Here is a 57550-nt window from a genome sequence, read left to right as displayed (position 1 = left end):
CCAGCGCGATTTCGTGCCGAGCGCGGCGTCCGACGAGGCGGCCGGCCCGCAGCCGGAGAAGGCGCAGATCGGCGGACGCACGATCCGCTTCCTGAAGCTGGGCGACGGTTCGGGCACGCCGGCCGTGCTGATCCACGGCTTCGGCGGCGACCTGAACAACTGGCTGTTCAATCACGCGGAGCTCGCCGCGCACCGGCCGGTGTGGGCGCTCGATCTGCCCGGCCACGGCGAATCGGGCAAGGCGGTCGAGACCGGCAGCCTCGACGAACTGGCCGATGCGGTGCTCGCGCTGCTCGATGCGCAGCACATCGAGCGAGCGCACCTGATCGGCCATTCGATGGGCGGCGCGGTGGCGATGACGTTGGCCGACAGCGCGCCGGAGCGCGTGGCGTCGCTCACGCTGATCGCGAGCGCCGGGCTCGGTGCCGATATCAACCGCGCGTACATCGACGGCTTCGTCGCGGGCAACAGCCGCAACACGTTGAAGCCGCACCTCGGCGCGCTGTTCGCGGACGACGCGTTGGTCACGCGGCAATTGGTCGAGGATCTCGTCAAGTACAAGCGGCTCGAAGGCGTGCAGGCCGCGCTGGAGAAAATCGCGCATGCCGCGTTCGACGGCGCCGCGCAGCGGCGCGTATTCCGCGACCGGCTCGCGTCGCTGGCGCCGCGCACGCTCGTGATCTGGGGCGAGCGCGACCAGGTGATTCCCGCGCAGCACGCGCAGGGCCTGCCGGACGGCGTGCGTGCCGAGGTGCTCGCCGGCAGCGGCCACATGGTGCAGATGGAGGCGGCCGCCGACGTGAACCGCCTGATCGTCGCGTTCCTCGGAGACTGACGATGGCCGCCGCGCTCGAACGACCCAGCCTCACGGCGCTCGGCCAGCCCGGCGCGAGAAGTCGCGACAAGCTCGCGCGCATTCCGGTGCGCATCGAGCCCGCGGCCGGCGCGGCGTTGCCGAAGCCGCCGTGGCTGCGCGCGCGGCCGATGATGAGCGCGGCGGTGGCCGACATGGCCGCCGTGCTGCGCGAGCATCGGCTGCATTCCGTCTGCGAGGAGGCGATGTGTCCGAACATCGGCGAATGCTTCGCGCAGCGCACCGCGACCTTCATGATCATGGGCGGGCTGTGTACGCGGCGCTGTCCGTTCTGCGATGTCGCGCACGGCCGTCCGGAGCCGCTCGATCCAGCCGAGCCCGCGCGGCTGGCCGACGCGGCGGCAGCGCTCGGATTGCGCTACGTCGTGATCACGTCGGTCGACCGCGACGATCTGCGCGACGGCGGCGCCGCGCATTTCGCCGCATGCATCGCGGCGGTGCGCGCGAGCGTGCCGGGCATCGGCGTCGAGGTGCTGACGCCGGACTTCCGCGGCCGCGCGGTCCGTGCGCTCGACGCGCTGTCGTCGGCCTGGCCCGACGTGTTCAATCACAACATCGAGACGGTGCCGTCGCTGTATCGCGCGGCGCGGCCCGGCGCCGACTATCGCGGCTCGCTGGAACTGCTCGCGCACGCGAAGGCCGCGCGGCCGACGCTCGTGACGAAATCGGGATTGATGCTCGGGCTCGGCGAACGCGACGACGAGGTGCGCGACACGTTGCGCGACCTGCGTGCGCACGAGGTCGACGTGCTGACGCTCGGCCAGTATCTCGCACCGTCGGCGCACCATTTGCCGGTGCGGCGCTATGTGAGCCCGGATGCGTTCGCCGCGTGGCGCGACGAGGCGCTCGCGCTCGGTTTCAGGGAAGTCGTCGCCGGCCCGCTCGTGCGGTCGTCATATCACGCGGCCGACGTGCTGGAGGGCGCGTAGCGCGCCACGCGTCAGGCGGCGGCGGCCGCGGCGGCGTGCGCGCGACCGATGCGGCGCAGGTACAGCACGAGCCCCGCGCCCGCCAGCATCAGGCTGACCGTGTTCGCGAACCAGAAGCCGCGCGCGCCGGTCAGCCACGCGGGCGCGATGCCGCCGACGTCGAAGCCGAGCACGTAGCCGCCGCTGAGTCCGACGCCCCACAGCGCGACCGCATAGATCACGGTCGGCACGATCGCCACCTTGTACGCGCGCAGCACGAACGCCGACGTGACCTGCAGCGCATCGAACACGTGGTAGCACGCGACGATCGCGACGAGCGGCATCGCGGCCGCGGCGACGGCCGGGTTCGGCGTATAGCCGCCGATGATCAGCGGGCGCAGCGCGAACACGAGCACGCCGTAGGCGGCGGCAACACCGCACGCGAACATCACGCTGTGCCGGCCGAGCAGCCGGGCTTCGTCGGCGCGTCCGGCGCCGAGCGCGCGCGCGACCAGCGTCGACGCCGCCACGCCGATCGACAGCGGCGTCATGTACAGCACCGCGCCGATGTTGCCGGCGATCTGGTGGCCCGCCAGCGTCGTCGTGCCGAACTGCGCGATGAACAGGGCCATGCACGTGTACGACGTGACCTCGATCAGGTACGACAGGCCCATCGGCACGCCGAGCTTCAGGATCGCCTTCTGCCGCTCCCACACGGGCCAGCAGAAGCGCGAGAAGATCGCGAGCGGCGCGAACACGTCGAGCTTCGCGAGCAGCGTGTAGCCGATCAACGCGAGCGCCCAGTTGATCAGCGTGCTCGCGAGCCCGCAGCCGGGGCCGCCGAGCGCCGGTACGCCGAGGCCGCCGAAGATGAACCACACGTTCAGCGGAAACTTGAGCAGCAGCGCGCCGATCTGCAGGATCATCGCGAGCCGCGGCTTGCCGGCCGCGTTGGTCAGCGCGTTGTAGATGCGGAACACGAGGCTGGCGGGCAGCCCGTACGACAGGATGCGCAGGTAGTCGACGGTGCGCTCGTGCAGTGCGGCGGGCGCATGCGCGACGCGCAGCAGCGGTTCGGGAAAATGCAGCAGCAGGAAGCCGGGGATCGCGAGCAGCACCGCAAGCCACAGCGCCTGGCGCACTTCCTCGCCGATCTCGGCATAGCGCCGCGCGCCGTACAGTTGCCCGGTGATCGGCTGCAGCGCGGACAGGATGCCCGTCAGCCCGATATAGATCGATACGTAGATCGACGAGCCGAGCCCAAGCGCGGCGAGATCGACGGCCGAGTAGCGACCGACCATCGCGGTGTCGATCACGCCGAACGCGATGATCGCGAGCTGGCCGACCAGCACCGGCCATGCGAGACCGACGATCCGGCGGATGTCGCCGAACATCGTCAATCGGCCGCCTGGCGGCGCGGCGGACGCCGCTTGACGGGCGTCTTCGGCCTTTCGATGCGTTCGTACAGGCGGAAGCGCTCGTCACGATCGGCGACACGGCGGCCTTCCCAGACGAGACGCCACACGTATTGCGACATCGCGCTCGGCTCGCCGAAGTCGGAGCGGTCCTGGCGCAGGATCACGTCGCAGTCGCCGGAGAAATCGAAATGCATGTTGCCGAAGTACGCAAAGGTCGCGATCTGCGCGTCGCCGAGCCGCACCGGCGAGATGCACTCGTAGTCGGACGGCAGGTGCACGGCGATCTGTTGCGCGACATCGCGATAGGTCCGGCCGTAGTTGACGATCGGCAGCCACAGCGTCATCAGCAGCACCCACATCAGCGTGGTGCCCGCGCCCGACAGCACGACGCTGCGCCACAGCACCTTGGGCTGTCGCGACACACGCCAGCGCACGATGAAGCACCAGCACACGGTGACGATCACCGCGCAGATGAACGACAGGATCTTGAAATGCGGCTCGTAGCCGGGCACGAGGCGCGCGAGGTTGCGCGCGAGCGGATGCGGGAAGCCGGTGAGCGACGCGAGCCACACCAGCCACACGAAGGTGCCGAGGATCGTGAAGCTCAGCACCGCGAACCAGTCGATCGCGTTGATCGCGCCGCGCTTGAGGGTCGGCAGCGCGAAGGTCGCGAGCACTGCGAGCGGCGGCAGCAGCAGCATGTACATGCGGTTCGACTGCTGGCTTTGCAGGATCACGAGCGCGACGAGCGGCACGGCGACCGACAGTGGAATCGCGATGTGCGCACGGCGACGCATGCCGGCCCAGCTCCACCATGCCCAGATCGCGAGCGGCCACGCGGGCCACGTGAACAGCGGCAGGTTTTTCGCCGCATAGCCGAGCACGGCCGTCGGCGGGCCCGAAAAGCGCATCAGGCTGCCGTGGATCCACTGGTTGAAGAACCACGCGGCGTCGTCGGGCGCCGCGACGAACGCGGCGAGCGGCCACAGCGCGGCGATCGCGACCGCGAGCGGCAGGCCGACCAGCGGCAGGCGCAGGTTGCGCATCTCGGGCGTGACGAGCCACAGCGCGGCCGTGCCCGCGAGCAGCGCGACGACCAGCACCGGGTTGCCGGACAGCGCGACGAGGCCCATCGCGAGGCCCCACCACAGTGCACCCTGCAGCGGCTTGTCGATGCCGCGCACGATCCCGTACACGAGCATCGCGATCCACGCGAACTGCGCGAGCTGCGGCGTCGTTTCGTGCCCGCGTTCCGCGAGGCCGAAGCAGGCGACGAGCACCAGCAGCGCGCCGTCCGCCAGCGTGCGGCCGTAGTCGCGCGGCTCGGGTTCGCCGCCGAACGCGTATTTGAACGGTTGAACCTCGGCGCGCCGGCCGAGCAGGTAGGCCGCGTACCAGACGAACGCGCACGCGACGCAGAACAGCACGCCGGTATCGACGCGCGACGCGTTGCTCGCGTCGACCCACGGGCCGAGGCCGCGGATCGACAGCGCGCCGAGCCAGTAGCCGAGTGGCCCGTCGGTGGTGATGAACTTGCCGACCAGGTTCGGCAGCAGCCAGTCGTGCCAGCCGCCCTTGGCCATCGTCCACATCACGCCGAAGCCCGCCGCGTCCTCGTTTTTCCACGGGTCGCGGCCGAACAGGCCGAACGCCGCGTAGACGAGGCAGAGCGTGAGCAGCAGCCAGCGCGGCAGCGCGCGCGTGGCGGAGGCGGTGAGACGGACGACAGGCTTCATGCAGATGAGCGATTTGTTATGGGCGGGCGGCCGGCGCGATCGCGCGCGGCCGAGCCGGTTTCGAGCATCCGGCATTGTAGTCGCGCCCGCTGTTGTGCGTCAGGTCGTTTCCCGGGCGCCGGCCGGCGCCTGGCGGGCGAGCAGAGACAAAAAAGGGCAGCCTGGGCTGCCCTTTCGTGCGGTACCGGTGCGTTGCCGCCGCCGGATCGGTGCAAAAGCTTACTTTGCAGCAGCCTTGCCGTTCGCGCGTGCGCCGAACTTGTTCTTGAACTTCTCGACACGGCCTGCCGTGTCCATGATCTTTTGCTGACCCGTGTAGAACGAGTGCGATTCCGACGACACTTCGATCTTGGCGAGCGGGTAGGTCTTGCCTTCGTGTTCGATGGTTTCACGCGTCTGGATCGTCGAGCGCGTGATGAACTTGAAGCCGTTCGACATGTCTTGGAAGACGACTTCGCGGTAGTCCGGGTGAATGCCAGGTTTCATGATTTTCCTTGGTGAGAGCGGTAGCCAACCCGCCGCTTGCCGTGTCGAGCCGCCCCGAAAGGAGCGATTCGGCCGACGCCAAGCCCGGCGCGAGCCACTTGCCTAAGGTCGAAAAACGGCGATTATGCCAGAAAATCAGACGGTTGACGAATAATTTTCACGGTGCGTCGAGCGCGCCGGTGCCGGCCGGATCTTGCCGGTAGTAGCGCGCGAGCAGCCGGTACAGTTCCGGAAATTCGGACTCGAACGCTTTCGGCCGCACGAACAGCGCCTCGCTGCACACCGCGAAGAATTCCGACGGGTGGTCGGCCGCATAGGGATCGATCAGCGAATCCCGCTCGAAGCGCGCCCACGCGCGGTCCGGCACCGCGTCGACGCGCGCGCAGAATTGGTCGTATGCGTGTTCGAACACGTCGGCCCATGCCTGGGCGTCGAGGTGCGGCGCATGCCAGCGGCGAAAAAGGGGCGGATAGCCGTCGGCCGCGCCGTTGACCATGTCGATCTTGTGCGCGAATTCGTGGATCACGACGTTGTACGCGTCCCGGCCGTCCGTCATCTGCGCGTCTTCCCACGACAGGATCACGGGGCCGCCTTCCCACGCCTCGCCGCTCGCATCCTGCTCGACTTCGTGGACGACGCCGTCCTCGTCCTGCACGGTCTTGCGGATCACGAATTCGCCCGGATACACGACGACGCCGACCCAGCCGTCATACAGCGACAGGTCGAGATTCAGCACGGGCAGGCAGGCCTGCGCGGCGATCGCGACGATCATCGCGTCGGTCAGCTCGAGCCCGTGCGCGGTCGAAAACGATTTTTTCGCGACGAACAGGCTCGTGAGCTCGCGCAACCGGCCGAGCGCGTCGGGCGGCAGCGCGGCGAGGAACGGCAGGCGCTCGACGGTTTCGTGCCACAGCGCGTCGGGAATCGGATGGCTGCGCAGCGCGCGGTCGCGGCGGCGGTCGTCGAACCAGCGGGTCAGTTTCGAAAGCATGGAGGCTGCGGACGAAAATCCAAAGCCTGTCTTTTAACTCAATCGATCTGTTTTTGCCATGCCGCGAAGAGGCCGCCGACGAGCGCGACGCCCGCGAGGAAGTAAAAGCCGTCGAGCGATGCGAGGAACGACGCCTGTTGCGCGACCATCCGCGCAATCGACGCGATCGCGAGGCCGTGCGCGTCGTTCAGCGCGTGGCCCGCGGCCGCATAGCTGCGCGTCAGCGCGTCGGCGGTCTGCTGGAACAGCGGATCGAACACGTTCGCGCGCTCGACGAGCCGCGTCTGATGCATGGCCAGCCGGTGCTGCTCGACGATGATCACCGACGACGTCGCGAACGAGATCGTCAGTTGCCGCACGATGTTCTTCACCCGGTAGCCATGCGTGTATTCGTCGATCGCGAAGATCCGGAACGTGAGATTCGCGACCGGCAGCACGATGAACAGCAGCAGCAACCCGCGCAGCAGCAGCGGGACGACCAGCGCGGCTTCGCCGACCTGCGGCGTGATCCGCGTCATCGATAGCGCGGCCGTGACGGCGATCGCGAATCCCGGCACGACGAACCACTTCTTGTGCGTGACGAATTTCGCGTAGCGCAGGTAGGCGAACAGCGCGGTGGCCGAAATCAGCGACATCGTGCCGACCAGACGCCCGGCATTCTCGACCGGATAGCCGAGGCCGCCCTCGAGCAGCCGCGCCGTCAGGTAGCTGAAGCCCGTCGTCTCGTAGTAATAGAACATGTAGAGCAGCAGCCCGACCTGGAACGTCCGCTCTCGAAACGCATGCAGCCGCACGAGCGGCGTCGGGTGATGCCACTGGTGATACGCGAACCACGCGAGCGCGCCGAGCCCCGCGATCGTCAGCACGATCAGCATCGGCGAGCCGCTGTAGAGCTGGTAATGCACCTGCTGCAGCACGATCTGCAGCGCGCCTTGCGCGAGGGCGAACACCACATATGGCCAGAAGTGGCCGGAGCCGCGTTCGTCGTCCGGCGTGCGGCCCGAATCGGGCAGCGTGAGCAAGGCGAGGGCCGCGAACGCGATGCCGGCCGGCGCCGTGCACGCGAACAGTGCGCGCCACGTCGAATGCGCGACCAACAGCCCGCCGACGATCGGCGCGAGCGCGCTGCCGAGCAGGATCATGATCAGGAACGCGCGCGTCGCGGGCGGCCGTGCCTGCGGCTTGAAGCTGATCTGGATCAGGATCCGGCACGCGCCCATCATCGGGCCGATGAAATAGCCCTGGAAGCCGCGCGCGAACGCGAGCTCCAGCGACGTGTCGGCCAGCGCCGCCGCGATCGCGCCGAACGAGAACATCAGCATGCAGCCTGCGACGTAGCGGCGATGGCCGAGCCGGTCGACCCACCATTGCTGCTGCAGGATGCCGAGCACGGCCGTGACCGCGTAGGCGCTCGACGACCACACGAGTTCGTCGGGCGACGCGTTGATGCCGCCCGCGATGTAGCTTGCGAAGAACGAGAAGACGGCGTTGTCGAAGTAATCGATGCCGGTGACGAGCGCGAGCGCCCATGGAAACAGGTCCGCGCGCAGGTTCGCACGGCTCCACAGTGGCCGGCCCGGCACCGCGTTCATTCGCGATCCTTGCGTGCGCGGCGCGTGCCGGCCTCCGCCCGCCGCTGCGCGATCAGCGCATCGGCGTTCTCGCCGGCGAGGCGCCGCTCGACGTAATCGATGTCGTGCTGCAGTTCCTTGCGCAGCGCGACGGCTTCCTTCAGCTCGCGCTGGACGGCCGCGATCCGCCGGTCGAGCGTGTCGATCTGCTCGGCGAGGCCGGCGCGGATGTCGCGCAGCGATGCGTCCGAATACCGTCGCCGGCCGTCGCCCGTTTCTTCCAGCGGACGCTTCAGCATTTCGGTGATGCCATGCAGCGAGAAGCCGAGCGCACGCAGCCGCAGGATGCGCGCGAAGCGCTCGAGGTCGGCTTCGTCGTAGAGGCGGTAGCGGCCTTCGCTGCGCGACGGCGTGACGAGCCCGCGCTCCTCATAGTATTTCAGCGTGCGCGGCGTGACGCCGAGCCGCGACGCGGCGTCGCTGACGGTCAATAGCGGGGTGGAGGCGTCGTTCGGCATCGGATCGGGGGATTGGACGGGACAATGACGCGATTATAGATCAACCTGTACGTTCACGTTCAGGTTTGAATCGAAAAACGGCCGCCGGGCTGGATGCGCGGGCGGCCGTGTTGCGGAGCGGGAGGGCGATCAGCCGCCGCGGCGCATCAGGTCGAAGAACTCGGAATTGCTCTTCGTCTGGCGGATCTTGTCGAGCAGGAATTCCATCGCCTCGACTTCGTCCATGTCGTGGATGAACTTGCGCAGCACCCAGATCTTTTGCAGGATCTCGGGCTTGATCAGCATTTCCTCACGACGCGTGCCCGACTTGTTCAGGTTGATCGACGGGTACACGCGCTTTTCCGCGAGACGGCGCTCGAGGTGCACTTCCATGTTGCCGGTGCCCTTGAACTCTTCGTAGATCACGTCGTCCATGCGGCTGCCGGTTTCGATCAGCGCGGTGCCGATGATCGTCAGCGAGCCGCCTTCCTCGATGTTGCGTGCCGCGCCGAAGAAGCGCTTCGGACGCTGCAGCGCGTTCGCGTCGACACCGCCCGTCAGCACCTTGCCCGACGCCGGGATCACGGTGTTGTACGCACGCGCGAGACGCGTGATCGAGTCGAGCAGAATCACGACGTCGTGCTTCATTTCGACGAGGCGCTTCGCCTTCTCGATCACCATTTCGGCGACCTGGACGTGACGCGTGGCCGGTTCGTCGAACGTCGACGCGATCACTTCGCCGGCGACCGAGCGTTGCATTTCGGTCACTTCTTCAGGACGCTCGTCGATCAGCAGCACGAACAGGATCACGTCCGGGTGGTTCTGCTTGATCGCGTGTGCGATGTGCTGGAGCATCACGGTCTTGCCCGACTTCGGCGACGCGACGAGCAGGCCGCGCTGGCCCTTGCCGATCGGCGCGATCATGTCGATGATGCGGCCCGTGACGTTTTCCTCGCCGCGCATTTCGCGTTCGAGCGACAGCGGCTTGTTCGGGTGCAGCGGCGTGAGGTTCTCGAACATGATCTTGTGTTTCGAGGCCTCGGGCGGCTGCCCGTTGACTTTGTCGACCTTCACCAGCGCGAAGTAGCGCTCGCCGTCCTTCGGCGTACGGACTTCACCTTCGATGGTGTCGCCGGTGTGCAGGTTGAAGCGGCGGATCTGCGACGGGCTGATATAGATGTCGTCGGTGCTCGCGAGGTACGACATTTCCGGCGAGCGCAGGAAGCCGAAGCCGTCCGGCAGCACTTCGAGCGTACCGTCGCCGAAGATCGTCTCTCCCGTCTTGGCGCGCTTTTTGAGAATGGCGAACATCAGCTCCTGCTTGCGCAGGCGGTTCGCGTTTTCGATCTCCAGGCCGTTGGCCATTTCGATCAGTTCGGAGACGTGCAGAGACTTGAGCTCGGATAAATGCATACGGAGAACCCGCCAGGGAGGAGATGCGACGAAAGAAAATAAGGGAGGAGGGCGAGCGGAGGCGCTCAGAGACTTAAATGCGTCTTGTCGACGTTTTTTAATTCTAGCATAGCCCGATTCGCGCTTGAGCGAGCGATCGGCGGCTTGACAACGGACGTGTTGCCGACTGACAACACGTCCGCGGAACTGCCGGTATTACAGGTGGCTGTCCAGGAATGCGGTGAGCTGCGACTTCGACAGCGCGCCGACCTTCTGCGCGGCGGCCGCGCCGTTCTTGAACAGGATCAGCGTCGGGATGCCGCGCACGCCGAATTTCGCCGGCGTGGCCTGGTTGTCGTCGACGTTGATCTTCGCGATCTGCAGCTTGTCGCCGTAGTCCTTCGCGACTTCGTCGAGGATCGGGGCGATCATCTTGCACGGGCCGCACCATTCGGCCCAGAAATCGACGAGCACGGGCTTGTCGGACTTGACGACGTCCTGTTCGAACGATGCGTCGCTGATGTGTTTGATCTGTTCGCTCATTGGGTCAATACCTCTTACGGTTCGGGGACTGCCTGCTTGCGCGTTGCAGCGTACCGGCCTCCGTAGGCTGCCGGCCGCTGCGGCAGGGCACTCCGCCTTCCGGGACGGAGGGACGTAAGCGCTGCATGCCGCGGCTCGCGGGTCGTTCGGGCGTCATATTAGCCTAAATTGCTATCTGCTGCGGGCGGCGATAGTAGCCGCTATGCGAGTAGGGGTACGACGCGACGTTCGACCGTCGTGCCACGCAGGTGGAGGCCGGTCCGCCAATTACAAGGGGCGGGCCGCGTGCAACGTGTCTGAATGAGCGAAGCGCGGGTTTGCCCGGCGAGATTCGCATTGATGCGAACAAACGGTCGCATTCGTCCGGAAGCGGTGATAGAATATGCCGTGACGGGCCTCCTCGCATGGTGGGGCGGTGAACCTGGTCAGGTCGGGAACGAAGCAGCCACAATCGTTTTCCGCCAGTGCCGAGGGTTGGGCTCGTCACCTTCCTTCTCGCCCCGTTCGCAGGGCGTTTTTTATTTCTGCTTCACACTCCGTTCGACCTGCGCCTTGCCCGTGTTCCGCACCGTTTCGCGTGTCGGCGCGACGCAGCGTTACTGATACAATTTCCCGATGACCTATCAAGTTCTCGCACGCAAGTGGCGTCCGAAGGATTTCGCTTCGCTCGTCGGCCAGGAGCACGTCGTCAGGGCGCTCACGCACGCGCTCGACGGCGGGCGTCTCCATCATGCCTATCTGTTTACCGGAACCCGCGGTGTCGGCAAGACGACGCTGTCGCGGATCTTCGCGAAGGCGCTCAACTGTGAAACCGGCGTCACGTCGCAGCCGTGCGGCGTCTGTCGCGCCTGTCGCGAGATCGACGAGGGCCGTTTCGTCGATTACGTCGAGATGGACGCGGCGAGCAACCGCGGCGTCGACGAGATGGCCGCGCTGCTCGAGCGCGCGGTGTATGCACCGGTCGATGCGCGCTTCAAGGTCTACATGATCGACGAAGTGCACATGCTGACGAACCACGCGTTCAACGCGATGCTGAAGACGCTCGAAGAGCCGCCGCCGCACGTCAAGTTCATCCTTGCGACGACCGATCCGCAGAAAATTCCCGTCACCGTGCTGTCGCGCTGCCTGCAGTTCAACCTGAAGCAGATGCCGGCCGGGCACATCGTGCCGCATCTCGAGCGGATCCTCGGCGAAGAGCGGATCACGTTCGAGCCGCAGGCGCTGCGCCTGCTCGCGCGCGCCGCGCAGGGCAGCATGCGCGACGCGCTGTCGCTGACCGACCAGGCGATCGCCTATTCGGCGAACGAGGTGACCGAGTCGGCGGTGTCGGGCATGCTCGGCGCGCTCGACCAGACTTACATGGTGCGCCTGCTCGACGCGCTCGCGGCCGGCAACGGCCCGGAAATCCTCGCGATTGCCGACGAGATGTCGCTGCGCAGCCTGTCGTTCTCGACCGCGCTGCAGGATCTCGCGAGCCTGCTGCACCGGATCGCCTGGGCGCAGTTCGCGCCGGGCTCGGTGCTCGACGAATGGCCGGAAGCGGCCGACCTGCGCCGTTTCGCGGAAACGCTGAGCGCCGAGCAGGTGCAATTGTTCTATCAGATCGCGACGGTCGGGCGCGCCGAACTCGGCCTGGCGCCGGACGAATATGCCGGTTTCACGATGACGCTGCTGCGGATGCTCGCGTTCGAGCCGGCCGCTGGCGCCGGCGGCGCGCCGGGCGGTCAGCCGTCCGTGCCGCCGCGTGCGGTGCCGGCCCCGCGCGCAGCCGCGGCACCGGCCGCTGCTGCGGCCAAGCCGGTGTCGGCCGCGCCCGCTGTCGCGGCGCCTGTTGCGCCCGTCGCGCGTTCGGCGCCGGCGCAATCCGGTGACGAAGCCGCCCGGCCGGTCGCCAAGCCGGCGGTTGTTTCGGCGCCGGCAGAAGCAGCCGTTTCGGCGGCCGAAAAGGCTGCACCGGCACCGGTCGCGGCCGACGCTCGAGCGATCGAGCCGCCGCAGCCGGACGAGAAGGCAGCGCCCGCCGGCGACGCGCCGCCTCCCACCCGTGAACCCGAGCCGGCGGCCGTTGCCGCCGTGCAGCGAAACGACGAACCGGCGCCGCAACCCGAACCGGCGCCGCGCGCCGTGTCGCCCGAGCCGGCCGCCGCCCGTCCGGCGGCGCGGGCGGGCGGTGCTGCCGCCGCGCTCGACGTGCTGCGCAATGCAGGGATGCGCGTGTCGTCGGACCGCGGGCGCGCAGGCGCGGCAGCGAAGCCGGCGGCATCCCAGCCGGCCGCCGAGAAACCGGCCGCGCCGCGTCCCGCCGTCCAGGTGCCGACGCCGCGTGCCGTCGCCCGCGCGCCGCAGGCAGCCGATTCGCGCCAGCCGTCGCCGCCGTGGGAAGACATCCCGCCGGACGACTACGTGCCGCTCAGCGCCGACGAAATGTTCGGCGGTTCCGACGACGGCTTCGTGCCGGTGTTCGACAGCGGTCCCGACGATGTGCGCGTGACGCCGAAGCCGGCGGAAGCCCGTCCGGCCGCGCCGATCGACACGCGCCCGTTGCCGCCCGCGATCGCGCTCGATCCGATCGGCTTCGACGGCGAATGGCCGGCGCTGGCCGCGCGGCTGCCGCTGAAGGGCGTCGCGTACCAGCTCGCGTTCAACAGTGAGCTGACGGCCGTCGATGCGAGCGCATTGAAGTTGTCGGTGCCGGTGCCGCAGTATGCGGACGCCGCGCAGGTGGCGAAGCTGAAGGCCGCACTGGCCGATGCGCTCGGCAAGCCGGTCGAGGTGAGCGTCGAGGTCGGGCCCGCCCGGCGCACCGCGGCGGCGCTCGATGCGGCCGCGCGCGCGGCGCGCCAGCGCGAAGCCGAGCAGGAGATTCACGGCGATCCGTTCGTCCAGCAGCTCGTGCGCGACTTCGGTGCGCGCATCGTCGAGGGGTCGGTGCGCCCGCTCGCCGATTCGGCGCCGGACGGTGCACCGCCCACGCTCCATTGAACTGACCGCCCCGCGACAGGCACAATCACGCCCCGCACACATCGGCCGGCACGCGCCGCGTGCCGGTTTTCATACGATCAAGAAGGAGTATTCCCATGTTGAAAGGCAACCTCGCCGGACTGATGAAGCAAGCGCAGCAAATGCAGGAAAACATGAAGAAGATGCAGGAGCAGCTTGCGCTGATCGAGGTCGAAGGGCAGTCGGGCGCCGGCCTCGTCAAGGTGACGATGACGTGCCGCAATGAAGTGCGCCGCGTGTCGATCGACCCGAGCCTGCTCGCGGACGACAAGGACATGCTCGAGGATCTCGTCGCCGCTGCGTTCAACGACGCGGTGCGCAAGGCCGAAGCAACGTCGCAGGAAAAGATGAGCGGCATGACGTCGGGCCTGCCGCTGCCGCCGGGCTTCAAGCTGCCGTTCTGAGCGCCGCGTCCTTGTCACCGTTTGCCGCCGTATGAAACAGCCGTCCGCCTTGTCCGCTCTCGTCGAAGCGTTGCGCGTGCTGCCCGGCGTCGGGCCGAAATCCGCGCAGCGCATGGCGGTTCACCTGATGCAGCACGACCGCGAGGGCGCGGAGCGGCTCGGCCGGTCGCTGCTGTTCGCGACCGAGCACCTGCAGCACTGCGAGAAGTGCAACACGTTCACCGAAGCGCAGATCTGCGAGGTCTGCAGCGACGAGGAGCGTGATCCGACGCTGCTGTGCGTCGTCGAGACGCCTGCCGACCAGATCATGCTCGAGCAGACGATGACCTACCGCGGGCTGTATTTCGTGCTGATGGGGCGACTGAGCCCGCTCGACGGAATCGGCCCGAAGGAAATCCATTTCGACCGCCTCGTGCGGCGCGCATCCGACGGCGTCGTCAAGGAAGTCGTGCTCGCGACCAACTTCACGAACGAAGGCGAAGCCACCGCCCACTACCTCGGCCAGACGCTCAAGGCGCGCGGGCTGGCGGTGACGCGCCTCGCGCGCGGCGTGCCGGTGGGCGGCGAGCTTGAGTACGTCGACGCGGGCACCATCGCCCGCGCGATGCTCGACCGCCGCACGATGTAAGCCGGGCGTCGCCTGCCGGCGGCGCCGTTCCTCATGCCAGGGAGACACATGAGCACCAGCCAGGGCCCGCTCGCGGGCGTCAAAGTGCTCGAATTCGGAACGCTGATCGCGGGGCCGTTCGCGTCGCGGCTGTTCGCCGAATTCGGCGCGGAAGTGATCAAGATCGAGGATCCGAACGGCGGCGACCCGCTGCGCAAGTGGCGCAAGCTCCACCCGGAGCAGGGCGGCACGTCGCTGTGGTGGTCCGTGCAGGCGCGCAACAAGAAATCGGTCACGCTGAACCTGAAAGCCGACGCCGGCAAGGCGATCGCGCGGCAGCTCGCGAGCGAGGCCGACATCGTGATCGAGAATTTCCGTCCGGGCCTGCTCGAAAAGCTCGGGCTCGGCTACGACGTGCTGTCGGCCGACAATCCGGGCCTCGTGATGGTACGCCTGTCCGGCTACGGGCAAACGGGCCCGTACCGCGACCGGCCCGGCTTCGGCGCGATCGCCGAATCGATGGGCGGGCTGCGTCACATCACCGGCTATCCGGATCTGCCGCCGCCGCGCATCGGTATCTCGATCGGCGATTCGATCGCCGCGCTGCACGGCGTGATCGGCGCGCTGATGGCGCTTCATCACCGCAAGGTCAACGGCGGCGCGGGGCAGGTGGTCGACGTTGCACTGTATGAAGCCGTTTTCAACATGATGGAAAGCGTGGTGCCCGAGTACGGCGTGTACGGGATGGTGCGCGAGCGCACCGGCGCGTCGCTGCCGGGCATCGTGCCGTCGAATACGTACGCGTGCCGCGACGGCAGCATCGTGATCGGCGGCAACAGCGATCCGATCTTCAAGCGGCTGATGAAGGCGATCGAGCGCGACGACCTCGCCGACGATCCCGCGCTCGCGCAAAACGACGGGCGGGTGCCGCGCACGCAGGAAATCGACGACGCGATCGCCGCGTGGCTCGCGCCGCGCACGATCGACGAGGCGCTCGTCGTGCTCAATGCGGCCGACGTGCCGGCCGGGCGCATCTACAGCGCGGCCGACATGTTCACCGATCCGCAGTTCGTCGCACGCCAGATGATCCAGCGTTTCAAGCTGGCCGACGGCACCGACATTCCGCTGCCGAACATCACGCCGAAGCTGTCGGACACGCCGGGCGAAACGCGCTGGCTCGGTCCCGAGCTCGGCGAGCATACCGACGAGGTGCTGCGCGGCCTTGGCTACGACGCGCACGCGATTGCCTCGCTGCGCGAGGCGGGCGCGATCTGAGCGTGGCCGGCGTGGTGCTTTGCGCCGCGTCGCTCGACGAAGGGTTCCCCGACGAGATTTTCTCCGGGCGGAAAACCCGGCGGCCCGGTGTTTTCCCCAGCGCGCGGAATGTCGCCGCGCAGTGCGGCGGCGCATCGCGTGCCCATGCGTATACCCGCCCGTCCGCGGCGGCCGGACTGTCGCTCTCGCGCCATCTTTCCTCGGTTACAATCGCCGGATGCGAATCCTACTCAGCAACGACGACGGCTATCTCGCCCCCGGTCTCGCCGCGCTCAGCGAAGCGCTGCAGCCGCTGGCCGAGCTTACGGTGATCGCGCCCGAGCAGAACTGCAGCGGCGCGTCGAATTCCCTCACGTTGTCGCGGCCGCTGTCGGTGCAGCGCGCAGCGGGTACGGGTTTCTTCTACGTGAACGGCACGCCGACCGATTCGGTGCACGTCGCGCTGACGGGGATGGCCGACACGAGGCCGGACATCGTCGTGTCCGGCATCAACAACGGCCAGAACATGGGCGAAGACACGCTCTATTCGGGGACAGTTGCGGCCGCCACCGAAGGCATCATGTTCGGCGTGCCGGCGATCGCGTTCTCGCTGGTCGACAAGGGCTGGGCTCATCTGGCCGATGCCGCACGCGTCGCGGCGGAAATCGTCGCGCACTACCTCGCGCATCCGCTGGCCGGCCAGCCGCTGCTGAACGTCAATATCCCGAACCTGCCGTACGACCAACTGAAGGGCTGGAAGGTCACGCGCCTCGGCAAGCGTCATCCGTCGCAGCCGGTGATTCGCCAGACCGACCCGCGCGGCGAGCCGATCTACTGGATCGGCGCCGCGGGCGACGCGCTGGACGCCAGCGACGGCACCGATTTCCACGCCGTCGCAAACGGTTTCGTGTCGATCACGCCGCTGCAGCTCGATCTCACGCATACGCAGATGCTGCCTGCGACGCGCGAATGGGCGCGCGCCGGAGGGCGGGCTTCATGAGCGGCGAGCGCGCGAAGCGGTTCCCGCTCGCGCTCGAAGATCTCAAACGAGCGCCACGCAAATCGGAAGGTCGGGCCGGCGAACGCCAAGCGGCGGGCGCGGTGCCGAAGGCCGCCGACAAACCCGCAGCCGGACTGAAACCGGTTGCGGTGAAGCCGGCCGCCGCGCGGGTGCCGCTGTCGGGCACCGCCGCCGCGAAACCGGCGACCGCACCGAAGCCGACCGCGCTGAAACCTGCGCTGCCGAAGCCGGCTGCGCCGAGCATCGCGCCGGCCGGCGCATTCGCCCTCACGTCGGAACGCGTGCGCGAGCGGATGGTCGAACGGCTGCGCGCGAACGGCGTGACCGATGCGCGCGTCCTGGACGCGATGGCCGCGGTGCCGCGCCACCTGTTCGTGGATCCCGGGCTCGCGACGCAGGCCTACGAGGATTCGGCGTTGCCGATCGGCCACCAGCAGACCATTTCTAAGCCGTCGGTCGTCGCGCGCATGATCGAGCTCGCGATGGCCGGCCGCACGCTCGAGCGCGTGCTCGAGATCGGCACGGGCTGCGGCTATCAGGCCGCCGTGCTGAGCCACGTGGCGCGCGACGTGTATTCGATTGAACGCATCAAGCCCCTCTACGAGCGCGCGAAGCTGAACCTGCGGCCGCTGCGCGTGCCGAACATCCGTCTGCATTACGGCGACGGGCGTGTCGGCCTGCCGTCCGCGGCTCCGTTCGACGCGATCGTGATCGCCGCGGCGGGGCTCGACGTGCCGCAGGCGCTGCTCGAGCAGCTCGCGATCGGCGGGCGGCTCGTCGCGCCGGTCGGCGCGCAGAGCGGGCAGCACCAGGTGCTCACGCTCGTCGAGCGCGTCGCGCACGCGCAATGGCGAGAGTCCCGGCTTGATCGCGTTTTCTTTGTCCCTTTAAAATCCGGAGTGATTTGAAACCGATGAGTATGTTGCGCGCGATGCAAAACAACCGATCCAGGGAACCGCTCACGCTCGCCCAGCGCGCGATCTGTGTGGCTGCGTTCTCCACGCTACTGGCCGCCTGTGCGACGCGGCTCGACAACGCGCCCGTCGTCGATCGCTCCGGGTCGCTCGGCACGACCGCCGCCGCGCAGCCCGCGGCGCCGCTTCCGCCGGCGCCGCCGGGTTACTACCGGGTGAAGCCGGGCGACACGCTGTACCGGATCGCACTCGAAAACGGGCAGAACTATCGCGACATCGCGGCGTGGAACAATCTGGCGAACCCGAATCAGATCGAAGTCGACCAGCTGCTGCGCGTGTCGCCCCAGGCCGGCGCCGCGGTCGCGGGCACGCCGGCCGCCGCGCCGATCGTCGGCGGTGCGGTCGCGACCGCGCCGCTGAGCAGCGGTCCGGCCGCGCCGGCTGCAGGCACGTCGTCCGCGCTCGCCGCCACACCGCCGGCCGCGGCAACCGGGTCGAGCGATACGGCGGCTGCTCCGAGCGGCCCCGTGACGTTCGCGTGGCCCGCGCGCGGCCCCGTGCTGAACGGGTTCGACGATGCGAAGAACAAGGGTGTCAATATCGGCGGGACGGCCGGCGAGGCCGTGAAGGCGGCGGCGGACGGCCGCGTCGTTTACTCCGGCAACGGTCTGCGTGGTTACGGCAACCTCATTATCATCAAACACGATGCGACTTACCTCACGGCGTATGCACACAATCGCGCTTTGATGGTAAAAGAGGGGGACGCGGTGACGAAGGGGCAGAAGATCGCCGAGATGGGTAACAGCGATGCCGACCGCGTGATGCTGCATTTCGAGGTTCGCCGGCAGGGTAAGCCTGTCGATCCGCTGAAGTATTTGCCGCCTCAATAACCGAGACGACCATGCCGAAATCGAAGCGCCACGAGCCGCAAGCCGAGTCTGAGAAGATCAGTCGTGCCACGCAAGCATCGGTGGGGCGAGTAGGTGCTTCGACGGACGACGAAGACGACGTCGCGGAAAACGAACGCGATCTCGAGGCGCGCGACGCCGACGCGGACGGTGGCGACGACGAGCGCGAAGGTCGCCCGGAAGCCGCGCCCGACGTCGACGATTTCCGCACGCTGCTGCAGGCCGAGCTCACGGCCGACACGATCCAGCATTACCTGAACCGCATCAGCGTGAAGCCGCTGCTGACCGTCGAGGAAGAGCAGCGCTATTCGCGTCTGGCGAAGGCCGGCGAATTCGAGGCGCGGCAGGTGATGATCGAGCGCAACCTGCGGCTCGTCGTCAGTATCGCGAAGGGCTACCTGAACCGCGGCGTGCCGCTGCTCGACCTGATCGAGGAGGGCAATCTCGGCCTGATGCACGCGATCGAGAAGTTCGACCCGACGCGCGGTTTCCGTTTCTCGACCTACGCGACGTGGTGGATCCGGCAGAGCATCGAGCGGGCGATCATGAACCAGGCGCGCACGGTGCGCCTGCCCGTGCACGTGATCCGCGAACTGAACCAGGTGCTGCGCGCGAAGCGCCATCTCGAAAAGAATTCGATGTCGACGGGCGAAGCGGCCGAGCGCCGCGAAGCCAGCATCGACGACATCGCCTATCTCACCGGCAAGACCGCCGAGGAAGTCACCGATATCCTCGCGCTCAACGAACACACGGCGTCGCTCGACGCGCCGCTCGACCTCGATCCCGCGAGCAGCCTGCTCGACCTCCTGCCCGACGACCAGAGCCAGTCGCCCGACGCCGAGGTGCAGCACCGCGAGCTCGAAACGCTGACACGTGCGTGGCTGTCACGTCTGTCCGACAAGCACCGGCATGTGATCGAGCGCCGCTTCGGCCTGAACCACATCGAACCGGCGACGCTCGAGGAGCTCGCCGACGAGATGGGGCTCACGCGCGAGCGCGTGCGGCAGATCCAGCAGGAAGCGCTGGTGCGCCTCAAGCGGTTCTTCGCCTCCAACGGCGTGCGCAAGGACGCCGTTCTGTAACCGATGACCCCGATCCTTGTTTTTGACATCGAGACGATTCCCGATGTCGACGGCATTCGCCGTCTGGAAGATCTGCCCGCGACGCTCGACGATGCCGCGGTAGCCGAACACGCGTTTGCCGCACGTCGCGAGAAGACCGGCGGCGATTTCCTGCCGCACCATCTGCAGCGGATCGCGGCGATTTCGTGCGTGTTCCGCGACAACAACGGTTTTCGCGTGCGCTCGCTCGGGACGCCGCAGGACAACGAAGCGACGCTGATCCAGTCGTTCTACCGCGTGATCGAGAAATACACGCCGCAGCTCGTGTCGTGGAACGGCGGCGGTTTCGATCTGCCGGTGCTGCATTACCGCGCGCTCGTGCACGGTATTCCCGCCACCCGCTACTGGGATCTCGGCGAGGACGACCGCGAATTCAAGTGGAACAACTACATCTCGCGCTATCACTCGCGGCATACCGACCTGATGGACGTGCTCGCGATGTATCAGGCGCGCGCGAACGCGCCGCTCGACGCGCTGGCGAAGCTGTGCGGTTTCCCGGGCAAGCTCGGGATGGACGGCAGTCAGGTGTGGCCGGCGTTCCGCGACGGCCGGATTGACGAAATCCGCAACTATTGCGAAACCGACGTCGTCAATACGTACCTGTTGTATTGCCGGTTCCAGTTGATGCGCGGCGGCCTGACGCCGAGCGAGTACGCGGACGAGATCCTGCTCGTGAAGAATGCGCTCGCGCTGGAGCCGGCGCCGCACTGGGCCGAATACCTGGCGGGCTTCGATGCGTAGCGCGGACGGCCCGCGCCGCAACCGGCGCAATCAGGCCAGTTCGAGCAGCACCGGCTGGTGATCGGACGCGCGTACGTCGCCGTCGATCTCGCAGCCGATGACGCGCGGCAACAGCGTGTCGGTCACGAACACGAAATCGCACGCGAGCGGGCCTTCCGACCATTGCACCGTATCGTAGACGCCGGCGGTCGGCGGCGGCGTACGACCGGGATGCCGTGCGACCCACGCGTCGACGAAACCCGGTGCGTCGGCAATCGGCTCGAGGAAGCGCCGGTACGCATCGCTGTCGAATGCGCTGTTGAAATCGCCGCAGACGATCGCATCGCGCGGTTGTCCGGTCGCGCTGAACGGCCCGTCGGCGGTTTCGGCGGGAGCGGGGTGTTCCGCATGCGCGCAGGCTTCGCGATGTCGGTCGCGTAGCGCATCGACCTGTGCCAGCCGCTGGCGCGCCGAGTAATACTCCAGATGCGTGGTGACCACGCGCAACCATCCGAAGGGCGCCCGCAACTCGATATCGAGCGCGACGCGCGGCATCGACGGCGCGCCGGCATCGGCTGGCCAAGGCAGCGATCGGCGCAGCACGCGCCCGACCGGCAACCGCGTGGCGATCGCGTTGCCAAACTGGCGGCGCGGTGCGTCTGGCCGGATGGACGGCAGGTCGGCGCCGATCGCGCCGACGATCGTATAGCCAGGCAGCAGCGCCGCGAGTTCGGCGAACTGGTCGGGGCCTGGCCGGCCGGGCAGTGCGTCGAAGCCGCGCGTGACCTCCTGCAGGCACATCACGTCGAAATCGCCGAGCCGACGGAGGGCCGCGACGGTACCGGCAAGATCGACGACACCGTCGGCGTCCCGACCCCATTGGATGTTCCAGTCGATCAATCGCATGGTCGAATCTCCTTGGTCCGGTGCTGCGAGCAGAACCCGTGCCGCCTGCGCGGCCGCGCATCGCGCCCGGTCGGCCGCGTGCGACCGGGCGCGGGGTGGTCAGCCGCTTATGCGCCACGCGGCGCGCCATGCGCACCGGCATCGGCGCTTGCGTGACGAAAGCGCGCGACGGGAGCCTTCGTCGTCTACAATCTCGCCTTCTTCAACGTTTGTCAGGAAAAGCTGGTGTCCGAAGCCGTCCCCACTTCTGCGCGCAAATCGAAAAACGCGCCCGTCGCGCCCGGGCCCGCCCCGGTTCTCGAGATCGAATCGCTCGACATGGAAGCGCGCGGTGTCGGCCGAACGATGACCGAGGACGGTCAGCCGGGCAAGGTGATCTTCGTCGAAGGCGCGCTGCCGGGCGAGCGCGTGACCTACTCGAGCTATCGCCGCAAGCCCAGCTACGAGCAGGCGACGGTCGTCGACATTCTGCGCCCGAGCGTGATGCGCACGCAGCCGAAGTGCACGTTCTTCGGCACCTGCGGCGGCTGCTCGATGCAGCATCTCGACATGCGCGCGCAGGTGGCGGTCAAGCAGCGCGTGCTGGAAGACAATCTGTGGCACCTGGCGAAGCTGCGTGCGGAAACGATGTTCGCACCGATCCACGGTCCGTCGTGGGGCTATCGCTACCGGGCGCGCCTGACCGTGCGCAACGTCGCGAAGAAGGGCGGCGTGCTGGTCGGGTTCCACGAGAAGAAGAGCAGCTACGTGGCCGACATGACGAGCTGCGAAGTGCTGCCGCCGCACGTGTCGGCGATGCTCGTGCCGCTGCGCCGGCTCGTCGAGGGGCTGTCGATTCGCGACCGGATGCCGCAGATCGAACTCGCGGTCGGCTCGGCCGTCACCGCGCTCGTGCTGCGCGTGCTGGAGCCGATCAACGCGGACGACGAAGCGCTGCTGCGCGCGTTCGCGGACGAGCACAACGTGCAGTTCTGGCTGCAGCCGAAGGGGCCGGACACGGTGACGCCGTTCTACCCGCTCGACGTATCGCTCGATTACACGCTGCCGGAATTCGGCATCCGCATGCCGTTCAAGCCGACCGACTTCACGCAGGTCAATCACCAGATCAACCGCGTGCTGGTGGGGCGTGCGCTGCGCCTGCTCGCGCCGTCGCGCGACGATCGCGTGCTCGACCTGTTCTGCGGGATCGGTAACTTCACGCTGCCGCTCGCGCGATTGGCGCGCGAAGTGATGGGCATCGAGGGCAGCGACACGCTGACCACGCGTGCGCTCGCGAACGCACGCGAGAACGGTGTCGACGGCCACACGACGTTCGCGTGCCGGAACCTGTTCGAGGTGACGGGCGACGATCTCCGCGCGCTCGGCGCATTCGACAAGTTCCTGATCGACCCGCCGCGCGAAGGCGCGCTCGCGGTGTCGAAGGCGCTGGCCGAGATCGCGCAGAGCGGCGCAGGCCCGCTGCCGAAGCGCATCGTCTACGTGTCGTGCAACCCGTCGACGCTCGCGCGCGATGCGGGCCTGCTCGTGCACGAAGCCGGCTACCGGCTGAAGGGCGCCGGGGTCGTGAACATGTTCCCGAATACGTCGCACGTCGAATCGATCGCGCTGTTCGAGCGCGACTGAGCCCGGGCGGCGGACGTAAAAAAACCGGCCCGCGGGCCGGTTTTTCATGGTGCGTGCCGAACGTCAGTTGCGGTTGCCGCCGAAGATGCCGAGCAGCGCAAGCAGGTTCGTGAACACGTTGTACAGGTCGAGGTAGATCGCGAGCGTGGCCGAGATGTAGTTCGTCTCGCCGCCGTTCACGACCCGCTGGACGTCGAACAGCATGTAGGCCGAGAAGATCGCGATGGCGAGCACCGACACGGTGAGCATCAGCGCCGGCAGCTGCAGGAAGATGTTCGCGACCGACGCGAGCAGGATCACGATCACGCCCATGAACAGCCACTTGCCGAGCCCGGAGAAGTCACGCTTGCTGACGGTGGCGATCGTTGCCATCGTCGCGAAGATGATGCCGGTGCCGCCGAACGCGAGCATGATCAGCGACGGGCCGTTCGAGAAGCCGAGAATGAAGCTCAGCAGCCGCGACAGCATCAGGCCCATGAAGAACGTGAAGCCGAGCAGCACGAACACGCCGGCCGCGCTGTTTTTGGTCCGCTCGATCGCGAACATGAAGCCGAACGCGATCGCGAAGAACGCGAGCAGGCTCATCATCGGGCTGGTGGCCGCGAACAGCGAGAAGCCCGTCGCGACGCCGACCCAGGCGCCCAACACGGTCGGCACCATCGACAGCGCGAGCAGCCAGTACGTGTTCCGCAGCACGCGGTTGCGAACCTCGGCGGTGCTGACGGAACCGCCGCGGCCGAAATTGTACGGATAGTCGTTCATGGTTTCTCCTAACATTGAACGCGTGGGCGTCCGGGGCCGGTTCGGCGCGCGCGATGTGCGGCGCAGCAAACCGGGGCAGCTATGGCTAAGATACGTTCCGTGCCGGGAGGTTTCAATGGCCTGGCGGAACAAAACACAGGGATTCTGAACCTTTCATGCGTGTAAGGGTTCAATCGCAATGATACACGGGATCGTGCTACAATAGCGGATTCATTTGAACCTGTAACTTCTTAATTTTTTGGAGTTTTTATGGCAATCGAGCGCACCCTGTCGATCATCAAGCCGGATGCGGTGGCAAAGAACGTGATCGGCCAGATCTACAGCCGTTTCGAAGGCGCCGGCCTGAAGATCGTCGCATCGCGCATGGCGCACCTGTCGCGTGCCGACGCAGAGAAGTTCTACGCAGTTCACGCAGCGCGTCCGTTCTTCAAGGATCTCGTCGATTTCATGATCTCGGGCCCGGTGATGATCCAGGTTCTGGAAGGCGAAGGCGCAATCCTGAAGAACCGCGACCTGATGGGCGCGACGGATCCGAAGAAGGCGGAAAAGGGCACGATCCGCGCCGACTTCGCCGACAGCATCGACGCGAACGCCGTACACGGCTCGGACGCTGCGGAAACGGCAGCGGTCGAAATCGCGTTCTTCTTCCCGGAAATGAACGTTTACTCGCGTTAAGCCCTGGCTGACAGCAAGTAGGCAGGATTCAGCGCACGCGGCAAGGCAGCACATCATGACGAGCGAAACTTCCGTCAATCTTCTCGACTTCGATGCCGAGGGTCTTGTCGCGTACTGCGGCAGCCTGGGCGAGAAGCCGTTCCGCGCCAAGCAGTTGCAGCGCTGGATCCACCAATACAACGCCGGCGATTTCGACGGCATGACCGATCTCGCGAAGTCCCTGAGGGAAAAACTCAAGGGCCGCGCATCGATCGTGATGCCGGACATCGCCAGCGATCACGTTTCCGCCGACGGCACGCGCAAGTGGCTGATCGACGTCGGAAACGGCAATGCGGTCGAAACCGTGTTCATCCCCGAAGAGACGCGCGGCACGCTGTGCGTGTCGTCGCAGGCCGGGTGCGCGGTGAACTGCCGCTTCTGTTCGACGGGCAAGCAGGGCTTCTCCCGCAACCTGTCGACAGCCGAAATCATCGGCCAGCTCCGGATGGCCGAATTTGCATTGCGAGCGTCGCTGGGCCGCGCGCCCGGACCGAACGGCAAGGCCGAACGGGTCGTCACCAACGTGGTGATGATGGGCATGGGCGAGCCGCTCCTGAATTACAGCGCGGTCGTACCCGCGATGCGGTTGATGCTCGACGACAACGCATACGGCCTGTCGCGCCGTCGCGTCACGCTGTCGACGTCCGGCGTGGTGCCGATGATGGACCGCCTCGGCGCCGAGTTGCCGGTCGCGCTGGCCGTTTCGCTGCACGCGCCGAACGATGCGCTGCGCGACGAGCTGGTGCCGCTCAACAAGAAGTATCCGCTGCGCGAGCTGATGGCCGCGTGCCAGCGTTATCTGAAGGTTGCGCCGCGCGACTTCATCACGTTCGAATACTGCATGCTCGACGGCGTCAACGACACCGAAGCGCATGCGCGCGAACTGCTGGCCGTCACGCGCGACGTGCCGTGCAAGTTCAACCTGATCCCGTTCAATCCGTTTCCGGAATCGGGCCTCATCCGCTCGAAGCCGGAGCAGATCAAGCGCTTCGCCCAGGTCCTCATCGATGCGGGTGTCGTCACGACCGTGCGCAAGACGCGCGGCGACGACATCGATGCCGCGTGCGGGCAGCTGGCCGGCGCGGTGAAGGATCGCACGCGCCTCGCGGAGCGAACGGGCGCAGCAGGAAAAATCATCGAAGTTCGGGCAGTTTGACGGGGGCACCTGGCCGGGGTGCCCGAACCCTTTGGCGGTGCAACACGCGAATAGCGATCGGTCGCGGCGCCTCGGCGCCGCGCATGGTATGAACCGTTGCGGGTGCCGGCCGGCAGGAGCCGGCGGCAGCCGCCAGTGAAGAAGAATCGACGCGAGGACAAGGATGAGTGAGCCGCAGCCGTCTAACGGCGCAGAGACGAATGCCGCGAAGCCGGCACCGGCGGGACTGGAATCGCTGGCGGCGGTCGGCAGCCGCCTGGCGCAGCTTCGGGAGACGAAGGGCTGGTCGGTCGACGACGTGTCGGCGCGACTCAAGGTCGCACCGCAAAAACTCCGGGCGCTCGAGGCCGGCGACATCAGCCATTTGCCCGGCGTGACGTTCGCGCTCGGGGTCGTGCGCAGCTACGCGAAGATGCTCGGCGTCGATCCGGAACCGTTCGCGCAGGCGCTGCGCCGCGAACGCGGGGTGCCGGAAGTCGACCTGTCGATGCCTGCGTCGTCGGGCACGGATCTGCCGCGCGGCCGCGTGTCGATCCCGCTCGGCGGCTCGTCGCGCCACCATCCGTGGCTGTGGGGAACGGGGATCGTCATCGTCGCGGTGGTCGCGGTACTGATGTGGCACACTGGCGGCGATTCGTCGGGCCTGCTCGCGCGCTTCAAGGGCGGCGACGCCGAACATGCGTCGGCCGCTAGCGCGGCGCCGGCATCGTCGTCTGCGGAAGAGGGAGCGACGAACGGCGCGTCGGCGGCGATCGCGAATGAGGTTCCGGCCCCGGCCGCTGCATCGGCTGCGCCGGCGCAGGCGATCGCGTCGGCCGTTCCGGCGCCCGCGGCCCCGGTCGCGACGGCGGCTGCGTCGCAGCCCGTGCCGGAAACGGCGGCGCCAGGCACGGCCGCGCCGGCCCAGCCGGCGAGCGTCGTGGTGGCGGCAGGCCAGTCGATGATCGAACTGAAGGTCAAGCAGGATTGCTGGTTCAGCGTGCGCGACAAGAACGGCAAGGAGCTGTTCTCTGCGCTGGTGCGCGCCGGCGAAACGAAGCAAGTTGCCGGTGACGGGCCGTTCAAGGTCACGATCGGCAACAAGGCCGGCCTCGACGCGGTTGCGTTCGACGGAAAACCGGTCGATCCGGCAAAATATTCGGCAGCGCGGGGTAACGTGGCGCGGTTCACGTTGCCCTGACGTCAAGCGCCGTGGCGAAGGCTTGCCGTCGATATCGGCAGGCCGTGAGGGCACGGCGCTTTTTCAATTCATGCGCCGCGTCGCGGCGCATTCCGCGTAAATGGATCTATCGATGCAATCCGAAGCTCAATCCCCACGCAGCAGTCAGATTTGTTCAACCGAGCCGGTGTTCGGCGGGCATCAGCCGCGCCGCGTATCGCATGCGGTGGATGTCCGCTGGGGCGGGCAACTCGTGACGATCGGCGGCGACGCGCCGGTGCGCGTGCAGTCGATGACGAATACCGACACGGCCGATGCGATCGGCACGGCGATCCAGATCAAGGAGCTCGCGAACGCGGGCTCCGAACTGGTGCGCATCACGGTCAATACGCCCGAAGCCGCGGCCGCCGTGCCGGCGATTCGCGAGCAGCTCGACCGGATGGGCGTGACCGTGCCGCTCGTCGGCGATTTCCACTACAACGGCCACCTGCTGCTGCGCGACTACCCGGGCTGCGCGGAGTCGCTGTCGAAGTACCGGATCAACCCCGGTAACGTCGGTCAGGGCGCGAAGCGCGACACGCAGTTCGCGCAGATGATCGAGGCCGCGGCGAAGTACGACAAGCCGGTGCGGATCGGCGTGAACTGGGGCAGCCTCGACCAGGACCTGCTCGCGCGCATGATGGACGAGAACGGCGCGCGTGCGCAGCCGTGGGACGCGCAAAGCGTGATGTACGAGGCGCTGATCCAGTCGGCGATCGGCTCGGCGGAACGCGCGGTCGAGCTCGGCCTCGGCCGCGACCGCATCGTGCTGTCGTGCAAGGTCAGCGGCGTGCAGGACCTGATCGCCGTGTACCGCGAACTCGGCCGCCGCTGCGGCTTCGCGCTGCACCTCGGGCTGACCGAGGCCGGCATGGGCTCGAAGGGCATCGTTGCGTCGACGGCGGCGCTCGGTGTGCTGCTGCAGGAGGGGATCGGCGACACGATCCGCATCTCGCTGACGCCGGAGCCGGGCGCGTCGCGCACGGGCGAGGTGATCGTCGGCCAGGAAATCCTGCAGACGATGGGCCTGCGCTCGTTCGCGCCGATGGTGATCGCATGCCCGGGCTGCGGCCGCACGACGAGCACGCTGTTCCAGGAACTCGCGATGCAGATCCAGACGTATCTGCGCGAGCAGATGCCGGTCTGGCGCAAGGAATATCCGGGCGTCGAGAAGATGAACGTCGCGGTGATGGGCTGCATCGTCAACGGTCCGGGCGAATCGAAGCACGCGAACATCGGCATCAGCCTGCCGGGTTCGGGCGAGAACCCGGCCGCACCCGTCTTCATCGACGGCGAGAAGGTCAAGACGCTGCGCGGCGAGCGGATCGCCGAGGAATTCCAGCAGATCGTCAGCGACTACGTCGCACGCAATTACGGCCGCACCGAGGCCCTGAACTAATTCGTCCACACACACGAACGATGACTGAACAGAAACGCAAGATCGAGAAGCTCACCGGCGTCAAAGGCATGAACGACATCCTTCCGCAGGATGCCGGCCTGTGGGAATTCTTCGAAGCTACCGTGAAATCGCTGCTGCGCGCGTACGGCTACCAGAACATCCGCACGCCGATCGTCGAACACACGCAGTTGTTCACGCGCGGCATCGGCGAGGTCACGGATATCGTCGAGAAGGAGATGTACAGCTTCACCGACGCGTTGAACGGCGAGAACCTGACGATGCGCCCGGAAAACACCGCGGCCGTCGTGCGCGCGTCGATCGAGCACAACATGCTGTACGACGGCCCGAAGCGCCTGTGGTACATCGGCCCGATGTTCCGTCACGAGCGTCCGCAGCGCGGCCGCTATCGCCAGTTCCACCAGGTCGGCGTCGAGGCGCTCGGCTTCGCGGGTCCCGATGCGGATGCCGAGATCATCATGATGTGCCAGCGCCTGTGGGACGACCTCGGCCTGACCGGCATCAAGCTCGAGATCAACTCGCTCGGCCTCGCCGAAGAGCGCGCCGCGCACCGCGTCGAGCTGATCAAGTACCTCGAGCAGTTTGCCGACGTGCTCGACGAGGACGCGAAGCGCCGCCTGTATACGAACCCGCTGCGTGTGCTCGACACGAAGAATCCCGCGCTGCAGGACATCGCGCAGAACGCGCCGAAGCTGATCGACTTCCTCGGCGACGAATCGCGTGCGCACTTCGAAGGGCTGCAGCGCCTGCTGCTCGCGAACAACATTCCGTTCAAGATCAACCCGCGTCTCGTGCGCGGCCTCGACTATTACAACCTGACCGTGTTCGAGTGGGTGACCGACAAGCTCGGCGCGCAGGGCACGGTCGCGGCTGGCGGTCGCTACGATCCGCTGATCGAACAGCTCGGCGGCAAGCCGACCGCCGCGTGCGGCTGGGCGATGGGCATCGAGCGCATCCTCGAACTGTTGAAGGAAGAGGATCTGGTGCCCGAGCAGGAAGGCGTCGACGTGTACGTCGTGCACCAGGGCGAGACCGCGCGCGAACAGGCGTTCATCGCGGCCGAGCGCCTGCGCGACACGGGCCTCGACGTGATCTTCCACTGCAGCGCCGACGGCGCGCCGGCGAGCTTCAAGTCGCAAATGAAGCGGGCCGATGCAAGCGGCGCCGCGTTCGCGGTGATCCTCGGCGAAGAAGAGGTCGCGAACGGCACGGTGGGCGTGAAAGCGTTGCGCGGCGCGGGTGCGGAAGGGGAAAAGAACGTTCAGCAGACCGTACCGGCCGAAAGCTTGACCGAATTCCTAATCAATGCGATGGTTGCATCCGCCGAAGATGGCGACGACTGATCGCGCTGGCATCCGCTCGACAAGAAAAGCCTGAACAGGAAGAAGGAATCGCTCGCCGATGAGTTATCACGACGAACAAGAATCGATTGAAAGTCTCAAGGCGTGGTGGGCCCGCTGGGGCAACCTCACCACGTGGATCGTGCTCGCGGCGCTCGTCGTCGCGGCCGGTTTCAACGGCTGGAACTACTGGCAGCGCCGTCAGGCTGCTGAGGCGTCCGGGCTGTACGAGCAGGTCCAGAAGGCCGCCGCCGCGAACGACAAGGCGACGATGGCCCGCGCGGCTGCCGACATGGAAGACAAGTTCGGCAGCACGCCGTATGCGCAGATGACGGCGCTCGCGGCCGCGAAGACGCTGTATGCGGCCGGCGACGCGGCAGGCGCGAAGGCGCAGCTGCAATGGGCCGTTGATCACGCCAAGGACGACGAGTACAAGCAGATCGCGAAGCTGCGTCTCGCGTCGCTGCTGCTCGACGAGAAGGCGTACGATGCGGGCCTCGCGCTGCTGTCGGGCACGCCGGTCGATGCATTCAAGGGCCTCGTGGCCGATCGTCGCGGCGATCTGCTCGCCGCGCAAGGCAAGACCGACGATGCGCGCGCGGCTTACAAGCTCGCGCTCGACGGCCTGTCGAAGGACGACCAGTCCGCGCGCCAGCTCGTGCAGTTCAAGCTCGACGCGCTCGGCGGCTGAATCCCGGTCCCCTCAACCTCTTAACTCTGCTTCGCTAACCGATGAATTTGCTGAAACGTTACGCTGTGCCCGTTGCCTGCGCGGCGGCTGTCCTCGCTTTGGCGGCTTGCTCGTCGTCGAAGGACGCGCGCCGCGTGCCGACGCCGCTCACCGAGTTCAAGCCCGTCATGGACGTGCAACAGGTCTGGAAGGCGAGCGTCGGCAAGGGCGGACGCTACCTGTTCTCGCCGGTGGCCGTGGGCGACGCCGTCTATGCGGCGGGCGAAAACGGTTCGGTCGAAAAGATCGACGCGAAGACGGGCCAGACGCTGTGGCGCTCGAAGGTCGGCTCGGATCTGTCGGCCGGTGTCGGCAGCGACGGCAACCTGACCGCGGTCGGTGCGCTGAAGGGCGGCGTGTTCGTGCTGGGCCCGGACGGCAAGCAGCTGTGGAAGACCACCGTGCAGGGCGAGATCTTCTCGCCGCCGCTCGTGGGCAACGGCCTCGTGGTCGTCCGCACGATCGACGGCCAGGTGATCGCGTTCAACGCGCAGACGGGCGAGCAGAAGTGGAACTACCGCAACCGTGCGGTGCCGCTGAACCTGCGCGTGTCGGCCGGCATGACGTTCGCGGGCGACGCGGCCGTGCTCGCGGGCTTCCCGGGCGGCGGTCTCGTCGCGATCAATCTGCAGACGGGCGAGCCGTTCTGGCAGACTCCGGTGTCGTTCCCGAAGGGCGTGACCGAGGTCGAGCGCATCAACGACGTCAGCGGCCCGCCGACGCTCGTGGGCGCGGAAACTTGCGCGGTGACGTTCCAGGGGCAGCTCGGCTGCTTCGATGCGAACTCGGGCCGTCCGCTGTGGGAAAAGCCGTTCTCGAGCCGCAGCGGCCTCGCGCAGGACGATTCGGTGGTCGCCGGCGGCGACGACTGGTCGGTCGTCACCGCGTACGATGCGGCCACGGGCAACCAGCTCTGGCGCAACGACAAGCTGAAGAGCCGTGACGTCGGCGTGCCGTACCTGCTCGGGCACGCGGTCGTGATGGGCGATTACAAGGGCTTCGTGCACTTCCTGTCGCGTGAAGACGGCAGCTTCATCGCGCGGATGAAGACCGACGGCAGCGCGATTACCGCGGCGCCGGTCCTCGCGGGCAATACGCTCGTCGTGCAGACGAAGGACGGCGGCCTGTACGGGTTCCGCCCGCGCTGACGCGCAGGAAACAGGCGCGACCGCGGCGCGGCGGGCAGGTCCCGCGCGCCGCGGTCGCGCGACTTGAAGGCGGCCGGCGTTCCCGGCCGCTCGGTATTTGAAAGGCAGTTCGAGACGAAAGACGACGGCGCGCAACGCGCGCCGGGCGCACGCATCCGGCGCGGCGCGAATTCGTGATATTTTCATTCAGCGCAGCCGCCCGCAGCAGCGGGCCTCCCGCTGCTGCGCTTCACCGTAGAAAACACAGATGAAACCGGTCATTGCCCTCGTTGGGCGCCCCAATGTGGGGAAATCCACGCTGTTCAACCGGCTCACGCGCTCGCGCGATGCACTGGTCGCCGACTTGCCGGGTCTCACGCGCGATCGCCATTACGGCGAAGGGCGCGTCGGCGAACGGCCATACCTGGTCGTCGATACCGGCGGCTTCGAGCCCGTCGCGAAGGACGGCATCCTGCACGAAATGGCGCGTCAGACGCGGCAGGCCGTCGAGGAAGCCGACGTCGTCGTGTTCATCGTCGACGGCCGCAACGGACTCGCGCCGCAGGACAAGTCGATCGCCGACTACCTGCGCAAGACCGGCCGGCCGATCTTCCTCGTCGTCAACAAGGCCGAGGGGATGAAGTACACGGCGGTCGCGACGGACTTCTACGAACTCGGGCTCGGCGACCCGCGCGCGATCTCGGCCGCGCACGGCGACGGCGTGACCGACATGATCAACGAGGCGCTGGAAGTTGCGTATGCGGGCCAGCCCGAGGAGGCGGACGAGGACGATCCGTCGCGCGGCATCAAGATCGCGATCGTCGGCCGGCCGAACGTCGGCAAGTCGACGCTCGTCAACGCGCTGATCGGCGAAGACCGCGTGATCGCGTTCGACATGCCGGGCACGACGCGCGACTCGATCTACGTCGACTTCGAGCGTAACGGCAAGAAATACACGCTGATCGACACGGCCGGCCTGCGACGCCGCGGCAAGGTGTTCGAGGCGATCGAGAAGTTCTCGGTCGTGAAGACGCTGCAGTCGATCTCCGACGCGAACGTCGTCATTCTTCTGCTGGATGCGCAGCAGGACATTTCCGACCAGGACGCGCACATCGCCGGCTTCGTCGTCGAGCAGGGCCGCGCGCTCGTGATCGGCGTCAACAAATGGGACGGCCTCGACGATCACGCGCGCGACCGCGCGAAAGCGGATTTGACCCGCAAGCTGAAATTCCTCGACTTCGCGAAGTCGCACTTCATTTCGGCCGCGAAGAAGACGGGTATCGGCGCGCTGATGCGCTCGGTCGACGACGCGTACGCGGCGGCGATGGCGAAGCTGCCGACGCCGAAGCTCACGCGCGCGCTGATCGAGGCCGTCGAATTCCAGCAGCCGCGCCGTCGCGGCCCGGTGCGTCCGAAGCTGCGCTATGCGCACCAGGGCGGCCAGAATCCGCCGATCATCGTGATCCACGGCAACGCGCTCGACGCGGTGACGGAAACCTACAAGCGTTACCTCGAAAACCGATTCCGCGAAACTTTCTCGCTGACCGGGACTCCATTGCGCATAGAGTTCCGTTCGTCGAACAACCCGTACGCGGACAAGGGCTGAAGCACGCCCCGCAAGGCATCGGCCGCATGGCCAGTGGCCGGGCGGGGCAGGCAAAATCAGCTATAGTGTAGCGATTGGCGCCGGATCTCTTTTTCTTCGCCGCCAATCCAGATCAACCTGCAAAAAAAGATGGAGTACGCCATGAGCAACAAAGGGCAATTGTTACAAGACCCGTTTTTGAACGCACTGCGCAAAGAGCACGTTCCCGTTTCGATCTACCTCGTCAACGGCATCAAGCTTCAAGGGAACATTGAATCGTTCGACCAGTACGTCGTGTTGCTCCGTAATACGGTGACCCAGATGGTTTACAAGCACGCCATCTCGACGGTCGTGCCGGCGCGCCCGGTGAATTTCCACCCGGACGCGGAAGCCTCGTCCTAACCTATCGCAGCGGCCGGCATCCGGTCGCCGCGAGCGACCGATGCCAGCCGCCTTATCTTGACACCCGATAATTTGATCAACGCAGCGCTCGTCGGCATCGATTTCGGCAAGACCGATTTCGAAGCCAGTCTCGAAGAACTCAGTCTTCTCGCCTCCAGTGCGGGGGCCCGTCCCGCCGTCACCCTCACGGGTCGTCGTGCCAGTCCCGATGCCAAGATGTTCATCGGCAGCGGCAAAGCCGAAGAACTGCGGCTTGCCTGCGACACGCACAACGTCGAAATCGTCATCTTCAACCACGCGTTGGCGCCCGCCCAGCAACGTAATCTGGAGCAGGCACTTAACAGGCGCGTGGTCGATCGCACGAGCCTCATCCTCGACATCTTCGCGCAACGCGCACGCAGCCACGAAGGCAAGCTGCAGGTCGAGCTCGCGCAGCTTCAATATCTGTCGACCCGGCTCATTCGCGCGTGGACCCACCTCGAGCGGCAAAAGGGCGGTATCGGCCTGCGCGGCCCCGGCGAAACCCAGCTCGAAACCGACCGCCGGCTGATCGGCGAACGCATCAAGATGCTGAAGTCGCGGCTCGACCGGCTGCGCCGCCAGCACAGCACGCAGCGCCGGCAGCGCGCGCGCAGCGGCACGATGTCGGTGTCGCTCGTCGGCTATACGAACGCGGGCAAGTCGACGCTGTTCAATGCGCTGACGAAAGCGCAGGCGTACGCGGCCGACCAGCTGTTCGCGACGCTCGATACGACGTCGCGGCGCGTGTACCTCGGCGACGAGGTCGGCCAGATCGTCGTGTCCGATACGGTCGGGTTCATCCGCGAGCTGCCTCACCAGCTCGTCGCCGCGTTCCGCGCGACCCTCGAGGAAACGATCCACGCAGATCTGCTGCTGCATGTGGTCGATGCGTCGAGCGCGGTCCGGCTCGAGCAGATCGAGCAGGTCAACGGCGTGCTGCACGAGATCGGCGCGGACACGATCCGCCAGGTGCTGGTGTTCAACAAGATCGACGCCGTGCCCGAGCTGGCGGCCCGCGGCGACGCGGTCGAGCGGGACGAGTATGGTAATATTTCGCGCGTCTTTTTGAGCGCGCGCACCGGTCAGGGTCTTGATACGTTGCGTGCCGCCATCGCCGAAATCGCCTTCGCGGAACACCTTTCCGGCGCGACGTTGTCCGACGCGCTCGATGGCACGTCCGCTGAACCGCACGAAGACCACACGATTTCCGAACACGGGCGCTAACCGGTCCCGGCCGGTTCGCCGGCGTCCAATCTGGTGAACAAACTCTGGTGAACGAATACAACGAGCGGAGTACCTGGCGGCGGATGCGCGCCTTGCTGTCGATCAACGATCCCCGCTGGGGACGCGGCGAAGGCAATGGCAAGGACGGATCCCGCCCCCGCGCGAACGAATCGAAGCGTCCGCAAGGCGGCGACGGTCCGCCCGATCTCGACGAGATGTGGCGCAACTTCAACCGACGCCTGAGCGGCCTGTTCGGCGGCAAGGGCGGCAACGGCTTCCGTCCCGACAACGGCCGGGCCGCCCGGGTCGGCGTCGGCATCGTGATCGGCGTGCTGGTCGCGGTGTATGCGGGCAGCGGGCTGTTCGTCGTGCAGGAAGGCCAGACGGGCGTCGTGCTGCAGCTCGGCAAGCTGTCGGGCACGGTCGGCCAGGGCGTGCACTGGCGTGCGCCGTATCCGTTCGCGTCGCATGAGATCGTCGACACGTCGCAGGTCCGCTCGATCGAGATCGGCCGCAACAACGTCGTGCGCCTCGCGAACGTGAAGGAAGCCGCGATGCTGACGCGCGATGCCGACATCGTCGACGTGCGCTTCATCGTCCAGTACCGGATCCGTTCCGCCACCGATTACCTGTTCCGCAGCGTCGATCCCGAGCGCAGCGTGTCGCAGGCCGCGCAGGCCGCGGTGCGCGCGATCGTCGGCACGCGCAGCGCGGCCGACATGCTGAATCAGGATCGCGATGCGCTGCGCGAGCAGCTGTCCACCGCGATCCAGCGCGATCTCGACCGCTACCAGTCGGGGCTCGAGGTGACGGCCGTCACGATGCAGAGCGTCGCGGCGCCCGAGCAGACGCAGGCCGCGTACGCCGAAGTCGCGAAGGCGCGCGACGAGCGCGAGGCCGCGAAGCGCGCCGCGCAGGCGTATGCGAGCGACCTGCTGCCGAAGGCGCAGGGCGATGCGGCGAAGCTCGTCGACGAAGCGAAGGCGTATGCCGATCGCGTGGTCACGGAAGCCGAGGGCGACGCGGACCGCTTCAAGCAGGTCTATGCTCAGTACTCGAAGGCGCCCGCGGTCATCCGCGAGCGGATGTACCTCGAGACGATGCAGGAAATCTATTCGAACGCGACGAAGGTGTTCGTCGGCAACAAGGGCGGTAACAGCGTCGTGTACCTGCCGCTCGACAAGCTCGTCGAGCAGGGGCGGCAAAACGCCGCGGCGTCGACCGGCGCGTCCGCGCCCGACGCGGCGTCGGCACCGGCGGCCACGGCGCCGGCGGCAGCGGCAGCCGCGCCGGCGAGCGCCGCACCGGCCGCCACCGCGTCGGGTGTCGACGTGCTGCGATCGCGCGAAGCGTTTCGCAGCCGGTCGCGTGAAGACGATACGAAGTAACGGGGAGCGCAGAACATGAACCGAATCATTGCGCTCGTCGTCGCAATCGTGATCGTTGCCTTCGCGGCGTCGTCGACGGTCCTCACCGTCGATCCGCGCCATGCGGCCGTGCTGTCGGGCCGCGACGGCAGCCAGCCGGAGCTCGCGGGCCCCGGCGTCCATTTCAAGCTGCCGCCGCCGCTGCAGACGGCCACGCTGATCGACACGCGCCTGCAGTCGTTCGAGTCGTCCGATCCGCTGCAGCTGGCGACCGAAGACAAGCACGACCTGCTCGTCGCGTATGCGGTGAAGTATCGGATCAACGATCCGATGAAATATTTCACCGCGACGGGCGGTGACCCGGCGGCGGCGGCCGAACGGCTGTCCGGCGCGCTGAAGGGCGCGCTCGGCGACGCATTCGGCAAGCGCGCGCTCGACGATGCCCTCGGCGGTCAGCGCGCGATCGCCGATGCGGCGCGCGATGCGGCGAAGGCGCAAGCGTCCGGTTTCGGCGTCGACGTGGTCGACGTCCAGCTGACGCGTGTCGACCTGCCGGCCGCGCAGACGGATGCCGTCTATCAACGGATGATCGGCGCGTTGCGCGATCAGGCGGCCCAGGTGCGTGCGCAAGGCGCCGCCGACGTCGAGCAGATCAAGGCCGACGCGGAACGCGAGCAGCAGGCCGTGCTCGCGAACGCGTACAAGTCCGCGCAGACGATCAAGGGCGAGGGCGATGCGAAGGCCGCGACGATCGCCGCCGACGCGTTCGGCCGCGATCCGCAGTTCTATCAGTTCTACGCGAGCCTGCAGGCGTACCGGAACACGTTCAAGCGCAACGACATCATCGTCGTCGATCCCGACAGCGAGTTCTTCCGCTTCATGCGCAGCCCGACGGGCGGTGCCGCACCGGCGGCGCCTGCTCCCCGCAAACATTGACCTTGGGGCGCCGCGTCGAGCGGCGCCGTCGCTCGCATGGACCTGGCTGGCTCGTTGTTGCTCGCAGTAGCGCTGATGCTGATCATCGAGGGGGCGTTCCCCTTCGTGTTTCCTGTCGCCTGGCGCGACACGTTTCGTAGAATAGCCGAGCGGCCGCCGCATCATATCCGGATCGGCGGGCTGATCGTGATGGTGCTCGGGCTCGTGCTGCTGTTGTTCGCGACCTGACCGGCGCCCCGATCCGGACGGCGCATCCGCCGTTCGTTCCGCCCGATTTCGAAGTTCCGATTCAACTCGCGGCGCGCGTGACGCGCGCCGTTTCCCGTCGTAGGACCGTACCGATGTCGACCTGGTTACTTCCCGAGAATATCGCCGACGTGCTGCCGTCGGAAGCGCGCAAGATCGAGGAGCTGCGCCGCAGGCTGCTCGACCGCTTCCGTTCGTACGGCTACGAAATGGTGATGCCGCCGCTGCTCGAATACCTCGAGTCGCTGCTGACGAGCGGCGGCGCCGATCTGCGCCTGCGCACCTTCAAGCTGGTCGACCAGCTGTCGGGCCGCACGCTCGGCCTGCGCGCGGACATCACGCCGCAGGTCGCGCGGATCGACGCACACCTGTTGAATCGTCAGGGCGTGACGCGCCTCTGCTACGCGGGTCACGTGATGCATACGCGTCCGCGCGGCCTGCACGCGACGCGCGAGCAGATCCAGATCGGCGCCGAAATCTACGGCCACGCCGGGCTCGAGGCCGATCTCGAGATCCAGCAACTGATGCTCGACGCGCTGCATCTCGCGGGCCTGTCGCGCATCCGTCTCGACCTCGGTCACGCGGGCGTGCTCGCGGCGCTGCTGGCGCGCGACGCGCAGGCAGCCGAGCGCGGCGAGTCGCTGTACGACGCGCTGTCGGGGAAGGACGTGCCGCTGCTGAACGAACTCACCGACGATCTCGGCGCCGATACGCGCGCCGCGCTGCGCGCGCTGCCGAACCTCTACGGCGACGCGAGCGTGCTCGCCGAGGCGCGCACGCGCCTGCCGGTGCTGCCCGAAATCACGCGGGCGCTCGACGATCTGGCACAGCTTGCGTCGCAGGCGAAGGGCGTCGAAGTCGCGATCGATCTCGCCGACCTGCGCGGCTACGCGTACCACAGCGGCGCGATGTTCAGCGCCTACGTCGACGGCGTGCCGAATGCGATCGCGCGCGGCGGCCGTTACGACCACGTGGGGCAGGCCTATGGCCGTGCCCGTCCGGCGACCGGCTTCTCGCTCGATCTGCGCGAGCTCGCGCGGATTTCGCCGGTCGAGGCGCGCGGCACCGCGATTCTCGCGCCGTGGGCGCAGGACGATGCGCTGGGTGCGGCCGTCGCGGCCCTGCGGGATGCGGGCGAGGTCGTGATCCAGGCACTGCCGGGCCACGACCACGTGCTCGACGAGTTCGCGTGCGATCGTTCGCTCGTCGAGCGTAACGGCGCATGGGTGGTCGAGCCCCGATAAACGGGTGTTCGCGGGCCGTGCTTCGGCGTGCATATCGTTGAAGCGAAACGGAAAAATTCGGAAACGCCCGCGAACATAGGTAGAATACGTTTTTAACCAGCTAACGAATCAACATGTCTGCCAGCGCAGTGAACGTGACTCCCGGGCGCAACGTCGTCGTCGTGGGAACGCAATGGGGTGATGAAGGCAAGGGCAAGATCGTCGACTGGCTGACGGACCACGCTCAGGGCGTCGTGCGTTTCCAGGGCGGTCACAACGCCGGCCACACCCTGATCATCGGCGGCAAGAAAACGATCTTGCGCCTCATTCCGTCGGGCATCATGCGTGAAGGCGTCGCCTGCTACATCGGCAACGGCGTCGTCCTGTCCCCCGAAGCACTGTTCAAGGAAATCGGCGAGCTGGAAGAGGCCGGCGTGAACGTGCGCGACCGTCTGTTCATTTCCGAAGCGACGACGCTGATCCTGCCGTACCACATCGCGATCGACCAGGCGCGCGAAGCGCGCAAGGGCGCGGGCAAGATCGGCACGACGGGCCGCGGCATCGGCCCCGCGTACGAAGACAAGGTCGGCCGCCGCGCGCTGCGCGTGCAGGACCTGTTCGACGCGAAGACCTTCGCCGATCGCCTGCGCGAAAATCTCGATTTCCACAATTTCGTACTGACCCAGTATCTGGGCGGCGCGGCCGTCGATTTCCAGGCCACGCTCGACACGATGCTCGGCTATGCCGACCGCCTGAAGCCGATGGTGGCCGACGTGTCGCGCCGCCTGTACGACGCGAACAACGCGGGCCAGAACCTGCTGTTCGAAGGCGCGCAAGGCACGCTGCTCGACATCGACCACGGCACCTATCCGTTCGTCACGTCGAGCAACTGCGTCGCGGGTGCGGCGTCGGCCGGCGCGGGCGTCGGTCCGCAGAAGCTCAACTATATCCTCGGCATCACGAAGGCGTATTGCACGCGCGTCGGCTCGGGCCCGTTCCCGAGCGAGCTGTACGATGCGGACAACCCGCAGCGTCAGGACCAGATCGGCGTCACGCTCGCGAACGTCGGCAAGGAATTCGGTTCGGTCACCGGCCGTCCGCGCCGCACCGGCTGGCTCGATGCGGCTGCGCTGCGTCGCTCGATCCAGATCAACGGCGTGTCGGGCCTGTGCATGACGAAGCTCGACGTGCTCGACGGCCTCGACGAAGTCAAGCTGTGCGTCGGCTACCGGGTCGACGGCAAGGACGTGGACATCCTGCCGCGCGGCGCGGTCGATGTCGCGCGTTGCGAACCGGTGTACGAGACGTTCCCCGGCTGGAAGGAAAGCACCGTCGGGATCAATACGTGGGACGCGCTGCCGGCGAATGCGCAGGCCTACCTCGCCCGCGTCCAGGAAGTGGCTGGCGTGCCGGTCGATATGGTGTCGACGGGCCCGGACCGCGACGAAACGATCCTGCTCCGCCATCCGTTCAAGGTGTAAGCTCCAGATGACGCAGCAAATCACGATGACGGCGGCAGACTTGATGACCGATCCGCGCAACGACGACAAGAACCTGTGGGTAGGCTGGGACGAGTATCACCGTCTGATCGAACTGCTCGCGCTCCAGGTGCATGTGTCGGGCTGGAAGTTCGACCAGATCCTCTGCCTTGCGCGCGGCGGCCTGCGCGTTGGCGACCAGCTGTCGCGCATCTATGACGTGCCGCTCGCGATTCTCGCGACGAGTTCGTACCGGGAAGCGGCCGGCACCGAGCAGGGCGAGCTCGACATCGCGCAGTACATCACGATGACGCGCGGCCATCTCGCGGGCAACGTGCTGCTGGTCGACGACCTCGTCGATTCGGGCGTCACGCTCGCGCGCGTGCAGGAGCACCTGAAGGAGCGTTATCCGGCGGTCACGGCCGTGCGTTCGGCCGTGCTCTGGTACAAGGGTTGCTCGAAGGTCAAGCCCGACTATCACACGCAGTTCCTGCCGACGAATCCGTGGATTCATCAGCCGTTCGAGGAGTGGGACACGGTACGTCCGCACAACCTCGAGGCGTGGATCAAGCGCGGTCGCGCGCAGCGCGACGGTTCGGGCGCGTAAGCGGCCGGCCGATCGAAGGAAAGCCTTGTACGGCGCCGCTTGCGGCGCCGTTTTTCGTTGGCGCGCGCGGTGCGCCACGCGGTGCGCGGCGCGCACCCGATAGGCAGGCGGCGCGGCCCCGGCTATGATGGCAGCCCTGCCACAGGTCGCGCCGGATTGCATGCGTCACGTGGATCACGTGGTTCCACGGCAACACGGCAGGGCGGCGTTTCACGGGGGCGCGAGTAGAATAGCGCTCGTTTTGTCCGACCCGGACCCGATTATTACGCTTCATATGAACGACACGACTCACGCGACCGACGCCGCACACTCGCCGCATTCGACGCAACAACACTCGATGCGGGCGCTAGCGATAGCAGCCATCGGCGTCGTGTTCGGCGACATCGGCACCAGCCCGTTGTATTCGCTGAAGGAGGCGTTTAGCCCCGCGCACGGTATTCCGCTGACCGAAGCGTCGATTCTCGGCGTGATCTCGCTGCTGTTCTGGGCCATCGTGCTGGTGGTCGGCGTCAAATACCTGCTGTTCGTGATGCGGGCGGACAACAACGGCGAAGGCGGCGTGCTCGCGCTGATGGCGCTGTCGCTGCGGCCGCTGGACTCCAAAACCCGGGTCGCGGGCGCGTTGATGGCGCTCGGGATATTCGGCGCGTGCATGTTCTACGGGGACGCGGTGATCACGCCGGCGATCTCGGTGATGTCGGCCGTCGAAGGTCTCGAGATCGCGACGCCGCACCTGTCCCATCTCGTGCTGCCGATCACGATCGTGATCCTGATCGCGCTGTTCTGGATCCAGCGGCACGGTACCGCGCTGGTCGGCAAGCTGTTCGGTCCGATCATGGTGCTGTGGTTCGTCGTGATCGCGGCGCTCGGCGTGTACCACATCGTGCGCGTGCCGGGCATCATCGCGGCAATCAATCCGTATTACGCGGCGTCGTTCATGGCCGACCACCTGCTGCAGGCCTACGTCGTGCTCGGCTCGGTCGTGCTGGTGCTGACCGGCGCGGAAGCGCTCTACGCGGACATGGGCCACTTCGGTGCAAAGCCGATCCGGTACGCCGCATACGGGCTCGTGATGCCGTCGCTTGTGCTGAACTACTTCGGCCAGGGCGCGCTGCTGATCCAGAATCCGAAAGCGATCGAAAACCCGTTCTTCCTGCTGTCGCCCGAATGGGGGCTGCTGCCGCTCGTCGTGCTGTCGACGGTCGCGACCGTGATCGCGTCGCAGGCCGTGATCTCGGGCGCGTATTCGCTGACGTCGCAGGCGATCCAGCTCGGCTACGTGCCGCGCATGAAGGTGCTGCATACGTCGGAGCTCGCGATCGGCCAGATCTACGTGCCGGTCGTGAACTGGCTGCTGCTGGCCGTGATCCTCTGTATCGTCATCGGCTTCAAGAGCTCGGATAACCTCGCGGCCGCGTACGGCATCGCGGTGACGGCGACGATGGTGATCACGACCGTGCTCGCATGCGTCGTGATGGTCAAGGTATGGAACTGGAACCGGCTGCTGGTCGGTGCGATCATCACGGTGTTCCTCGCGATCGACCTCGGCTTTTTCGGCGCGAACCTGCTGAAGGTCGCGCAGGGCGGCTGGTTGCCGCTCGGCATCGGCGCGCTGCTGTTCTTCCTGCTGATGACCTGGTACAAGGGGCGTCACATCGTCAAGGAACGCACGGCGGCCGACGGTATCCCGCTCGAGCCGTTCCTGCAGGGGCTGCTCGCGCATCCGCCGCACCGCGTGTCGGGCACCGCGATCTACCTGACCGGCAACGACAAGCTCGTGCCCGTCAGCCTGCTGCACAACCTGAAGCACAACAAGGTGCTGCACGAGCGGACCATTTTCCTGACGTTCGTTACGCGCGACATTCCGTACGTGCGCGACGACAAGCGCCTGAGCTCGCGCGATGCGAGCGGCGGGCTGTACATCGTCAAGGCCGAGTACGGCTTCAACGAGACGCCGGACGTGAAGGCCGTGCTCGAGGAATTCGGCCGCACGCACGACATGACGTTCGAACTGATGGACACGTCGTTCTTCCTCGCACGCGAAACGGTGGTGCCGACGCATCTGCCCGGCATGTCGATCTGGCGCGAACGCGTGTTCGCGTGGATGCATCAGAACGCGGCGAAGCCGACCGACTTCTTCTCGATTCCGGCGAACCGCGTCGTCGAGCTCGGCACCAAGATCGAAATCTGACGGGCGCGAGGGGACCGCGGACGCAGCCCATGCCGAGCAAGTCGCGCGTGTCGCCGAAGCAATAAAAAACCCGCCTTTCGGCGGGTTTTTTGTGGTCGATGCCTTCGCGTGCTCAGCGCTTCAGCTTCGCGAATGCGGCGGCCATCGCGCCGGCCGGTTCCGGCTCGCGCGAACGCTGCGGGCGGGCGGCGCCGCGGCCCGCGTTGCCGCGATCCTGGCCGCCGCGCGACGCCGTGCCGGGCGCGGCCGCGTCGTCGTCGAGGCGCATCGTCAGCGCAATGCGCTGGCGCTTTACGTCGACGTCGATCACCTTCACCTTGACGACCTGGCCGGCCTTCACGACTTCGTGCGGGTCCTTGATGAACTTCGTCGACATCGCGGACACGTGGACGAGGCCGTCCTGATGCACGCCGATATCCACGAACGCGCCGAACGCGGCGACGTTCGTCACGACGCCTTCGAGCGTCATGCCCGGCACGAGATCCGACACCTTTTCGACGCCTTCGCGGAACGTGGCCGTCTTGAATTCCGGACGCGGATCGCGGCCCGGCTTCTCCAGTTCGGCCAGGATGTCGCGCACGGTCGGCAGGCCGAAACGTTCGTCGACAAATTCCGTCGGCGACAGGCCCGACAGCGCTTCGCGATTGCCGAGCACGTCGTCGATGCGCTTGTTGATCTTCGCGAGCATCCGTTCGACGACCGGATACGCTTCCGGGTGCACCGACGAGCGGTCGAGCGGATTCTCGCCGCCGTTGATGCGCAGGAAGCCGGCGGCCTGTTCGAAGGTTTTGTCGCCGAGGCGCGGCACCTTGCGCAGGTGTTCGCGCGACGGGAACGGGCCGTTCGCATCGCGATAGTCGACGATGTTGCGCGCGAGCGTCGCGTTCAGGCCCGACACGCGGGCGAGCAGCGGGGCCGACGCCGTGTTCGCGTCGACGCCGACCGCGTTCACGCAATCCTCGACGACCGCGTCGAGCGAGCGGGCGAGTTCGCGCTGGTTCACGTCGTGCTGGTACTGGCCGACGCCGATCGCCTTCGGCTCGATCTTCACGAGCTCCGCGAGCGGGTCCTGCAGGCGGCGGGCGATCGACACGGCGCCGCGCAGCGACACGTCGAGGTCCGGGAATTCCTTCGCGGCGAGTTCGGACGCCGAGTAGACCGACGCGCCGGCCTCCGACACGACGATCTTCTGCAGGCGCAGCTCAGGGTGTTTCGCGATCAGTTCGCTTGCGAGCTTGTCGGTTTCGCGCGACGCGGTGCCGTTGCCGATGCTGATCAGCTCGGCCTGCGTCTGCGCGGCGATGCGCGCGAGTTTCGCGATCGAGCCGTCCCAGTCGCGGCGCGGCTCGTGCGGGTAGATCGTGTCGGTTGCGAGCACCTTGCCGGTGCGGTCGACGACCGCGACCTTCACGCCCGTGCGCAGGCCCGGGTCGAGGCCGATCACGGCCTTCGGGCCGGCAGGCGCGGCCAGCAGCAGGTCGTTCAGGTTGCGCGCGAACACGCGGATCGCCTCGGTTTCGGCCGTCTCGCGCAGCTGCGTGAGCAGTTCGTTTTCGATATGCGGCTGCACCTTCACGCGCCAGCACCAGCGGCAGACGTCGGACAGCCATTTGTCGGCCGGACGGTTCTGGTTCGCGATGCCGAAATGGCGCGCGATCATCGCCTCGCCGGGATGCGGCACCTGCGCGTCGAGCTCTTCGCCGAGGCCGAGCTTGATCGTCAGCACGCCCGCGTTGCGGCCGCGGAACAGCGCGAGCGCGCGGTGCGACGGCACGGTCTTGATCGTTTCCGCGTAGTCGTAATAGTCGCGGAATTTCTCGCCTTCCTCGTTTTCCTTGCCCTCGACGACGGCCGACGACACGACGCCCTGGTTGTGCAGGTAGTCGCGCAGCTTGCCGAGCAGCTCCGCCGTCTCGCCGAACTGCTCGGACAGGATGTCGCGCGCGCCGTCGAGCGCCGCTTTTACGTCGGCGACGCCCTTGTCGGCGTCGACATACGCGGCCGCCTCGGCCTGCGGGTCGAGCAGCGGGTTCGCGAGCAGCGCCTGCGCGAGCGGCTCGAGGCCGGCCTCGCGGGCGATCTGCGCACGGGTGCGGCGCTTCGGCTTGTACGGCAGATAAAGGTCCTCGAGCACCTGCTTGCTGTCGGCCGCGTCGATCGCGGCACGCAGTTCGTCGGTCAGCTTGCCTTGTTCGTCGATGCTCGACAGGATCGCGGCGCGGCGATCCTCGAGCTCGCGCAGGTACAGGAGGCGTTCCTCGAGCTGGCGCAGCTGCGTGTCGTCCAGGTTGCCGGTCACTTCCTTGCGGTACCGGGCAATGAACGGAACGGTCGAGCCTTCGTCGAGGAGTTGCACGGCCGCCGCGACCTGGCGCGGCTGGACGGACAGTTCGGTGGCGATGCGCTGTACGATCTTGAGTGCTACGGTTTCCGTCATGTCGTGGATGGTCTGTCTGCCTGCTGAAATCGCGGCGCGGGCCGGCAGGCCCGAAGCGGCGGGCTGCCCGGCGGGCCCGGCGGGCCAGAGGCCGCGGGTGAATGAAGCGGGGCATTTTGCCATAAATGGCGGAGCGTCCAGCCGGGGGTGATAGAATTTGACACATGTCCCGCAGCTTTCCTACGACGTTGCCAACTTCCCGTATTTCTCTCGTCGCGCTCGGCGCAGCGCTCGCCGCGGCTTTGTCTGCCGGGCCTTCCGGCGCATTCGCGCAGGCCTCGGACGCCGCCGCGTCCGTGCCCGTTGCCGCTTCCGCCCCGGATTTCGACGCCCGTCAAAAAGTGCTCAATCAACGCTCCGCGGAAAACGATTATCGTTATGCGGTGGCGGAGCACGATTGCTACAGCAAATTCTTCGTCAACCACTGTCTCGGCAAGGCGCGCGACCAGATGCGCGAGGAGCGGGCGAGTATCCGCCAGGAGCAGCTCGCGCTCAACGACGAGCAGCGCGCGGTGCGGGCGCAGCAGCGCGACCAGCAGCAGGCGCTGAAGCAGGCCCAGAACGCGGCGGAAGCGCCGCAGCGGGCGGCGAACGACGCGGCCAACGCGGCTGCATTCCGCGACAAGCAGGAGCAGAATGCACTGAAGCAGGCGCAGCGCGGCGCGGAAGGGCCGCAACGCGCGGCGAGCAAGCAGGCATACGACCAGAAGCAGGCGGATTTCCAGCGCAAGCTCGACCAGGCGCACCAGCAGGCGGCGCAGAAGGCGCAGGAGCGGGCGGACAACGCCACGCGCTACGAGCAGAAGCAGAAGGAAGCCGCGCAGCACAAGGCCGATGTCGAGCGGCGTCAGCAGGAAGCGGCCCAGAAGGCCAAGCAGCAGCAGCAACAGCAGGGGCAGTAACGTGTTGAATTGATCGGGATCAGTCTCGGGCGCGTCGGCACGCCGGCCGTCGCGCTGCTTCGATGAGGAGGCAAGTATGCAAAACCGTCACACGGAACAGCAGCAGGAATTGCACAACCGTTTGGCTGCATTGCAGGAGCAGCACCAGCAGCTCGCTCGGGAGATCGAGCTGAAGGAAGGGCACTCCGACATCGACGACATCACGCTGCACCGGCTGAAGAAGGAAAAGCTGGCGGCCAAGGACAAAATCATTTTGCTGCAATCGCAGCTCGAACCGGATAAGCGCGCCTGAGCGCGGCCTGGCAAGCGCCGGCGCCGCCCGGGCGCTGGACACAGGAACGCTTGCCTTGAATTCACCGCTTGAAGCCACCCCCGATGCCCGGCGTGACACGACGTCCGCCGGGCGCGCTCGTGCGCCCGAAGGCACCTTCGAGCTGAGCCGCAAGCGTGTCGACGAACTCGACACGATCTTCGGCGAAGGCGGGTTGCTGGCGCGCGCGCTCGACGGCTATCGGCCGCGTACGTCGCAGATCGAGATGGCGCGCGCGGTCGCGTCCGCGATGGAAGCGTCGGCGCGCCGGATGCCCGAGCCCGAGATCTTCGAAACCCGCAAGCGGCCGGCGCGCCGCCTGGGCGACGCCGACAAGCCGGGCGGGCCGGCCGCGGAGGATGCCGCGGCAGCCGAGTCCGACAGCGACGCAGGCGACAACACGCTGATCGTCGAGGCCGGCACGGGTACCGGCAAGACCTACGCGTATCTGGTGCCCGCGATGCTGTGGGGCGGCAAGGTAATCGTGTCGACCGGTACGAAGCATCTGCAGGACCAGCTGTTCCAGCGCGACATCCCGACCGTTCGCAACGCGCTCGCGGTGCCGGTGACGGTCGCGATGCTCAAGGGCCGCGCCAACTACCTGTGCCACTACTACCTGCAGCGCACGGCCGATAACGGCCGGCTGCCGTCGCGGCAAGATACCGCGTATCTGCAGGAAATCGTCCGCTTCGCGAAAATCACGAAGAGCGGCGACAAGGCCGAACTCGCAAGCGTGCCTGAAAACGCGCCCGTATGGTCGATGGTCACGTCGACGCGCGACAACTGCCTCGGCCAGGAATGCCCGCACTACAAGGAATGCTTCGTGATGCAGGCACGGCGCGAGGCCCAGCAGGCCGACGTCGTCGTCGTCAACCATCACCTGTTCTTCGCGGACATCATGCTGCGCGACACGGGGATGGCCGAACTGCTGCCGAACGCGAACACGATCATCTTCGACGAAGCGCACCAGTTGCCGGAGACGGCGACGCTGTTCTTCGGCGAGACGCTGTCGACGACGCAGATCCTCGAGCTCGCGCGCGACACGGTGGCCGAAGGCTTGAGCCATGCGCGCGACGCGGTCGAGTGGGTGAAGCTCGGCGGCGATCTCGAGCGCGCGGCGCGCGACTTGCGCCTCGCGTTCGCGAACGACCAGATCGTGCGCATGTCGCTCGCGCAGCTCGGCGACGATCATCCGATGTTCGGTGCGCTCGACGCGCTCGACGTTGCGCTCGACGCGCTCGCATCGGCGCTCGCGGGCCAGGCCGAGCGCGCGGAATCGCTCGGTGCGTGCCTGCGGCGCGCCCGCGAGCTGCAGGACCTGCTGGCCGGCTGGGTCGCGCCCGGCGCGGCGGAAGCAGCCGCGCAGGCCGACGCGGCAGCGGCCGGCGGCAACTCGGCATCCGACGGCGATCCGAACGAGAAGGTGCGCTGGGTCGAGGTGTTCGCGCATACCGTACAGCTGCACGAAACGCCGCTGTCGGTCGCGCCGATTTTCGCGAAGCAGCGTGCGGGCGTGCCGCGCGCATGGGTGTTTACGTCGGCCACGTTGTCGGTGCGCGGCGATTTCACGCACTACGCGGCGCAGATGGGCCTCAGCTCGCGTCGTTCGATGACGCTCGCCAGCCCGTTCGATTACCAGTCGCAGGGGCTGCTGTACGTGCCGCGCAATCTGCCGCAGCCGTCGTCGCCGGCGTTTACCGATGCCGTCTTCGATGCCGCGCTGCCCGCGATCGAGGCATCCGGCGGCGGCGTGTTCATGCTGTGCACGACGCTGCGCGCGGTCGACCGGATCGCGTCGAAACTGCGCGACGTGATCGAATCGCGCGGCTGGAACACGCCGCTGCTCGTGCAGGGCGACGCAAGCCGCACCGAGCTGCTCGACCGCTTCCGCGCGTACGGCAATGCGATCCTGGTCGGCAGCCAGAGTTTCTGGGAAGGCGTCGATGTGCGCGGCGATGCGTTGTCGCTGGTCGTGATCGACAAGCTGCCGTTCGCGCCGCCGGACGATCCGGTGCTGGCCGCGCGGCTCGACGCGTTGACGAAGAAGGGGCTGAGCCCGTTCGCCGTGCACCAGTTGCCGCAGGCCGTGATCACGCTGAAGCAGGGCGCGGGCCGGTTGATTCGTGCGGAGACGGATCGCGGCGTGCTGATGATCTGCGACACGCGGCTCGTCGACAAGCCTTACGGGCGCCGGATCTGGCAAAGCCTGCCGCCGTTCAAGCGCACGCGCGAGATCGCGGTCGTGCAGGATTTCTTCGACGAGCAGCGCGCGGACAAGCGCGCGTGACCGCACGCGCGGCGCGTGTCGTGTGAACGCCCGGCGCCGCCCGAATGCGGCGCCCATAAAAAAACCCGGCTCGATGGCCGGGTTTTTTGCGTGCGCAACGGGTGTTACATCGCGCCGTGCTTCAGAACTGCCACCACGACTTCTTCGTACCGGGGCGAGAATGGCCGGTCACGTACGGGCTGTCGGGGAACGTGCCGGCGAGCACGCGCTTGGTGTCCTCGGCGAGTTCCGGCTGATTCAGCTTGCCGTACGACAGGATCATGATGTGCAGCGCATCCTCGATCGCCGGCGCGCCCTTGTAGTCCTTGATCGCGAGTTGCGCGCGGTTGATGGCCGCGACATACGCGCCACGACGGTAGTAGTAGTCGGCCGCGTGCACTTCGTGCGATGCGAGCGCGTTGACGATGTAGCGCATCCGTGCAGCCGCGTCGGGCGCGTACTTGCTCTTCGGGAAGCGGTCGACGACGACCTTGAACGCATCGTACGATTCGCGCAGCGCCTGCGGATCGCGCTCGCTCATGTCCTGGCCGGAAAAGCGCCCGAACAGGCCGAGATCGTCGTTGAAGTGGATCATCCCCTTCAGGTAGTACGCGTACGGGATGTCCGGATGATCGGGGTGGAGCTGGATGAAGCGATCGACGGCCTGGTCGGCGGCTGCCGCTTCGTTGTCCTTCCAGTTGCAGTATGCAACGTTGATCTGTGCCTGCTGCGCGAAATGGCCGAACGGATCGCGGCCTTGCAGCGATTCGAAATATTTCGCGCACTTGCCCCAGTCGCCGCCGGACAGTGCGTCCTGGGCCTCTGAGTATAATTTGTTGTTCGACCAGGTAGCCGTCTCGTCCTGCTTCTGCGGCAAGCCGTGGCAGCCGGCGATGAGGGCCGCGGCCGCTACCGCCGCAGCCCGGGCGGCGACGGTTCTGGCCGTGCGTTTGGTCGAATTCATCATGCTCGCATGTCCTAGCTTCAAGTCTCGGTGACCCAGTCTAAATGACCCGTTCAAGTTCGCAGAATGCCCAGCCGGGCACACCAAATCGCGAAGATTATAGCCCAAGCGATCGGCCCGCCGACGCTGCGTCGGGGGATTCCCTCGATGACGATCTGGCCGGCGACGCGTTGCAGCCGCCCGTGGTGCCGTCCGCGGCGGCCGACGATGCGCCGCGCGTCGTCGAAGTGCCGCTGTCGCTCGCGGGAGAACGCCTCGACAAGGCGCTCGCCCAACTGTTCCCCGAATTCTCGCGCAGCCGCCTGCAGAGCTGGATCGAGGCGCAGCGCGTGCTCGTCGACGGCGCGCCGGCGAAGATCCGCCAGCCGGTACCGCTCGGCGCGAAGATCGAGCTCGTACCCGATCTGCTGCCCGAGCAGCTCGCGTTCACGCCGGAGCCCGTGCCGCTCGACGTGATCTACGAGGACGACGCGCTCGTCGTCATCAACAAGCCAGCCGGCCTCGTCGTCCATCCGGCCGCCGGCAACTGGAGCGGCACGATCCTCAACGGTCTGCTGCATCGCTACGGCGACGCGGCGGCCGGCCTGCCGCGCGCGGGAATCGTCCACCGGCTCGACAAGGAAACCTCCGGCCTGATGGTCGTGGCACGCACGCTGGCCGCGCAGACGGACCTCGTGCGCCAGTTGCAGGCCCGCACGGTGAAGCGCCGTTATTTCGCGCTGGTGTGGGGCACGATGCCCGAGGAGGGCACGATCGACGCGCCGATCGGCCGCGACCCGCGCGAGCGCACGCGCATGGCGGTCGTCACCGGCGCGTCGGGCAAGCCCGCGCGCACGCATTTCCGCACGGTTGACACATGCTTGTGGCAACGTCAGCCGGTTTCGGCGATTCAGTGCGATCTCGAGACCGGTCGCACGCACCAGATTCGCGTGCATTGCGCGCACGCGGGGCACCCGCTGCTCGGCGATCCCGTCTACGGACGTGCGCGCGGCAAGCGCTCGGTCGCGCCGCTGCCGGACGAGTTCGCGCGACAGGCGCTGCATGCGTGGCGGCTCGGCCTCGTGCATCCGGTCACGGGCAAGGCGATGCAGTGGCGCTGCCCGCTGCCGGACGACATGAACGCATTGGTCGCGGCGCTTGGCTTCGGGCAGGGTGACGAGGAATTCGACGACGACGACGGTGTCTACGACGATGACGATTTCGGCGGCGAGTATCACGACGACGAGCCGTACCTGGACGATGAGGAGGAGTGAGTGCCGATGACGAAGCTGGCGCCGTTGACGTGGCAGGACTGCGTGCAGCCCGACTGGCAGGTGTCGCCACGCGTGCGCGCGCTGATCACGACACGCGACGGCGGTGTGAGCGAAGGCCCGTACGGGCGTTGGCGGGACGGTGCCGCGCTGCCGGGCGGGATGAATCTCGGCCTGCATACCGGTGACGATCCCGACCATGTCGCCGTCAATCGCGCGCGCGTGCTCGCCCTCGCGGGCCAGTCGGGCGCCGCGTGGCTCGAGCAGGTTCATGGCGCGCGGATCGTGCTGGCGGACGAGGTGATCGCCGCGGCGCCCGCTGCCACGGCGCCGGTGCGGGCCGACGCGAGCGTCACGAACCGGCCAGGCGCCGTCTGCGTGGTGATGGTCGCCGATTGCCTGCCCGTGCTGCTGTGCGATGCGCAGGGCCGTGCGGTCGGCGCCGCGCATGCAGGCTGGCGCGGGCTCGCGGCCGGCATCGTCGAGCAGACGGCCGCGCGCGTCGCGGCGCTCGCGGGCGGCACGACGGACGCGCTGCATGCCTACCTCGGGCCGGCGATCGGCCCGCAGGCGTTCGAGGTGGGCGCCGACGTGCGCGATGCGTTTCTCGACACGGCCCCGCAGTCGGAGCATGATGAAACCCGTCATGCGTTCGTCGCGATCGACGGCGCGCCCGGCAAGTTCCTCGCCGATCTCCATGCGCTCGCGCGCCTGCGACTCGCGCGTGCGGGCGTGGCGCATGTGAGCGGCCGCACGGCGTGCACGGTCGCCGAACGCGCGCGCTTCTATTCGTACCGGCGCGACCGCGTGACGGGCCGCATGGCTGCGGCAATCTGGCTGGCCGATTGACGATGCGCGCGTGGTTTTGTTGCGCCGCGAAATCGGGTTATCTCGACATTGAGGCGACAATGCGGCGTTGCATGCGCGACTGAATGAAAAATCCCGGGGTCAAGCCGGAAAAAATGTTTTATGTTTCGCCGGAAGCCTTGTCCCGTCTGTCGTGCGCGGATTATCTCCGTGCTGAAATGTTCAGTGGTTTGATCGTGCGCTTCACATGGGGGAAAACGATAATGATAAAAATACCGCACTGCGGCAGAATCTGGAGACGCCTCTCCAGAGCATGACGGCCCGGCTCGCAGCCGGCACGCCGCGCGCGAGCAGGATTTCACGATTGACGCTCACGAATCACCGGTAAGGCAGGTAATGACAGCATCGAAAAATTCGTCGACGTCCGCGCATGCGGGCACTTCCGCGGGCAGCGCCGGTTTCGATCCGGCAGCCCAGCCGATGCAGCAGATGTTCGAGTCGTGGTTGAACGCATGGCGCGGTTTTGCCGATCCGGCGCGTGCCGCGACGGTGTCGGCCTCCGTCAATCCGTTCGCGACATTCCAGTTTCCGACGTCGTTTCCGTTCCAGATGCCGTCGATGCCCGACTTCGGCGCGATGGCGTCGCCGTTCGCGGGGCTGAAGCTGCCGGTGGCCGCGATTCCGCCCGAACGGCTCCAGGCATTGCAGGCCGATTACGCGCGCGACTGCATGGCGCTGATGCAGCAGGCGGCCGCCGCGAAGCTCGAGTCGCCGGAATTGAAAGACCGCCGCTTCAGCGGCGACGCGTGGAAGGCATCGCCCGCGCACGCGTTCGCGGCCGCCTGGTATCTGCTCAACGCACGTTATCTGCAGGAGCTGGCCGACGCGCTGCAGACCGATCCGAAGACGCGCGAGCGCATCCGCTTCACGGTTCAGCAATGGACGGCCGCCGCCGCGCCGAGCAACTTCCTCGCACTCAATCCCGATGCACAGAAATCGATCCTCGAGACGCACGGCGAAAGCCTGCGGCAAGGGATGATGAACCTGCTCGGCGACCTGCAGCGCGGCAAGATTTCGCAGACCGACGAATCGCAGTTCGTGGTCGGCAAGAACCTCGGGTGTACCGAAGGCGCGGTCGTGTACGAGAACGACCTGATCCAGCTGATCCAGTACACGCCGAAGACGGACAAGGTGTTCGAGCGGCCGCTGCTGATCGTCCCGCCGTGCATCAACAAGTTCTACATCCTCGACCTGCAACCCGAGAATTCGCTCGTCGCGCACGCGCTGTCGAGCGGCCATCAGGTGTTCCTCGTGTCGTGGCGTAACGCGGACGCATCGGTTGCGCACAAGACGTGGGACGACTACATGAACGAAGGGCTGCTCGCGGCGATCGACGCGGTGCAGCAGGTCAGCGGCCGCGAGCAGATCAACACCCTCGGCTTCTGCGTCGGCGGCACGATGCTCGCGACCGCGCTCGCGGTGCTCGCCGCGCGCGGCGAACATCCGGCCGCGTCGATGACGCTGCTCACCGCGATGCTCGATTTCACCGATACGGGCATCCTCGACGTGTTCGTCGACGAGGCGCACGTGCAGATGCGCGAGCAGACCATCGGCGGCAAGAACGGGGCGCAACCGGGGCTGATGCGCGGCGTCGAGTTCGCGAACACGTTCTCGTTCCTGCGGCCGAACGATCTCGTGTGGAACTACGTCGTCGACAACTACCTGAAGGGCCGCACGCCCGCGCCGTTCGACCTGCTGTACTGGAACAGCGATTCGACGAGCCTGCCGGGCCCGATGTACGCGTGGTACCTGCGCCATACCTATCTCGAAAACAAGCTGCGCGAGCCGGGTGCGCTGACCGTGTGCGGCGAATCGGTCGACCTGTCGCTGATCGACGTGCCGACCTTCATCTACGGTTCGCGCGAGGATCACATCGTGCCGTGGCAGACGGCCTACGCGTCGACGTCGATCCTGTCGGGCCCGCTGAAGTTCGTGCTCGGCGCATCGGGGCACATCGCGGGCGTGATCAATCCGCCGGCGAAGAAGAAGCGCAGCTACTGGGTCAACGACGACCTGCCCGAATCCGCGGACGACTGGTTCGCCGCGGCCACCGAGCAGCCGGGAAGCTGGTGGACGACGTGGGTCGAGTGGCTCGACGCGTACGGCGGCCGCAAGGTCGCGCCGCCTGCCCAGCCGGGTTCCGCGCAATTCCCGGTGATCGAGCCGGCGCCGGGGCGCTACGTATTGCAGCGCGATTGACGAAAACCGGGCAGCGGCGCACGCTGTCCGGCGCACCGCAGTTTTTTTAACAGGGCCGGTAACGATGCGCCGTGTCGTGCGGGTCTGGAGGAAAGGGAAATGACGGATGTAGTGATCGTATCGGCCGCGCGGACCGCGGTCGGCAAATTCGGCGGCTCGCTCGCGAAGATTGCGGCGCCGGAACTGGGCGCGACGGTGATCCGCGCGGTGCTGGAGCGTGCGGGCGTGAAGCCCGACCAGGTCAGCGAAGTGATCATGGGCCAGGTGCTGACGGCCGGCTCGGGGCAGAACCCGGCGCGGCAGTCGCTGATCAAGGCGGGGCTGCCGAGCGCGGTGCCGGGCATGACGATCAACAAGGTGTGCGGCTCGGGCCTGAAGGCCGTGATGCTGGCGGCGAACGCGATCGTCGCGGGCGACGCGGAGATCGTGATCGCGGGCGGCCAGGAGAACATGAGCGCGGCGCCGCACGTGCTGCCGGGCTCGCGCGACGGGTTCCGGATGGGCGACGCGAAGCTGGTCGACACGATGATCGTCGACGGGCTGTGGGACGTGTACAACCAGTACCACATGGGCATCACGGCGGAGAACGTCGCGAAGGAATACGGGATCACGCGCGAAGAGCAGGACGCGTTCGCGGCGCTGTCGCAGAACAAGGCGGAAGCCGCGCAGAAGGCCGGGCGTTTCGACGACGAGATCGTGCCGGTGTCGATCCCGCAACGCAAGGGCGAGCCGCTGCAGTTCGCGACCGACGAGTTCGTGCGTCACGGCGTGACGGCGGAGTCGCTGGCCGGGCTGAAGCCGGCGTTCGCGAAGGACGGCTCGGTGACGGCGGCGAACGCGTCGGGGTTGAACGACGGCGCGGCGGCGGTGCTGGTGATGTCGGCGCAGAAGGCGGCGGCGCTGGGCCTGACGCCGCTGGCGCGGATCAAGGCGTATGCGAACGCGGGCGTGGATCCGAGCGTGATGGGCATGGGGCCGGTGCCGGCGTCGCGCCGTGCGCTGGAGCGCGCGGGCTGGACGCCGGGCGACCTGGACCTGATGGAGATCAACGAAGCGTTCGCCGCGCAGGCGCTGGCGGTGCACAAGCAGATGGGCTGGGACACGTCGAAGGTGAACGTGAACGGCGGGGCGATCGCGATCGGCCATCCGATCGGCGCGTCGGGCTGCCGGATCCTGGTGACGCTGCTGCACGAGATGGTCAAGCGCGACGCGAAGCGCGGGCTGGCGTCGCTGTGCATCGGCGGCGGGATGGGCGTCGCGCTCGCGGTCGAGCGTCCGTGACCGGCCGTCCGTGACCGGCTCTCCGGAACCGGCCGTTCGCCACTGGCGAACCGAATCCGTGCGCCGGCCGATTGCGGCTTCGGCCGGCGTCACGTGAAGTCAGAGGGGGCTTCAGGCAGCTCTCGAAACCAAAAAATGGAGTGAGATTTATGTCTCAGCGAATTGCGTACGTAACGGGCGGGATGGGCGGCATCGGCACCAGCATCTGCCAGCGCCTGTCGAAAGACGGCTTCAAGGTGGTTGCAGGTTGTGGCCCGAACTCGCCGCGCCGGGTGAAATGGCTCGAGGACCAGAAGGCGCTCGGGTACGACTTCATCGCATCGGAAGGCAACGTCGGCGACTGGGACTCGACCAAGGAAGCGTTCGACAAGGTCAAGGCCGAAGTCGGCGAGATCGACGTGCTGGTCAACAACGCGGGCATCACGCGCGACGTCGTGTTCCGCAAGATGACGCATGAAGACTGGACGGCCGTGATCGACACCAACCTGACGAGCCTGTTCAACGTGACGAAGCAGGTGATCGACGGGATGGTCGAACGTGGCTGGGGCCGCATCATCAACATTTCGTCGGTGAACGGCCAGAAGGGGCAATTCGGCCAGACCAACTACTCGACCGCGAAGGCCGGCATTCACGGCTTCACGATGTCGCTCGCGCAGGAAGTCGCGACGAAGGGCGTGACGGTCAACACCGTGTCGCCGGGCTACATCGGCACCGACATGGTGAAGGCGATCCGTCCGGACGTGCTCGAGAAGATCGTCGCGACGATCCCGGTGCGGCGTCTCGGCGGGCCGGAGGAAATCGGTTCGATCGTCGCGTGGCTCGCGTCGAACGATTCCGGCTTCGCGACGGGCGCCGACTTCTCGCTGAACGGCGGCCTGCACATGGGCTGACGTCCGGGCTGCGCGGGCTGGATGGCCGCGCAGCCGGGCGTTTTCCGAAGGCCCCCGCCTCCCGGATTCGGGCGGCGGGGATTCGTCACTTGCGCTACGCTGCACTCAAAGGCGTTACATGACTACTACAAAGAAGACGGCCGAACGGCTCATCAAGAAGTACCCGAACCGCCGGCTCTACGATACCGAGACAAGCACGTACATTACGCTGACCGACGTGAAGCAGCTCGTGCTGGAGCAGGAGGATTTCAAGGTCGTCGATGCGAAATCCAATGAAGACCTGACGCGCAGCATCCTCTTGCAGATCATCCTCGAAGAGGAAAGCGGTGGCGTGCCGATGTTCTCGTCGTCGATGCTGTCGCAGATCATCCGTTTCTACGGTCATGCGATGCAGGGCATGATGGGCACGTACCTGGAAAAGAACATCCAGGCATTCATCGACATCCAGAACAAGCTCGCGGATCAATCGAAGAACCTCTACGAAGGTAACGCGATGAATCCGGAAGTCTGGTCGCAGTTCATGAACATGCAGGCGCCGATGATGCAAGGGATGATGACGAGCTACATCGAGCAGTCGAAGAACATGTTCGTGCAGATGCAGGAGCAGATGCAGAACCAGGCGAAGTCGATGTTCAGCACGTTCCCGTTCAAGCAGCCGGGCGCGTCGGAGCCCGAAAAGAAGTAAGCGGTGAGCCGGCGTGGACACGCAACGGGTCACGCCGGCATCGCGCGGGACGGCCCGTACGGGACGGCCGGTATGGCACGGCAACGGGCCGCGTCGCGGAACGATTGTCCGCACACGGCGGCATTGCCCGCGCGTGCATGAGCTAGCACATCAGTGCAGATTAAAACGCACAAGGCCGACCGGCAAAACCCGGTCGGCCGAATATCAGATAAAGCGCTGATTGTAAAAGATACCGATGGCCGGATTTTCGGCCGGCTTATCGAACCGCGAAGCGGCTTGCCGCCGATCCGTTCGAACAGTTATTTCCGTAAATAAAGAGATTTCTGTTTTCGGAAAATGCCGAGTAGATGATCGGAAAAACTTCCTTGGCGCTGAACGAGTAAATGCCATCGTTGATGGAGACGAGGAGGTTGCCGCTCGTATCGGTTTCGATCTTGTCGATCTTGCCTGCCTTGCAAAGCGATTCCGCAGATGCATACGAGGATGCAGCAAGCGTCATGGCGCAAACGAGGGTGGCCGCGAGTTTTCTCATGGTCTTTCCTTGGTGAATGAGTGGATTGCTGGGGTTGTGATGCGGGTCATGCACGGTTCAGTATTGGCTGGCCGAATAGGTGCCGATGTCTGATCGATGTGAAATGTATCGGAGATTAATCGGGTGTTGAATGGGGGTGGCGGATTTGGAAATGGTTTTTTTGGATTGTTGAGTGTTTTAAACTATTCGGGTGAATTATGTTGTGCGGTCGGGCGGGGATGGGGTTGGTGGGCGATTGAAGTAAAATAAATCAATCGACTATTTTTGGTTGATGATTTTTGTCGTGTCGTGGGTTGTGGTTATTTTTATTTACTTCTCTATTTTTATTTGCTTGACCGGATTTTTCGAG

Annotated in this window: 51 protein-coding genes and 1 other RNA gene (1 of these 52 running past the window's edge); 39 read left to right on the top strand and 13 right to left on the bottom strand. The window is 66.7% G+C overall.

The annotated features are described in order from the left end of the window. A protein-coding gene (locus CFB81_RS09215) for an acetoin dehydrogenase dihydrolipoyllysine-residue acetyltransferase subunit (RefSeq protein ID WP_089435128.1) crosses the window boundary here: on the top strand, positions 1 to 835 show its 3' portion. Its footprint begins 281 nt before the window's first position; the window shows 835 of its 1116 coding nt (coding positions 282–1116); the start codon falls outside the window, past its left edge; its stop codon occupies positions 833 to 835. A 2-nt stretch (positions 836 to 837) separates the two neighbouring features. Then, entirely contained in the window at positions 838 to 1803 is a 966-nt protein-coding gene (gene lipA / locus CFB81_RS09210; RefSeq protein WP_089435127.1) for a lipoyl synthase, read from the top strand. An 11-nt stretch (positions 1804 to 1814) separates the two neighbouring features. Here the strand turns inward: lipA and CFB81_RS09205 are convergent, their stop codons facing one another. The 8 genes from CFB81_RS09205 to trxA all read right to left on the bottom strand — a co-directional run bounded on the left by CFB81_RS09205 (position 1815) and on the right by trxA (position 10416). After that, positions 1815 to 3176, bottom strand: a complete 1362-nt coding sequence (locus CFB81_RS09205) for an MATE family efflux transporter (protein ID WP_089435126.1) — start codon at positions 3174 to 3176, stop codon at positions 1815 to 1817. A 2-nt stretch (positions 3177 to 3178) separates the two neighbouring features. Continuing rightward, on the bottom strand, positions 3179 to 5011 hold the full coding sequence (locus CFB81_RS09200; protein WP_089435125.1) for a glycosyltransferase family 39 protein: 1833 nt from the start codon (positions 5009 to 5011) through the stop codon (positions 3179 to 3181). Positions 5012 to 5155: 144 nt separating this feature from the next. After that, a complete protein-coding gene (locus CFB81_RS09195; protein ID WP_011549676.1) occupies positions 5156 to 5422 on the bottom strand; it encodes a type B 50S ribosomal protein L31 in 267 nt (88 codons plus the stop codon). 157 nt (positions 5423 to 5579) lie between these two features. Continuing rightward, positions 5580 to 6413, bottom strand: a complete 834-nt coding sequence (locus CFB81_RS09190) for a zinc-dependent peptidase (protein WP_069621260.1) — start codon at positions 6411 to 6413, stop codon at positions 5580 to 5582. A 38-nt stretch (positions 6414 to 6451) separates the two neighbouring features. Then, complete coding sequence (locus tag CFB81_RS09185) at positions 6452 to 8005, bottom strand: MFS transporter (RefSeq protein WP_089435124.1); 1554 nt, start codon at positions 8003 to 8005, stop codon at positions 6452 to 6454. Continuing rightward, positions 8002 to 8502, bottom strand: a complete 501-nt coding sequence (locus tag CFB81_RS09180; RefSeq protein WP_089435123.1) for a MerR family transcriptional regulator — start codon at positions 8500 to 8502, stop codon at positions 8002 to 8004. Before CFB81_RS09180 ends, CFB81_RS09185 begins: the two co-directional genes overlap by 4 nt. A 129-nt stretch (positions 8503 to 8631) precedes the next feature. Further along, positions 8632 to 9894, bottom strand: a complete 1263-nt coding sequence (gene rho / locus CFB81_RS09175; protein WP_006478662.1) for a transcription termination factor Rho — start codon at positions 9892 to 9894, stop codon at positions 8632 to 8634. 195 nt (positions 9895 to 10089) lie between these two features. After that, complete coding sequence (gene trxA, locus CFB81_RS09170) at positions 10090 to 10416, bottom strand: thioredoxin TrxA (RefSeq protein WP_006402348.1); 327 nt, start codon at positions 10414 to 10416, stop codon at positions 10090 to 10092. A gap of 389 nt (positions 10417 to 10805) precedes the next feature. On the opposite strand from trxA, the gene ffs reads away from it, so the two are divergent. From ffs to CFB81_RS09120, 10 genes are all read left to right on the top strand, one after another. Next, positions 10806 to 10904: signal recognition particle sRNA small type (gene ffs, locus CFB81_RS09165), an RNA gene on the top strand. Positions 10905 to 11031: 127 nt separating this feature from the next. Further along, complete coding sequence (locus CFB81_RS09160; protein ID WP_089435122.1) at positions 11032 to 13398, top strand: DNA polymerase III subunit gamma/tau; 2367 nt, start codon at positions 11032 to 11034, stop codon at positions 13396 to 13398. 95 nt (positions 13399 to 13493) lie between these two features. Further along, positions 13494 to 13820, top strand: coding sequence for a YbaB/EbfC family nucleoid-associated protein (locus CFB81_RS09155; protein WP_006482124.1), 327 nt, complete (start codon positions 13494 to 13496; stop codon positions 13818 to 13820). A gap of 31 nt (positions 13821 to 13851) precedes the next feature. Continuing rightward, the gene (recR, locus tag CFB81_RS09150) at positions 13852 to 14448 is read left to right on the top strand and encodes a recombination mediator RecR (RefSeq protein WP_006478665.1); all 597 of its coding nucleotides are present in this window, start codon (positions 13852 to 13854) and stop codon (positions 14446 to 14448) included. A gap of 48 nt (positions 14449 to 14496) precedes the next feature. Then, positions 14497 to 15702 carry a CaiB/BaiF CoA-transferase family protein gene (locus CFB81_RS09145; protein ID WP_089435121.1) on the top strand — a complete coding sequence of 402 codons (1206 nt, stop codon included), beginning with the start codon at positions 14497 to 14499 and terminating at the stop codon, positions 15700 to 15702. 217 nt (positions 15703 to 15919) lie between these two features. Then, positions 15920 to 16681 carry a 5'/3'-nucleotidase SurE gene (gene surE, locus CFB81_RS09140; protein WP_089435120.1) on the top strand — a complete coding sequence of 254 codons (762 nt, stop codon included), beginning with the start codon at positions 15920 to 15922 and terminating at the stop codon, positions 16679 to 16681. After that, positions 16678 to 17610, top strand: coding sequence for a protein-L-isoaspartate(D-aspartate) O-methyltransferase (locus CFB81_RS09135; RefSeq protein WP_069620856.1), 933 nt, complete (start codon positions 16678 to 16680; stop codon positions 17608 to 17610). The genes surE and CFB81_RS09135 overlap by 4 nt, the downstream gene beginning before the upstream one ends. A 5-nt stretch (positions 17611 to 17615) precedes the next feature. Beyond that, entirely contained in the window at positions 17616 to 18506 is an 891-nt protein-coding gene (locus tag CFB81_RS09130) for a peptidoglycan DD-metalloendopeptidase family protein (RefSeq protein WP_089435119.1), read from the top strand. Positions 18507 to 18517: 11 nt separating this feature from the next. After that, positions 18518 to 19606 carry an RNA polymerase sigma factor RpoS gene (rpoS, locus tag CFB81_RS09125; RefSeq protein WP_089435118.1) on the top strand — a complete coding sequence of 363 codons (1089 nt, stop codon included), beginning with the start codon at positions 18518 to 18520 and terminating at the stop codon, positions 19604 to 19606. A 3-nt stretch (positions 19607 to 19609) separates the two neighbouring features. Then, positions 19610 to 20386, top strand: coding sequence for a 3'-5' exonuclease (locus CFB81_RS09120; protein ID WP_059645787.1), 777 nt, complete (start codon positions 19610 to 19612; stop codon positions 20384 to 20386). A gap of 30 nt (positions 20387 to 20416) precedes the next feature. Here the strand turns inward: CFB81_RS09120 and CFB81_RS09115 are convergent, their stop codons facing one another. Next, positions 20417 to 21271, bottom strand: coding sequence for an endonuclease/exonuclease/phosphatase family protein (locus tag CFB81_RS09115; protein ID WP_089435117.1), 855 nt, complete (start codon positions 21269 to 21271; stop codon positions 20417 to 20419). Positions 21272 to 21493: 222 nt separating this feature from the next. On the opposite strand from CFB81_RS09115, the gene rlmD reads away from it, so the two are divergent. After that, a complete protein-coding gene (gene rlmD / locus CFB81_RS09110) occupies positions 21494 to 22894 on the top strand; it encodes a 23S rRNA (uracil(1939)-C(5))-methyltransferase RlmD (RefSeq protein WP_261320236.1) in 1401 nt (466 codons plus the stop codon). Positions 22895 to 22957: 63 nt separating this feature from the next. Here rlmD and CFB81_RS09105 read toward each other — a convergent pair whose 3' ends face one another. Next, positions 22958 to 23656 carry a Bax inhibitor-1/YccA family protein gene (locus CFB81_RS09105; RefSeq protein ID WP_006484459.1) on the bottom strand — a complete coding sequence of 233 codons (699 nt, stop codon included), beginning with the start codon at positions 23654 to 23656 and terminating at the stop codon, positions 22958 to 22960. Positions 23657 to 23905: 249 nt separating this feature from the next. Here CFB81_RS09105 and ndk point away from each other — a divergent pair, with 249 nt between their 5' ends. From ndk to CFB81_RS09015, 17 genes are all read left to right on the top strand, one after another. Further along, entirely contained in the window at positions 23906 to 24331 is a 426-nt protein-coding gene (ndk, locus tag CFB81_RS09100; protein WP_006478674.1) for a nucleoside-diphosphate kinase, read from the top strand. Between the two features lie 55 nt (positions 24332 to 24386). Continuing rightward, the gene (gene rlmN, locus CFB81_RS09095; RefSeq protein WP_027784585.1) at positions 24387 to 25526 is read left to right on the top strand and encodes a 23S rRNA (adenine(2503)-C(2))-methyltransferase RlmN; all 1140 of its coding nucleotides are present in this window, start codon (positions 24387 to 24389) and stop codon (positions 25524 to 25526) included. Between the two features lie 163 nt (positions 25527 to 25689). Beyond that, the gene (locus tag CFB81_RS09090; protein WP_089435116.1) at positions 25690 to 26706 is read left to right on the top strand and encodes a helix-turn-helix domain-containing protein; all 1017 of its coding nucleotides are present in this window, start codon (positions 25690 to 25692) and stop codon (positions 26704 to 26706) included. A gap of 112 nt (positions 26707 to 26818) precedes the next feature. Then, positions 26819 to 28123, top strand: a complete 1305-nt coding sequence (gene ispG, locus CFB81_RS09085) for a flavodoxin-dependent (E)-4-hydroxy-3-methylbut-2-enyl-diphosphate synthase (protein ID WP_006483314.1) — start codon at positions 26819 to 26821, stop codon at positions 28121 to 28123. A gap of 20 nt (positions 28124 to 28143) precedes the next feature. Next, positions 28144 to 29484, top strand: coding sequence for a histidine--tRNA ligase (hisS, locus tag CFB81_RS09080; protein WP_089435115.1), 1341 nt, complete (start codon positions 28144 to 28146; stop codon positions 29482 to 29484). Between the two features lie 58 nt (positions 29485 to 29542). Next, positions 29543 to 30172 carry a tetratricopeptide repeat protein gene (locus tag CFB81_RS09075; protein WP_006478678.1) on the top strand — a complete coding sequence of 210 codons (630 nt, stop codon included), beginning with the start codon at positions 29543 to 29545 and terminating at the stop codon, positions 30170 to 30172. Positions 30173 to 30213: 41 nt separating this feature from the next. After that, positions 30214 to 31359 (top strand): outer membrane protein assembly factor BamB, encoded by a 1146-nt coding sequence (bamB, locus tag CFB81_RS09070; protein ID WP_069620842.1) that lies wholly within the window; start codon positions 30214 to 30216, stop codon positions 31357 to 31359. Positions 31360 to 31606: 247 nt separating this feature from the next. After that, a complete protein-coding gene (gene der / locus CFB81_RS09060; RefSeq protein WP_011549692.1) occupies positions 31607 to 32944 on the top strand; it encodes a ribosome biogenesis GTPase Der in 1338 nt (445 codons plus the stop codon). Positions 32945 to 33085: 141 nt separating this feature from the next. Then, positions 33086 to 33325 carry an RNA chaperone Hfq gene (gene hfq / locus CFB81_RS09055; RefSeq protein ID WP_006399927.1) on the top strand — a complete coding sequence of 80 codons (240 nt, stop codon included), beginning with the start codon at positions 33086 to 33088 and terminating at the stop codon, positions 33323 to 33325. Positions 33326 to 33397: 72 nt separating this feature from the next. Then, on the top strand, positions 33398 to 34570 hold the full coding sequence (gene hflX / locus CFB81_RS09050) for a GTPase HflX (RefSeq protein WP_179235952.1): 1173 nt from the start codon (positions 33398 to 33400) through the stop codon (positions 34568 to 34570). A gap of 47 nt (positions 34571 to 34617) precedes the next feature. Next, on the top strand, positions 34618 to 35958 hold the full coding sequence (gene hflK / locus CFB81_RS09045; protein ID WP_089435113.1) for an FtsH protease activity modulator HflK: 1341 nt from the start codon (positions 34618 to 34620) through the stop codon (positions 35956 to 35958). Between the two features lie 15 nt (positions 35959 to 35973). Next, the gene (gene hflC / locus CFB81_RS09040; protein WP_069620839.1) at positions 35974 to 36873 is read left to right on the top strand and encodes a protease modulator HflC; all 900 of its coding nucleotides are present in this window, start codon (positions 35974 to 35976) and stop codon (positions 36871 to 36873) included. Positions 36874 to 36909: 36 nt separating this feature from the next. Further along, positions 36910 to 37101 carry a DUF2065 domain-containing protein gene (locus tag CFB81_RS09035; RefSeq protein ID WP_069620838.1) on the top strand — a complete coding sequence of 64 codons (192 nt, stop codon included), beginning with the start codon at positions 36910 to 36912 and terminating at the stop codon, positions 37099 to 37101. Positions 37102 to 37214: 113 nt separating this feature from the next. Continuing rightward, a complete protein-coding gene (locus CFB81_RS09030; protein WP_069620837.1) occupies positions 37215 to 38363 on the top strand; it encodes an ATP phosphoribosyltransferase regulatory subunit in 1149 nt (382 codons plus the stop codon). Positions 38364 to 38476: 113 nt separating this feature from the next. After that, on the top strand, positions 38477 to 39823 hold the full coding sequence (locus CFB81_RS09025) for an adenylosuccinate synthase (protein ID WP_050013186.1): 1347 nt from the start codon (positions 38477 to 38479) through the stop codon (positions 39821 to 39823). A 7-nt stretch (positions 39824 to 39830) separates the two neighbouring features. Further along, complete coding sequence (locus tag CFB81_RS09020; RefSeq protein ID WP_089435112.1) at positions 39831 to 40427, top strand: phosphoribosyltransferase; 597 nt, start codon at positions 39831 to 39833, stop codon at positions 40425 to 40427. Positions 40428 to 40701: 274 nt separating this feature from the next. Continuing rightward, the gene (locus CFB81_RS09015; protein ID WP_069620836.1) at positions 40702 to 42618 is read left to right on the top strand and encodes a potassium transporter Kup; all 1917 of its coding nucleotides are present in this window, start codon (positions 40702 to 40704) and stop codon (positions 42616 to 42618) included. Between the two features lie 112 nt (positions 42619 to 42730). Here the strand turns inward: CFB81_RS09015 and CFB81_RS09010 are convergent, their stop codons facing one another. Next, positions 42731 to 45055: a Tex family protein gene (locus CFB81_RS09010; protein ID WP_069620835.1), complete on the bottom strand. Its 2325-nt coding sequence runs from the start codon at positions 45053 to 45055 to the stop codon at positions 42731 to 42733. Between the two features lie 164 nt (positions 45056 to 45219). Here CFB81_RS09010 and CFB81_RS09005 point away from each other — a divergent pair, with 164 nt between their 5' ends. The 3 genes from CFB81_RS09005 (at position 45220) to CFB81_RS08995 (ending at position 48554) form a co-directional block, all read left to right on the top strand. Next, the gene (locus tag CFB81_RS09005; protein ID WP_089435111.1) at positions 45220 to 45957 is read left to right on the top strand and encodes a hypothetical protein; all 738 of its coding nucleotides are present in this window, start codon (positions 45220 to 45222) and stop codon (positions 45955 to 45957) included. A gap of 76 nt (positions 45958 to 46033) precedes the next feature. After that, on the top strand, positions 46034 to 46249 hold the full coding sequence (locus CFB81_RS09000; RefSeq protein ID WP_006478692.1) for a YdcH family protein: 216 nt from the start codon (positions 46034 to 46036) through the stop codon (positions 46247 to 46249). A 55-nt stretch (positions 46250 to 46304) separates the two neighbouring features. Beyond that, positions 46305 to 48554: an ATP-dependent DNA helicase gene (locus tag CFB81_RS08995; RefSeq protein WP_089435110.1), complete on the top strand. Its 2250-nt coding sequence runs from the start codon at positions 46305 to 46307 to the stop codon at positions 48552 to 48554. A gap of 121 nt (positions 48555 to 48675) precedes the next feature. On the opposite strand, the gene CFB81_RS08990 is transcribed toward CFB81_RS08995, so the two are convergent. Beyond that, positions 48676 to 49500: an outer membrane protein assembly factor BamD gene (locus CFB81_RS08990; protein ID WP_046545840.1), complete on the bottom strand. Its 825-nt coding sequence runs from the start codon at positions 49498 to 49500 to the stop codon at positions 48676 to 48678. A 41-nt stretch (positions 49501 to 49541) separates the two neighbouring features. On the opposite strand from CFB81_RS08990, the gene CFB81_RS08985 reads away from it, so the two are divergent. The 6 genes from CFB81_RS08985 (at position 49542) to phaR (ending at position 56669) form a co-directional block, all read left to right on the top strand. Further along, positions 49542 to 50750, top strand: a complete 1209-nt coding sequence (locus CFB81_RS08985; RefSeq protein ID WP_089435109.1) for an RluA family pseudouridine synthase — start codon at positions 49542 to 49544, stop codon at positions 50748 to 50750. A 6-nt stretch (positions 50751 to 50756) separates the two neighbouring features. Next, positions 50757 to 51596 carry a peptidoglycan editing factor PgeF gene (gene pgeF, locus CFB81_RS08980; RefSeq protein WP_069620854.1) on the top strand — a complete coding sequence of 280 codons (840 nt, stop codon included), beginning with the start codon at positions 50757 to 50759 and terminating at the stop codon, positions 51594 to 51596. A 354-nt stretch (positions 51597 to 51950) separates the two neighbouring features. Beyond that, a complete protein-coding gene (locus CFB81_RS08975; RefSeq protein ID WP_069620831.1) occupies positions 51951 to 53813 on the top strand; it encodes an alpha/beta hydrolase in 1863 nt (620 codons plus the stop codon). Positions 53814 to 53912: 99 nt separating this feature from the next. Next, a complete protein-coding gene (locus CFB81_RS08970) occupies positions 53913 to 55094 on the top strand; it encodes an acetyl-CoA C-acetyltransferase (protein WP_069620830.1) in 1182 nt (393 codons plus the stop codon). A 149-nt stretch (positions 55095 to 55243) separates the two neighbouring features. Then, positions 55244 to 55984 (top strand): 3-ketoacyl-ACP reductase, encoded by a 741-nt coding sequence (locus CFB81_RS08965; RefSeq protein ID WP_006491801.1) that lies wholly within the window; start codon positions 55244 to 55246, stop codon positions 55982 to 55984. A 118-nt stretch (positions 55985 to 56102) separates the two neighbouring features. Further along, a complete protein-coding gene (gene phaR / locus CFB81_RS08960) occupies positions 56103 to 56669 on the top strand; it encodes a polyhydroxyalkanoate synthesis repressor PhaR (RefSeq protein WP_006485265.1) in 567 nt (188 codons plus the stop codon). A gap of 256 nt (positions 56670 to 56925) precedes the next feature. On the opposite strand, the gene CFB81_RS08955 is transcribed toward phaR, so the two are convergent. After that, complete coding sequence (locus CFB81_RS08955) at positions 56926 to 57201, bottom strand: hypothetical protein (protein WP_089435108.1); 276 nt, start codon at positions 57199 to 57201, stop codon at positions 56926 to 56928. Positions 57202 to 57550: the final 349 nt, after the last annotated feature.

The sequence above is a fragment of the Burkholderia sp. AU28863 genome (assembly GCF_002223195.1).
Classification (GTDB): domain Bacteria; phylum Pseudomonadota; class Gammaproteobacteria; order Burkholderiales; family Burkholderiaceae; genus Burkholderia; species Burkholderia sola.
The sequence above is the reverse complement of the archived record's forward strand: the minus strand, read 5'-3'. Positions and strand labels throughout refer to the sequence as shown.

Bases quoted from the DNA above. Each gene is read 5' to 3' on its own strand.
- lipA (WP_089435127.1), top strand. From the start codon at position 838: ATGGCCGCCGCGCTCGAACGACCCAGCCTCACGGCGCTCGGCCAGCCC.
- CFB81_RS09205 (WP_089435126.1), bottom strand. From the start codon at position 3,176: ATGTTCGGCGACATCCGCCGGATCGTCGGTCTCGCATGGCCGGTGCTG.
- CFB81_RS09200 (WP_089435125.1), bottom strand. From the start codon at position 5,011: ATGCCGGATGCTCGAAACCGGCTCGGCCGCGCGCGATCGCGCCGGCCG.
- CFB81_RS09195 (WP_011549676.1), bottom strand. From the start codon at position 5,422: ATGAAACCTGGCATTCACCCGGACTACCGCGAAGTCGTCTTCCAAGAC.
- CFB81_RS09190 (WP_069621260.1), bottom strand. From the start codon at position 6,413: ATGCTTTCGAAACTGACCCGCTGGTTCGACGACCGCCGCCGCGACCGC.
- CFB81_RS09185 (WP_089435124.1), bottom strand. From the start codon at position 8,005: ATGAACGCGGTGCCGGGCCGGCCACTGTGGAGCCGTGCGAACCTGCGC.
- CFB81_RS09180 (WP_089435123.1), bottom strand. From the start codon at position 8,502: ATGCCGAACGACGCCTCCACCCCGCTATTGACCGTCAGCGACGCCGCG.
- rho (WP_006478662.1), bottom strand. From the start codon at position 9,894: ATGCATTTATCCGAGCTCAAGTCTCTGCACGTCTCCGAACTGATCGAA.
- trxA (WP_006402348.1), bottom strand. From the start codon at position 10,416: ATGAGCGAACAGATCAAACACATCAGCGACGCATCGTTCGAACAGGAC.
- CFB81_RS09160 (WP_089435122.1), top strand. From the start codon at position 11,032: ATGACCTATCAAGTTCTCGCACGCAAGTGGCGTCCGAAGGATTTCGCT.
- CFB81_RS09155 (WP_006482124.1), top strand. From the start codon at position 13,494: ATGTTGAAAGGCAACCTCGCCGGACTGATGAAGCAAGCGCAGCAAATG.
- recR (WP_006478665.1), top strand. From the start codon at position 13,852: ATGAAACAGCCGTCCGCCTTGTCCGCTCTCGTCGAAGCGTTGCGCGTG.
- CFB81_RS09145 (WP_089435121.1), top strand. From the start codon at position 14,497: ATGAGCACCAGCCAGGGCCCGCTCGCGGGCGTCAAAGTGCTCGAATTC.
- surE (WP_089435120.1), top strand. From the start codon at position 15,920: ATGCGAATCCTACTCAGCAACGACGACGGCTATCTCGCCCCCGGTCTC.
- CFB81_RS09135 (WP_069620856.1), top strand. From the start codon at position 16,678: ATGAGCGGCGAGCGCGCGAAGCGGTTCCCGCTCGCGCTCGAAGATCTC.
- CFB81_RS09130 (WP_089435119.1), top strand. From the start codon at position 17,616: ATGAGTATGTTGCGCGCGATGCAAAACAACCGATCCAGGGAACCGCTC.
- rpoS (WP_089435118.1), top strand. From the start codon at position 18,518: ATGCCGAAATCGAAGCGCCACGAGCCGCAAGCCGAGTCTGAGAAGATC.
- CFB81_RS09120 (WP_059645787.1), top strand. From the start codon at position 19,610: ATGACCCCGATCCTTGTTTTTGACATCGAGACGATTCCCGATGTCGAC.
- CFB81_RS09115 (WP_089435117.1), bottom strand. From the start codon at position 21,271: ATGCGATTGATCGACTGGAACATCCAATGGGGTCGGGACGCCGACGGT.
- CFB81_RS09105 (WP_006484459.1), bottom strand. From the start codon at position 23,656: ATGAACGACTATCCGTACAATTTCGGCCGCGGCGGTTCCGTCAGCACC.
- ndk (WP_006478674.1), top strand. From the start codon at position 23,906: ATGGCAATCGAGCGCACCCTGTCGATCATCAAGCCGGATGCGGTGGCA.
- rlmN (WP_027784585.1), top strand. From the start codon at position 24,387: ATGACGAGCGAAACTTCCGTCAATCTTCTCGACTTCGATGCCGAGGGT.
- CFB81_RS09090 (WP_089435116.1), top strand. From the start codon at position 25,690: ATGAGTGAGCCGCAGCCGTCTAACGGCGCAGAGACGAATGCCGCGAAG.
- ispG (WP_006483314.1), top strand. From the start codon at position 26,819: ATGCAATCCGAAGCTCAATCCCCACGCAGCAGTCAGATTTGTTCAACC.
- hisS (WP_089435115.1), top strand. From the start codon at position 28,144: ATGACTGAACAGAAACGCAAGATCGAGAAGCTCACCGGCGTCAAAGGC.
- CFB81_RS09075 (WP_006478678.1), top strand. From the start codon at position 29,543: ATGAGTTATCACGACGAACAAGAATCGATTGAAAGTCTCAAGGCGTGG.
- bamB (WP_069620842.1), top strand. From the start codon at position 30,214: ATGAATTTGCTGAAACGTTACGCTGTGCCCGTTGCCTGCGCGGCGGCT.
- der (WP_011549692.1), top strand. From the start codon at position 31,607: ATGAAACCGGTCATTGCCCTCGTTGGGCGCCCCAATGTGGGGAAATCC.
- hfq (WP_006399927.1), top strand. From the start codon at position 33,086: ATGAGCAACAAAGGGCAATTGTTACAAGACCCGTTTTTGAACGCACTG.
- hflC (WP_069620839.1), top strand. From the start codon at position 35,974: ATGAACCGAATCATTGCGCTCGTCGTCGCAATCGTGATCGTTGCCTTC.
- CFB81_RS09035 (WP_069620838.1), top strand. From the start codon at position 36,910: ATGGACCTGGCTGGCTCGTTGTTGCTCGCAGTAGCGCTGATGCTGATC.
- CFB81_RS09030 (WP_069620837.1), top strand. From the start codon at position 37,215: ATGTCGACCTGGTTACTTCCCGAGAATATCGCCGACGTGCTGCCGTCG.
- CFB81_RS09025 (WP_050013186.1), top strand. From the start codon at position 38,477: ATGTCTGCCAGCGCAGTGAACGTGACTCCCGGGCGCAACGTCGTCGTC.
- CFB81_RS09020 (WP_089435112.1), top strand. From the start codon at position 39,831: ATGACGCAGCAAATCACGATGACGGCGGCAGACTTGATGACCGATCCG.
- CFB81_RS09015 (WP_069620836.1), top strand. From the start codon at position 40,702: ATGAACGACACGACTCACGCGACCGACGCCGCACACTCGCCGCATTCG.
- CFB81_RS09010 (WP_069620835.1), bottom strand. From the start codon at position 45,055: ATGACGGAAACCGTAGCACTCAAGATCGTACAGCGCATCGCCACCGAA.
- CFB81_RS09005 (WP_089435111.1), top strand. From the start codon at position 45,220: ATGTCCCGCAGCTTTCCTACGACGTTGCCAACTTCCCGTATTTCTCTC.
- CFB81_RS09000 (WP_006478692.1), top strand. From the start codon at position 46,034: ATGCAAAACCGTCACACGGAACAGCAGCAGGAATTGCACAACCGTTTG.
- CFB81_RS08990 (WP_046545840.1), bottom strand. From the start codon at position 49,500: ATGATGAATTCGACCAAACGCACGGCCAGAACCGTCGCCGCCCGGGCT.
- CFB81_RS08985 (WP_089435109.1), top strand. From the start codon at position 49,542: ATGACCCGTTCAAGTTCGCAGAATGCCCAGCCGGGCACACCAAATCGC.
- pgeF (WP_069620854.1), top strand. From the start codon at position 50,757: ATGACGAAGCTGGCGCCGTTGACGTGGCAGGACTGCGTGCAGCCCGAC.
- CFB81_RS08975 (WP_069620831.1), top strand. From the start codon at position 51,951: ATGACAGCATCGAAAAATTCGTCGACGTCCGCGCATGCGGGCACTTCC.
- CFB81_RS08970 (WP_069620830.1), top strand. From the start codon at position 53,913: ATGACGGATGTAGTGATCGTATCGGCCGCGCGGACCGCGGTCGGCAAA.
- CFB81_RS08965 (WP_006491801.1), top strand. From the start codon at position 55,244: ATGTCTCAGCGAATTGCGTACGTAACGGGCGGGATGGGCGGCATCGGC.
- phaR (WP_006485265.1), top strand. From the start codon at position 56,103: ATGACTACTACAAAGAAGACGGCCGAACGGCTCATCAAGAAGTACCCG.
- CFB81_RS08955 (WP_089435108.1), bottom strand. From the start codon at position 57,201: ATGAGAAAACTCGCGGCCACCCTCGTTTGCGCCATGACGCTTGCTGCA.